Here is a 57,671-nt window from a genome sequence, read left to right on the forward strand (position 1 = left end):
TTAGTATTTGTTCTTGGCGTTGCGCTGTGACAGCCTAGGATGATTAGTTTCATTGACTAAAAACCTAAGTCACGTTCTATGTCTTCCATTTCAATGATATCAGCTGCTTCTTGTAGCGTTGGGACGACCACAATTTCATCTGGTATTTTGTCTAATTCTGCTTTATCTGAAACAACTACAAAAGACTTCTTAGCAGATCGGTGATTATTACTTAAGCGCAAAAATTCAACCACATCATCTAGTGCAATCTTTTCCAAGCTAGATAATCTAACTACAAGATGATAGTTTTTATACGTCTCATAAGTTTGTTCAATAGTGTGAACCAATGTTTTAACCGAAGAATTTTCTTGGGTAATTATAGTCGTATTTCCGTCTCTATCAATAATCATAAGCTATTGTTTTATTTTAGAAGCCAAAAGGTATATTACAGCCATTCTAATTGCAACGCCATTTTCAACTTGGTTTAATATGATCGCTTGTTTTGAATCTGCCACATCACTTGTAATTTCTACGCCACGATTTATAGGTCCTGGATGCATAATTACAATCTCTTTATCTAAACTATTTAATAATTCTTTATTAACACCAAATTGTTGTGTATACTCTCTAGTTGAAGGAAAGTAACTAATATCCATACGCTCGTTCTGTACTCTTAGCATATTTGCTACATCACACCATTCTAAGGCCTTTTTTAAATTTGTTTCTACTTTTACACCTAAGTCTTTAATGTATTTTGGAAGTAATGTCTTTGGTCCACACACCATAACTTTAGCCCCTTGCAATTGCAGTGCATAAATGTTGGAGAGTGCTACTCTACTATGCAAAATATCACCTACGATAACAACATTTTTTCCTTTTACACTGCCTAGTTTTTCTCTAATTGAATACGTGTCCAACAATGCCTGTGTTGGATGCTCATGCGCTCCATCACCTGCATTTATAATGCTCGCATTAACATGTTTCGACAAAAACACTCCTGCTCCAGGGTTAGGATGGCGCATTACCACCATATCTACTTTCATGGATAAAATGTTATTAACTGTATCTATAAGCGTCTCCCCTTTTTTAACTGAAGATTGTGCAGCTGAAAAATTTATGACGTCTGCTGAAAGCCGTTTCTCGGCTAATTCAAATGATAGCTTAGTCCTTGTTGAATTCTCGAAAAATAAATTAGCGATCGTTATATCTCTAAGTGAAGGTACTTTTTTAATCGGTCTATTAATTACCTCCTTAAATTGATCTGCAGTTTCAAATATAAGTTCAATATCTCGTTCTTTAAGATATTTAATTCCTAATAAGTGATTGACACTTAATTCACTCATAATTATAGTATTTTATTTATCAATTAAATACACTGCATCTTCGCCTTCATTTTCAACCCAATTAACTTTCACTTTTTGAAGATCTATTGCGTCCACCTGTCTACCTCTATAATTTGGTTGAATTGGCAAATGACGACTAAAACGTCTATCTATTAGAGTCAATAACTCTATATTATTAGGTCTTCCAAAAGATTGAATTGCCGTTAATGCAGACCTAATACTTCTTCCCGTGTAAAGCACATCATCAACAAATACAACATTTTTATCTTCGACAATAAAATCTATATTGGTAGTATTAGCCTCTAACGGTTTATCTCCTCGTCTAAAGTCATCTCTAAAAAAGGTTATATCTAAATAGCCCAATTGAATGTTTTTTATTTTATAGTCTACTTTGAGCATTTGGGCAATACGATTCGCCAAATATTTTCCTCTTGGTTGAATACCAATAAGGACGGTTTTAGAGAAATCATCATGGTTTTCAATAAGTTGGCAAGCCAATCTGTGAAGGGTAATATTGACTTCTTTAGAGTTAAGTAATACTTTTTGACTCATTATAGTATCCAAACGTTGTAGGCTTACAAAGTTAGGATAATATTTTTTGTATGCAATGGTTATTTTATGTTGTTAATTGAGGACGAATGTAATCATAAATTATGCTATCATATTTATGTACTTAAACTTAGTCTGATTAAAGTAAAGAGACTTTTGAAACTCATCAAAGTATGGTTTATTTTTAACTACTTCGATTCTACATAATCCTTTCTGAGCAAGTTTTTTCCATTTACTTAAATCTTAATTCATAAAAAAAGCCTCCCGTATAACGAAAGGCTTTATAATATAGATTAATGAATTTCCTTTTTTTTAAAGGAATGGGATTATTTCTTCCCGTCCATTTTATCTTTAAGTGCTTGTAAAGCATCATTTGCATCACCTAAAGTTGGTTTAGCTTCTGCCGCTTGAGCCTCCTGCTTTCTTACAGCACGCTTAACGATTTTAGCTTCTTCAGCTCTAAATACTGCTGTATGAGATGCTACAACACGTTTGAATTCTTTATTAAATTCAATAATCTTGAAGTCTGCTTCTTCACCTTTTTTAAGTTTAGAACCATCTTCTTTCTCTAAATGACGTGCCGGAATAAATGCAACTATATCTTCGTTAAATTCAATTGTTGCTCCTTTATCTACCATTTCTGTCACTGCTGCTTTATGAACAGTATCTAAGGCAAACTCAGTTTCATACTTATCCCATGGATTTTCTGTAGTCTGTTTATGTCCTAAAGATAATTTACGTCCTTCAACGTCTAGCTCTAATACAACAACATCTAAATTATCACCTACATTACAAAATTCTGATGGATGCTTAATTTTCTTAGTCCAAGATAAGTCAGAGATGTAAATTAATCCATCAATACCTTCTTCTAATTCAACGAAAACACCAAAGTTTGTAAAATTACGTACAATACCTGTGTGCTTAGAACCTACAGGATATTTAGTCGTAATATCAGTCCATGGATCTGGTGTTAATTGCTTAATACCAAGAGACATTTTACGATCTTCTCTATCTAAAGTTAAGATTACAGCATCGATTTCATCACCAACAGTTACAAAATCTTGTGCTGAACGTAAATGTGTTGACCAAGACATTTCACTCACGTGAACTAGACCTTCTACACCTTCTTCTACTTCAATAAATGCACCGTAATCTGCAATGACCACAACTTTACCTTTAACTTTATCGCCAATCTTAACGGATTCACCTAAAGCTTCCCAAGGATGCTTAGATAATTGCTTAAGACCTAATTGTATTCTAGACTTGTTTTCATCAAAATCAAGGATTACAACATTTAATTTCTGATCTAATTCAACGATCTCATTTGGATGGTTGATACGTGACCAAGATAAATCTGTAATATGAACTAAACCATCTACACCGCCTAAATCAATAAACACACCATAAGACGTAATGTTTTTCACAATACCTTCTAATACTTGCCCTTTTTCTAGTTGACCAATGATTTCTTTCTTTTGTTCTTCGATATCAGCTTCAATCAAAGCTTTATGAGAAACTACTATGTTTTTGAATTCATGGTTGATTTTTACAACTTTAAATTCCATAGTTTTATTTACGTACTGATCGTAATCTCTAATAGGCTTAACATCAATTTGAGAACCCGGCAAGAACGCTTCTATACCAAATACATCTACGATCATTCCACCTTTAGTTCTACATTTCACAAAACCGTTTACGATTTCGCCAGTATCATGTGCATTATTAACACGTTCCCATGCTTTTATTACACGAGCTTTTCTGTGCGATAATACCAATTGACCAGTTGCATCTTCACGCACGTCAATTAATACTTCAACTCTGTCACCAACTTTAAGATCTGGATTGTAACGGAACTCGTTAAGAGAAATTACACCTTCAGACTTAGCGTTAATGTCAATAATGGCATCACGATCTGTAATAGTGATTACGGTACCTTCTACAACTTCGTCATCTAAAGTGTCAACGAAATTTTCTGATACTAATTTTTCGAATTCTTCTAACTTCGTGTCCGCTACTTGCTCAATTCCTTCTTCGTAATTGTGCCAATCGAACTCTGCTAAGAATTTTTCTGGGTTTGCTTGTGCTTCAGAGATTACTGGAGCGCTTACAGCAGTTCCTGCTTCGTTTGCTTCAGTTGCTTCAACCTCAGCTTGGTTTGTTTCTTTTTCAGACATGTGCTGAATTAAAATTTGTATTCTGTAGTTTTAGAAAGTTTTGCGGAAAACCTACAGAAGTTATTAATTATAAATGATGTTATCCTCTTCACTCTCTCAAGTCCGCCAAAAGGTTTGCAAAAATACTACTTATTATTCTGAAAACCAAACACTAAATGAAGTGACTTTATTTTTTATTTGGTGTCTAATATAATGTATATCAAAATGATGTTAACAATTTTAAATTTTGACGCATAAATTGGTATATTTACAATACTATTAACAATTAAAACTTATAACAATGGTTAGAGCTAAATACCAAGGCGTATTAGACTTAGGTGAAAAATTAAACATTCAGAACGGAAATGTGACTGAAGAAAATGGAGTATTAAAAGTAGAAGGTACTGCAAACACGCAATACGAAAAAAACTTACTTTGGGATAAAATAAAAGAAGCAGGTGGTGTAAATCCGGCTGATATTGTAGCTGATATTAAAGTTGCTGACGAATCTGTGTATGCAAGACATACGGTTGCTTCTGGTGAAACTTTAGGAAAAATAGCAAAGCACTATTTTGGTGATGCTATGAAGTATAAAGAGATTTTTGCTGCAAATTCTGATATTTTAAAGAATCCTGATGTTATTCATCCAGATCAGGAATTAATTATTCCTAATTTATAATTTAAAATTTAAAAAAAAATTAGTATCTTTAATTTGTCGTTTCTCTGAGTGACTTCCGAACATTAAAAGACTTCTAAAATTTTGAAAGCGGTAAGGTAAATCATCTTATCGCTTTTTTATGCCTTAGACTTTAAGACTTCGTTTTACAATTATAAAGGTACTTTGTAATGATAATAGAATCTATATTAACATAATACTAGTTCTACGCAATTTGACCAAACCGAATGAGATACGCTTACGACCAAGAAAATGACAAAATAGAAGTTTCTATTTCTGGACAAAGAGCGAAATGTCGTGATTGTAATTCTCTTGTGATTGGAAGAAAAGGTTCATTCAAAATTAAACATTGGTATCATAAAACAAAAAACGACTGTGACAGTTGGTACGAACCAATAACAGAATGGCATCTTAAATGGCAGAACTTGTTTCCAGAAGATTTTAGAGAAGTAACAATTAAAAATAATGGAAATGGAAAATCTCATCGAGCGGATTTAAAACTAAAAAACGGTTTAGTCATTGAAGTTCAAAACTCACCAATAAATGTTAATGAAATTTCAAAAAGAGAGAGTTTCTATGGAAAGAACAATATGATTTGGATTTTGAATGGAAAAAATCTGGCAAATAAATCCAAAATAAGCTATCAATTTAATCAAAAGAGATTTGCTTTATTTTTCTCTATTCCTGCATACAGCGATTTAGTTTCTGATTATGATATGGATGAATTTAAGTCAGTATTGTGGGAAACTGACACTTTTTCAGAATTGAAAAATGACAAAGATTTACTGGATTTTGAAATGAACAATGGCAACTATTTTAAATTTGAGTTTAAAATTGACAAAGAGTTTTCACAGTTTGACTGTGAATTGACTTACTTATTCAAAAAAATAAGTAACGAACTTTATGGATATGGAACTTATCAAAAACTGATTTCGGAATTTAATATTACTTATATAAGCGTAAATAAGGACAACTACACTAAAGTAGATTTGGAAAAAAAATACTGGCGGAAATTTATTAATTTTATGACTTTCCCTGTATTTATTGACAATTTAGATGGTCTTGGTTCTGAGTTAATATATTGGTATCAAGAAAATAGAATAATAAAACGTTCTGATTTTATTAATAAATATTTGAAATACACCTGAATAAAAACTGCGTAGAACAACGTGTGTAATCAATGGCTGGTTCTCGCCTACTTACAAAAATCCTAACGAATTTTATATTTAGTTTTTATTTGCTAAATTAGTTGCTTTATCACACCACTAATCATACACAAATCCGATATCAAATTAGAAAACAAACTTTTTACTAGATAACGAAATAATTAAACGATAAAAAGGCACAAACTGTAAACGAATTACAATCTGTGCCTTTTCTATAAAAGTTCTATGTTATTTTCTTTATTTCACTTCCTTAAGCGCATTATCAATTAAAGTACGCAAGTGTTGCTTATGCGCTTTACTAGACACATTGCCGCTTGGTGCAGCCATAGCTCTAATTTGTTTTAAATTATACAATGCCATAGATTTTGCATTATTTGTATAACGACTACTTTGCTTACCTGTAAGCATATCAATAAGTCTATTGGTATACTCTAGTTGTAAGTTTTGTCTAAACGAATTGACATTTCTATAAATATCTGCTTTAAAAATAGCAGCATTTAAATCTGTCATAAACGCTGTCAGTGAATACTCATTACCATACAATTCACTATCTGTGATACGTTGTAATGTATTTGGATGCAAAATATGGTTTAATATATTTTCTTGATACGTTAACACTTGACTGTGAATTTTTGGATCTTCAGGACCTCTAAAGAAACCAAAACCACGACGTTGCATTGCTAAATAATTGTATAAATCGCTTGGTGCGCTGAAAGCATCTGGTGCAAATGCATGCTTTTTCAGGGCATTCATAGCACGTTTTTGATCCTCTAGAGGTACTGGAGTAAATGGTTGTGTTCCTCCTTCTTGACCAATCATGGCTCTATCCACATAGATGCCTCCAATAAAACGAGACATTACGCCTGTTGCAATAGCACGTTGACCGCTTAACAAATAATAAGCACGTCTTAATTCTTGATAAGATTCACCCGTTTTAGCAAACTTAGTTTTCACCGCATTCATCATACTATCTACTAATTCAATTCTGTTTATAGAATACCCTATTTGATCGTTAGATAAATCACCTACCATTACTCTAGGATCGATCGCTTTTCCTGGCGCACGCATATCATCAGCATCGTTACCAAATATCAATTGTGGTTCGGTTGATCTATTAAGTAACGTTGTTTTTTCAGCTTCCGACTTAAATGGCGTATAACCGAATTGAATCGCCCAAATATCGTAAGGCCCTACAGACGTATCGTAATACTGGCCTTGCTTGCTTCTGTCGTTTGTTAAATTGATTCCAGCATAATCCATGACAGAACCTGTTAAACATTTGCCTTCAATGAAATCTTTATTAGCTAATTCTTCAGGTGAAAACAATTGACTCGCCTTCATATTATGATTTAAACCTAAGGTGTGCCCTACTTCGTGCATAATTAAGGCAAGCATCGATTCTTTTTTCATACGTGCCATTTCTAAGTCAGAGCCGCCTGAAGCTTCAACGACCGCTTGGCCAAACATGGTATTTTCGTGCATAACATGTCCAAATGAGCACAATACTTTATGCTTTTGTAAATAATCTGATGCATCAAATTCTACATCTGCTTTCGCCAAATCAAATAAGCGATCGTAAAATACTCTGTTTGTAAAATGTACGTATTCTAACATGATGTCTGCACCAATAATCTCACCTGTTTTAGGATTGACGAAACTTGGTCCATAACCTCCAAATGGAGGGTTTGGAGAGGATGTCCAGCGCAATACATTATAATTAATATCACCAGCATCCCAATCCGCATCGTCTGGCTGCATTTTTACAACCATAGCATTTTTAAATCCTGCTTTTTCAAAAGCTTTATTCCATTCTAAAACTCCTTGCGTAATGGTTTCCCTCCATTCTACAGGTGTTGAGTTTTCCATCCACCAGATAATTGGTTTTACAGGCTCTGAAATCGCTGCGTTAGGATCCTTTTTTACTAAATTCCAACGATGTACTAAATCTCTGTATGGTGCTGAATTGGTAGCAGTTTGATCTTCAACCTGCGTTGTAAAATAACCCACTCTAGGGTCATCAAAACGAGGTGCATAATCACTTTCTGGCATCGCTATTAAACTATGAAACATCTTAATACTTACATTTCTGCCATCAGTAACAGCCTGAGATCCGCCATTTAACACAGAAGGTTTTGAGTACACATACTCCACTTCTAAATTGGTGTTGTCTTCATAGTTTTTAATACTGTTAACTTTTGTTTTAATCTTGTCTAAATTACCAAGTGTAAATGCAAAAGGATTAGAACCAGGAAAACGTGGAGGCTTTACCTGAGCTAAGGTTTCTTTTAAAAATAAACCATCGGCTTTTATTAAATAAAGGCCTTCTTTTTCATTGTGTGCTTCAATTTTTACAGTTGCCATAATACCTTCACTCGTGTTGGCATCTTTAGATTTTGAAATGGCATTTTCTGGATCGAAATAGAACGATGTGTTTTGGGTTACAAACTCAATTTTATCATAGTATTTTTTAACTCTAAATACCTTAGAGCCTCCGTAAGATCCTCTAAAGCGACCTGCATCAACTACTCCATTAGACACTTGATTAAAATGAATGTAGTCTTTATTGAAATGCGCATCACTTACCAACATATGTAGCGTACCAGTAATGGTATCACGATACATTGTAAAAAGTCCTTCTATTTTTTCACTAGACTTTGTAAGATCTTCAATTGATTTTTCTTTTTTCTTAGGCTTCGGAGCTGGCGTTTCGGTCTTGTCCTTTTTTCGTTTCTTTTTTCGCTGTGCCTCTAAATTTTGAGGTAAAATAAACGCACACATTAATAATGCTAAAGACAGAAGTCTGAAAGCATTTCGTTTTTTGATGATCATAATTTGTTAGGTGATTAATTAATATAAATTTATGCCTTACAAGATATAAAATAAATGAAGACTATTTTTTGTGGAATTGTTAAAATCTAGGTTTTAAGACTAGTTTTAATTCACTCTATTAAATTCAAGTTTTTTATCATAAAACAGTTATTGCTTTTTAAAAAACAAATGCTGTTTTGAAAAACCAATATCACTAAAACTAGATACCACAACATTAGCCAAACTATAATCCTGCCCTGAAGAATGCGGACTTTTAAAACCAACACAGAAAATACCTGCAGCATGTGCCGCTTTTATGCCATTTGTAGAATCTTCAATCACCATGCACTCAGACGTTTTAAAGCCTGTAAATTCTGCTGCTTTAATAAATATCTCGGGATGCGGTTTGGACTGCTTTAAATCTGCTCCGCTAAATTTTGCTCTGAAATATTGATTTAAATCAAAACGTTCAAAAATTTGAATGATACCTTTCATTGATGCTGATGACGCTACAACTAAGGTTATGCCATTAACATGGTAATCTTTTATGAGGTCTAAAACGCCATCAATAAGAGCGAGTTCGTCATCGTGCTCAAATATATATTTGTAATGTTTTCGTTTTAAGTTTACTAAATATTCTGGTGTTTCTTTTAAACTGAAATGTGTGACTAAGCGTTTACAGATATTAATTGTGGATTGACCTGTAAAAGATTCGTACAAAGCTGCATCAACTTTAATGTTAACCTCATCAAACATGTGATGGTACGCTTTACGATGCAAGGGCTCTGTGTCTACAATAACACCATCCATATCAAACAACACAGCTTTTAGCATATCTTTATTTTTTTTTGGCGAAGATAGAAAAGTATCTTTCAATATTCTGAGAAGAACCCTTAACCTTAGTTTTATTGTATTAAATAATGTTTAGATTTACCATCAAGAAAAAACAACCCATCACATGGCAAAAAAAGGACGCGAAAAAAACACAGCCAATAAAGCCAAGCATAGCAAATTAATTGCTCAGAAAAAGAATAAAACTAAAAGTAAAGATGCTGAGCGCAAAGCACGATTAAAAGAAATCGTTGACATGGCTAAAGCAAAAAAAACAAAAGACGTTTAATCCGTTTACAATACATTATCCATAATATCCTGCACAACTTCTGGATTTAAAAGCGTACTCGTATCACCCAACTGATCGGTTTCATTACAGGCAATTTTTCTTAAAATTCGTCGCATAATTTTACCTGATCGTGTCTTTGGCAAACCTTCTGTGAATTGAATTTTATCGAGTTTTGCAATTGGTCCAATCCGATCAGTAATTAATTGATTGATTTCCTTTCTCAAATTATTATGTACTCGTCCTTCTCCACTATCTTTTAAAGTCACATAACCATAGAGTGCATTTCCTTTTACATCGTGTGGAAAGCCTACAATAGCAGATTCTGCAACGGCTTGATGTTCATTAATAGCATCCTCAATCGGTGCAGTGCCTAAATTATGACCAGACACAATAATAACATCGTCCACACGACCTGTAATTCTGTAATATCCTACTTCGTCCCTTAAAGCACCATCTCCTGTAAAATACATGTTATCGTAAGCAGAAAAATAGGTATCCTTATAACGTTGGTGATTTCCCCAAATCGTCCGTGCCATGGAAGGCCAAGGGAATTTAATACAAAGTCGTCCCTCTACTTGGTTACCTTTTAATTCTTGTCCATTATCATCCATTAATGCTGGCTGTACACCTATAAATGGTAACGTGGCATACGTTGGTTTGGTTGGTGTAGAAAATGGAATTGGCGTAATCATAATACCTCCTGTTTCAGTTTGCCACCAAGTATCTACTATCGGACTTTTCTTTTTTCCTATGTTTTCATCGTACCAATGCCAAGCTTCTTCGTTAATAGGCTCACCAACTGACCCTAATACTTTTAATGAAGACAAATCGTGTTTTTCAACAAACTCAGTGCCTTGTTTTGCCAAAGCTCTAATAGCCGTAGGTGCTGTGTAAAATTGCGTGATTTTATGTTTTTCTACAATATCCCAAAAACGTCCGTAATCTGGATAGCTTGGTACACCTTCAAACATTACAGAAGTTGCACCATTCAATAAAGGCCCGTAAACGATATAACTATGTCCTGTTATCCAACCAATATCGGCAGTACACCAATACACGTCATCTTCACGATATTGAAATACATTTTTAAACGTGTAAGCGGTATAAACCATGTAACCACCACTAGTATGCACCATGCCTTTTGGTTTTCCTGTTGAACCAGATGTGTACAAAATAAATAGAGGATCTTCTGCATCCATAATTTCAGCAACGCAGTCTGAATACGCTTCATCTAAAAGCGGTTGTAACCAAAAATCTCGACCGTCTTTCATCCTAATGTCTGAGTGAATGCGTTTGGCAACCAAAACAGATGCTACAGATGATGTATCTGCTAAAGCATCATCAACAATACCTTTTAGATCTATGGTTTTTGAACCACGATAAGAACCATCTGAGGTAATCACCATTTTTGCATCGCAATCATTAATCCTTGAAGACAAGGCCGAAGCAGAGAAACCAGCAAAAACAACTGAATGAATAGCACCAATTCTGGCACATGCCAAAACAGAAATAGCTAATTCAGGAATCATAGGTAAATAAATACAAACCACATCTCCTTTTTTTATGCCTTTATCTTTTAAAACATTGGCAAATTTGCAAACCCGTTCGTGCAATTGTTTATAGGTAATATGCTCCGCAGCTTCATCTGGATTATTGGGCTCAAATAAAATAGCCGTTTTATCACGTCTTGTATGCAAATGTCTATCGAGACAGTTTTCAGTAATATTGAGTTTAGCGTCTTCAAACCATTTAAATTCAGGTTTACCAAAATCGTAGCTTAAAACCTTAGACCATTTTTTTCTCCAAACAAAATGCTCTTCTGCTATTTCTTCCCAGAATTGTTCAGGATTTCTAACTGATTTTCGGTAGACTTGAAAATATTCTTCAAACTGTTTAATATGATAATTACTCATTGATTTACGACGATTTAATGGAACCGTAATTTAATAAAATTATATTTATCTGTGTGAAGTTTTGAAACGTAAAATAGGTTCAAAAACAAAAATGTGAACTTCAACGAAATTCGGTACTTATTATGTGTTTTCTTTTAAATGTTCTCAACATTTAAATATATTAGCCCTCTTACAGCCATTACATGATAAAATATGCCCTCGCTATTATTTTTAGTATCGTTATTTTGACCACTTCTTTTAGTCAAAAAAAAATAGAACCAAATGCTGAAGATATCGCTAAAGCTAATGCGCTAAAAGAAAAGTTTGACCATAAAGATGACGAAATTGCCCTTGAAGAAAGCATTGACTTTGTTACTTTCGACTTTGATAGCCGCAATAAGAAAGTTACCGTTATACATGATGCCAAAGAGAAAATGATTAACATGATCTCGCGTGCAGACATTCAAAAATACTCTTTTTATGATGGTCAGTCCTCAATTCAACTTTTTAGTATTTATTATAAAAACGATAAATATGCTGGTTTTAATATAGAAGATGAAGCATATAAAAGTGATGATCTATTTCATGTTGATTCAAGAGTAAAGTACACACAAATTGATTTTCCGTTGCAAGGCTACCGTTACAATACGCATTTAATAAAGACGTATAAAGACATTAAATATTTTACCAAATTGTTTTTTAATGAGTCGTATCCTATTGAAAAAAAAGTCATTTCTGTTGAAATCCCAGATTGGCTCGACCTCGAATTAAAAGAGCTCAATTTTGAAGGCTATGCTATTGAAAAAACTATAGAAACCAATTCAAAAAATAAGTCTAAAACATATACCTATACTTTAAAAGACACACCTGCAATGCATAGAGTTTCTAATGCACCAGGACCAACATATGTCTATCCTCATTTATTAATCTTAGCTAAATCTTATACCAAAAAAGGAGAAACGACACCTATTTTCAATTCTACGCAAGACCTCTACAATTGGTACAAATCCTTAGTTAACAGCTTAGAAAATGACAATACAGATATTAAATCTAAGGTTGTGGAGTTGACCGAAAATGCTAAATCCGACGAAGAAAAAATTAAAAACATCTACTATTGGGTACAAGATAACATTAGATATATCGCTTTTGAAGATGGTATTGCAGGTTTCAAACCAGATGAAGCTGCAAATGTGTTTAACAAACGCTATGGTGACTGTAAAGGAATGGCGAACTTAACCAAGCAAATGCTTATTGAAGCTGGCTTTGACGCGCGTTTAACATGGATTGGTACCAAACACATTGCCTACGATTATTCCACTCCAAATTTATCCGTCGATAACCACATGATTTGTGCTTTATTTAAGGATGATAAGGTCGTTTTTTTAGATGGTACCGAAAAGTTTAATGCCTTTGGTGAATATGCAGATCGCATACAAGGCAAACAAGTTTTAATAGAAGATGACGATGCTTTTATTTTAAAATATGTACCGACAAGTGAGGCGCCTTTTAATAAAGAATACTACAATTATGAACTCACTTTAAAAGATGAAGTTTTAGTAGGTACGGTTGAAAAACAATTTAACGGAGAAAGCAGATCTGGACTTTTATATTATTTCGATCAGCTAAAGACCGACAAAAAAGAAGCGTTTTTAGAATCGTATTTAAGTCGTGCGGACAGTAACAGGAAAGTGACAAACATCACGACTTCAGATTTATCTAATCGCGAACTTAACGTCACCATTTCTCATGATCTTAGCGTAAAAAACGCTGTGTCTACTTTTGATAATTCCATCTATATCGATCTTGATTTAGATAAAGAATTCAGTGGTTTTGAGTTAGACGAACGCGATGTTGATTATATTTTCAGCTCTAAAAAATATTTAGAATCTACTACGAAGTTAAAAATCCCTACAGGTTATAGTGTTACGCATGTACCAAATAATATTAACATTTCGAGCGATAATTATGACTTGTCGGTTAAGTTTAAAACTGAAAATAATACGCTAACCTATAAAAAGCTATTTCAGATTAAAAACGCAAAAATTGAAACCAAAGATTTTAACGAATGGAATGGCTTTATAAAAGAACTGAACACCATTTATAAAGAACAAATTATCTTAACAAAAGACTAAAGTGTTCAGTGTTCAGTGTTCAGTGTTCAGTGTTCAGTGTTCAGTGTTCAGTGTTCAGTAAATTAAAGCATAAAGGCCGAATTACAATTAAATATTATAACATTATTATATGAAGATCAAAGGATTAACTACCATAGTATTGCTCGTTACACTTTCTGTCTTTTCTCAATCTAGAGAAGCGCTAGAGGCTAAAGATTTTTTCTGGGGAGAAAAAGATGACTATAAAACAATGATGGACGTTCCTGAAAAATGGAATAACGAATCTGCTGTAATTTTATACAAAAACGAAAACTACGACTTCCATAAATATGGTAAAAACGTCACTTATACCAGTTCTGTAAGACAGCGCATTAAATTATTAGATAAAGCAGCTGTAGAAGAATTCTCAGAATTTGCTTTTGTAAAACGCTTTAGATCAGACAAAGGACGTTATACTTGGAAAGAAGCAGGCAATAACTACGTTGGTATTAAAATTGTAAAACCAGACGGAAGTGAAATAGAAATTAACGTTGAGGAAGAATCTGTAGAGGTCGATGGTGAAACTAAAATTGCAATTGCCAATTTAGAAATTGGTGATATCATTGATTATTATTTTTACCGCTTGGAGCCTTTTAAAACCACTTATGCTTTTGGTTTTGATCCGGTTGAAACCTATTTAGGTGAAGAATATCCTGTGGTTGATTTTAAGTTATTTTTTGAAACTGAAAATGACTTTTTCATCAATTTCAACTCCTTTAATGGAGCTCCAAAATTGACTGAAATTCCCACAGAAAAACGCAATATGAGACGCTACGAGCTTGTAGCTTCAGATATTGAAAAAGCCGAATACAAACGTTGGTCTTATCCGCTTTTAGAAATACCATCTTATAAATTTCAAGTGTACTTTGCAAGATCTGGAAAATTTGAAGATAGTGCCTTAGCCTTTTTACCTGAGAAAGAAGATATTATTAAAACCTCTGTTTCAAAACAAGAAGTTTTAGATCTGTATGAAAGTCGTTTTAGACCAGATGGAAATGTTGGTGATGTGAGACGATTTTTCAAAAAGAAAACCTTTAAAAATGACACCGAAAAAGTAACAGAAGCTTATTATTTTATGCGTCATTATTACCTTACACGCTTTGTAGAGGCCATGATTATTAAAGAGGCTGAAATAATGTACAATCCATTTTTGGTTTATGGTGATCCTGTTTTTATTCAAAATCAAAAACAATTTGTGCGTCATTTTACGGAATATCTCAATAGCGAAGATATTAAGTACGAAATTGTAGTGGCTAAAAAACGTTACGATGGTACCATTGATGATTTATTGATTGAAAAAAATGTAAATACAATGATTAAAGTAGAAACTGCTACTCCACTCTACGCACAATTATTTAGCCTACATACTAATATTAATGAATTTTCACCTTTAATTGAAGGTACAGATGTGTATTTATTATCTCCAACGCGTAATAGAATTGATGTGATTGAAAGAGGTACACTTCCTGTATCTACACATTTAGATAATGAAACAAAAAAAGACATTACCGTAAGTCTTAATGAGGATTTTTCTGGAATTAGTTTAAGTGCAAAAAGCAGCTACAAAGGCCATTCTAAAAAAGACGAACAGTTTGATCGTTTAATGTTTATGGACTACGTCACAGAAGATTATGCCAAATACGAAACCCTACCCTTCGTTGATATGGTAAGACGTAAAAAGGATAAAATTAGGTATAAAAAAGAACTCGATGCTGTTGCTTTAAAAATTAAGGATAAACAAAAAGAACGCTTTGAAAATAATGCAAAAGCAGAATTTCAGATTGAAGAAATCGAAGATTACACGCATAATATTGAGAATACAGGACGTTACGGATTAGACGACTATTTTACGTTTACAGAAAGTTTTACAGCTAAAGATGCTTTAATTAAGAAAGCAGGTCCTAATTATATTATCGAAATTGGCAAGCTCATTGGTGGCCAAATTGATCTCGAAGAAAAAGAACGCGAACGCACAAAAAACATTAATACAGCTAATGCCCGAAGTTTCAATTATAACATCACTTTTAATATTCCAGAAGGCTACACCATTGCTGGTTTAGACAAATTAAATAAATCGGTTAATAACGCTACTGGTGCTTTTATAAGTACAGCTGCTATTGAAGGCAACCAACTTATTGTTACAACATCTAAACAATACAAACACAATTTTGAACCGAGTAGTAATTGGAACAAAATGATTGCTTTTTTAGATGAAGCCAATCAATTTACAAATGAAAAGATATTGTTGAAAAAGAAGTAAAGCCGATTTTGAATGTTTTGAAAAAACCTCTTATGAGCATGTGAAATCATAAGAAGTTTTTTTATTTCTTATTAATGCTCTACAGCCTCATTAGCTCCACTAGGAATACGAATATTCTCAACTAAATCTTGAACCTCTTGAGGAGGTGCTTTGCTGAATTTCATAATCGTTATTGAAACTATAAAATTTAATAACATAGCAATAGTACCGAAACCTTCAGGTGAAATACCAAACCACCATTCACTCTTATTTGGTAATTCGTCATCGAACCAGCCCAATTTGTATTTCATCATATAAAGCAGCATACTTATGATTCCGACAACCATGCCTGCAATAGCACCTTCCTTATTCATACGTTTATAGAAAATTCCGAGAATAATCGCCGGAAAAAATGAAGCTGCAGCCAAACCAAAGGCTAAAGCCACAACGGCTGCCACAAAACCTGGAGGATTAATTCCAAAATAGCCAGCAATACAAACTGCGCCAACAGCAGAAAGTCTTGCAGCTACTAATTCCCCTTTTTCGGAAATAGAAGGTTTGATTATTTTTTTAATTAAATCATGAGATACTGATGATGAAATAACAAGCAATAAACCTGCTGCTGTTGATAAAGCTGCAGCCAATCCACCAGCAGCCACTAAAGCGATGACCCAATTGGGCAGTTTAGCAATTTCAGGATTTGCCAAAACCATAATATCCCGATCTACAATCAATTCATTTTTAGCTTCGTCGGCAATATAGTTAATTAATCCGTCGTTATTTTTATCGTTAAATTTTATTAAGCCCGTTTCTTCCCATTTCTTAAACCATTCTGGCACATTAGCATATGATTGATTAGAAACTGTTTCAATTAAGTTAGTTCTAGCAAAAGCAGCCACAGCAGGAGCTGTAGAAAATAATATAACGATAAGCAGTAAAGCTATTCCTGCTGATTTCCGAGCATCCTTTACACGTTTCACTGTAAAAAACCGAACAATAACGTGCGGTAAACCTGCAGTACCAACCATTAAAGCTAAGGTAATCGCAAGCATATCTATCATAGACTTTGAACCCTCAGTATATTCTGAAAAACCAAGCTCTGTGCTTAAACCATCTAGCTTATCTAAAAGAAAAGTACCAGAACCATCATTAAGTGCGCTTCCAAAACCTAATTGCGGAATTGGATTTCCTGTCATTTGAATAGAAATAAAAATCGCAGGAACCATAAATGCAAATATTAAAACGCAATACTGCGCAACTTGTGTGTATGTGATGCCTTTCATACCACCTAATACGGCATAAAATAAAACGATTAACATTCCTATGATGACTCCTGTATTAATATCAACTTCCAAAAATCGAGAAAACACGATTCCTACTCCACGCATTTGGCCAGCGACATAAGTAAAAGAAACTAACAAAGCACAAAACACAGCAACAATTCTTGCCGTTTTTGAATAATAGCGATCGCCTATAAAATCTGGAACGGTAAACTTACCGAACTTTCGTAAGTATGGAGCTAAGAGCAAAGCCAGCAATACATAACCACCTGTCCAACCCATTAAATAAACCGCTCCATCATAACCTGCAAAAGAAATAATACCGGCCATAGAAATAAACGATGCTGCACTCATCCAATCTGCTGCAGTTGCCATTCCATTTGCTAATGGAGATACTCCTCCACCTGCAACATAAAATTCTTTGGTTGAACCTGCTCTAGACCAAATGGCAATACCAATATAGAGCGTAAAGGTAATCCCTACTAAAATATAGGTCCAAGTTTGAACATCTATTTCGGCTATCAATAGTATATTATTCATCATAGCCATATTTTTTATCGAGATTATTCATCAGTTTCACATAAACGAATATCAATGTCACAAACACATACATTGAACCTTGTTGCGCGAACCAAAAGCCGAGTTTAAAGCCACCGAATTTAATGGTATTTAATTCATCTTTAAAAAGAATACCTGCGCCATAAGAGACGACAAACCATATCGCTAGTAAAATGAGTACATATTTAATATTGGCTCGCCAATAGGCTATCGCATTAGGTCTATTTGTCATATTTACAAAATAAATTAATAAACATTATTTTTAAAAGTAAAAAACAACGCATAAGATAATGATTTATAGTGGCTAAATCAAATAATAGGTCAATTAGACTATTACTTGTTTTTAGAATTTAGTTCTTTTTATATAAGTTTTCAATTCTTTTATAACTCGTGGTGCCAATATAATGGTCGCAACCATTGTCGGAATAGCCATTAAAGCAAATACTCCATCAATGAGGTTAATCATCATACTCAGACTTGTAGTGGCTCCAACGAGAATACTCAAAATATAGAAATAATTGTAATAGTGTTTTTTATCGGCTCCAAAAAGAAACGACATACATTTTGTACCATAATATGAATATGAGAATAACGAACTCATGCTAAAAACCGCGATACAAATTAATAATAAATATTTACCATAAATTGGCATGACATCTGCAAAAGCCGAAGCGGTTAAGGACACACCATTATCTGAAGTTGTTTCCCAAACACCTGTAACCAAAATAGCTAAAGCCGTCAGCGTACAAACAATCAATGTGTCAATTGCAGGACCAAGCATAGCTACTAAACCTTCGCGAATAGGTTCATCTGTTTTTGCAGCTCCGTGTGCCATTGGTGCTGTTCCAATTCCGGCTTCGTTTGAAAATGCACCACGTTTAATACCATGAAGAATTAAAGCTCCAATAACACCTCCTAAAAAGGTATCGTCTTTTGGGTAATAATTCGCGGCAAACGCATCAGTAAATATAAGTTTTAGATAATATAATAAGACATCGCTATGAGCGACCAAGATAATAATGACCAAGACAAAATATAAAGCCACCATACTTGGTACTAACTTAGAAGCCACTGCACCTATTCGTTTAATACCGCCTAAAATAACTAAACCCGTAATAAAGACGAGAACAACACCAATAGTTAGATTAGTATATAAACCCACTTCCACACCATTAGGAATCAACAAAATATCGTTTAAAGCTTGCGTTAACTGGTTGACATTAAAAACTGGCAAAGCGCCAAGCAAACCACAAAAACTAAAAAATACAGCTAACGGTTTCCAAGCTTTACCCAAGCCTTCCGTAATAAAATACATAGGACCACCTTGCAGTTCGCCTGCACTATCCTTTCCTCTATACATAATTGCTAAAGTAGATGTAAAGAATTTTGTAGACATACCAACCACAGCACTCATCCACATCCAAAACACAGCTCCTGGTCCACCAATAGATATAGCAACTGCAACTCCTGCAATATTTCCCATTCCAACGGTTGCGGACAAAGCGGTTGTTAAAGCTTGAAAATGTGATATCTGTCCAGGGTCATTAGGGTCGTCATACCTACCTCTCAATACACTAAGCGCATGACCTAAATATCGAAACGGTAAAAATCGCGAACGGATGAGCAAATACAAACCTCCACCAATAAGTAAAATGAGCAAAGGTAAACCCCAAGCTAAGGACGAGAAATCTTTGAGTAGTTGGTTTAAAAATTCCATAGATTATAAATGTAGTGAATGGAATGAATTTATGACGAATTGTTTTTAATAAATTTGAGATTTGTGGTTTAAGTTGTTGAATTTGAATTAAGAAAAAACTAATCTCACTTATTGTTTGAAATAATTTATTGAAGTTAACTTATCTCATTAGACTTAGAAACAATGTGTAAAACAGAGCAATAGCATCATATAATAAAACCATAAACCCCATTTCAATACGAAATAGTACCTTTACAGCACAACCAATTAATAATTGAGCACTAACCGTCTATATTTTATTGATGCTGTAAGAGCGTTTGCCATCTTAATGATGTTGCAAGGGCATTTTATAGATACGCTTTTAGACGTATCTTATAGAGACCAAAGTCATACAGCTTTTAAGGTTTGGGAATATTTTAGAGGCATTACAGCACCTACGTTTTTCACCATTTCTGGACTTATATTTTCGTATTTACTCATTAGAGCAAAAGATAATGGAACTATAAAGCAACGTATGCATAAAGGCTTCATACGAGGTTTAATGCTTATTGGTATTGGTTATTTGTTGCGTGTGCCTATTTTTGAGTGGCTTATTGGCAAGTTTAGTGCTTATTTTCTTATCGTGGATGTTTTACAGTGTATTGGTTTATCATTGATTCTTATTGTTTTAATTTATCGCTTCACATTAAAAAAAACTTTGATTTTCTCCATATTGATGTTGGTTTTAGGATTAACTATTTTTATGTCTGAACCGCTTTATCGTTATTTAGAATTACCACAAGTGCCTGAGTTATTTTCCAATTACCTTACCAAATCTAATGGATCGGTTTTTAATATTTTACCTTGGTTTGGCTATGTGGCTTTTGGTGCTTTTATTTCTACCTTGTTTTATCGCTATGTAGAACGACCAAAGTTTAAAATGGCAATTGTTTCAGGGTTTTTCATCATTGGAATATTGCTAATTTTTAAATCGGCTTGGTTATTTATGAAACTCTACTATTGGTTTGATTTATCACTTTTTAAAGACATTGCTTATTATAATTATTTGTTTACCAGACTTGGTAATGTGCTAATTTTATTCTCATTATTCTATTTGACAGAAAAATATATAAAGCAACCGTTGATTCTAAAAATTGGTCAGAAAACCTTATCTATTTATGTAATTCATTTCATTATTATTTACGGCAGTTTTACAGGATTGGGTTTACACCAACTTATTGGAAAAACCTTAGAACCTTGGGAAGCTATTATTGGCGCACTCCTCTTTCTTTCTGTAGTTTGTTTTATTTCGTTTTATTATGCAAAAACTAATGCATTTGTGTATTCTCATATTCGGAAGTTTATAGATAAAATTAAGCGTTATACACGTTAAATTACAATGGTTTGTATTTAAAGCATCTTAACTTTTTCTTGTAGAAGCAAAATATTTCTAATTCAATATAAACTAAAGGAATACTTAACAATAGCGTTATACTTATGTACATTTGACAATAATAGGGTTATCAACTCATTACACTTAAACGTATGAAAAACATCATAGAAACATTTTACACAGCCTTAAATCGTTGTGATGGTAAAGCAATGGCTGCCTGTTACCACGATGCTATTATTTTTGAAGATCCAGCTTTTGGCATTTTAAAAGGGGATCGTGCTAAAGCGATGTGGTTAATGCTTTGTGAATCGCAACAAGGAAAAGGGTTTAAAGTTGAATTTTCAAATATTGAAGCTAATGATAATAGTGGATCTGCGCATTGGGAAGCCTTTTATACGTTTAGCAAAACAGGTCGCAAGGTTTATAATCGTATAGATGCTAAATTTGAATTTAAAGACGGCTTAATTATAAAGCATACAGATACCTTTAACTTACATCAATGGGCAAAACAAGCTATGGGTTTTAAGGGTTTAATTATGGGTAGAACGCGTTATTTTAGTTCTAAACTAAAAATACAAACCAATAGCATGTTAAATAAATACATCGCTAAAAAAAAGCTATCCGATTAAATCAGATAGCTTTTTGGGGCAATGTTTCTTTTTAGGGACTTGGAGTTTACTTTATGTTTCATTGCTATTTGTTAAGTACAAATCTTATGCCAAAGCTATTGAGATTTCATAGGTTTTCAAATAGGTTTTTATAAAAAATTTAGAACTTATCAACTGTAGGCTTTCACTTTACCTTCTACTCCTTTAAAAAATGATCTCATGACTTTAAAATCAGCATCAACATCGTCAGTTGGATAAAAAGGTTCTGATATTTCGTTTTGTTTATTTTTAAAATCTAATGTGAACATAATAATTGGCACATTCGCTGCCTTGGCAATGTAATAGAATCCTGTTTTCCATTGCTCTACCTTTTTTCTAGTACCTTCTGGTGCTAACGTTAATCGAAATTCATCTGCTTCGCTAAACAATTTCGCAATGGCTTCTACTTTATTTTGACCTGAAGTTCTATCGAGTGCACGTCCACCAATAGCTCTGAAATAATAGCCAAATGGCCAAGTGAATAATTCTTTTTTACCTACAAAATTGGTTTTAACGTCTGATAATTTTCTAAGTAATACACCAATATAAAAGTCATGCCAACTCGTATGAGGTACAGCAATAATAACGGACTTTTTTATGGTGTCTTTAGAGAAATTGGTGTTGCCAACAACCTTCCAGCCCATTAATTTATAATATATGAATTTAGCTAACCAGCGCATGCCTACATTTTTTTGTAAAGTGCGAGAAGCTTTTCTCTAGTGATAATCGTTTTCCAATTTTTACCAATCGCATTTTCCCAAAGTGGTTCTAAACTCAAAGCTACATCAATCATTTTATCAAATTGATCTTCTTCTAAATCCGCACAAATGCCTTGTGGTAATTCTATATGATGCTTGGCTTTCATTTGTTTAAAAATTGCAACTCCCTCAGGATAATAATCTTCTAAATGATCGAACACTATACAATTACCAATACCATGTTTAATTCCAAGTAAGTAACCCAAACCATAACTCATGGCATGCGCCACACCAACTTGCGAATACGCAATACTCATACCACCATGCCAAGAGGCCATCATGAGTTTATCTTGCGCTTCTGCTTTACTTAAGGTATCGTCCAAGAAAATTTCTTTACAAAGTGTAAATGCTTTTTCACCATAACTCTGACTAAACGCATTTAAATAAGTGCCATTGAGCGATTCTACACAGTGTACAAAGCAATCCATACCTGTATAAAACCATTGGTCTTTTGGAACGTCTTTGGTCAATTCTGGATCTAAAATCACCTGATCGAAAGGTGTGTAATCACTATTTATACCGAGTTTTCTAACAGGACCTGTTAAAATCGTTGTTCTTGACACCTCAGCTCCTGTTCCTGAAATGGTAGGAATACCAACATGATAAATGGCTGGCTGCTTTACTAAATCCCAGCCTTGATAATCTTTAGATTCACCTTTATTCGTTAACATTAACGATACGGCTTTGGCCACATCCATAACAATACCACCTCCAATTCCAATAATTCCTGAAGGTAATTCACTATATTCTAAGATAATATCTTCAACTAACTGATCGATTTGATCTGTTTTAGGCTCTTCTTTAGTGGGTATGTATATAATTTTATCCTTGTAGGATAATGTAATTCGAGACGTTAACCAATGGTTGCCTTTAAACACATCATCTACATAAAAAATAAATGGTGCGTTACGTCCGTTACGTTTTGAAGTGAGAATTTCATCGAGTTGATTGAAACTTCCACGTCCGAAAACAACTCTGGACACCATTGGATAATTTTTGTATATCATTTACTTTATATCTTTAACAAAAATAACAACTTAGTTTATTTATTAGCACTGAAAAAATCTAAAATTTCCGTTAAACTCTTAACCGTTTTATATTCAGCTCCATTAGCTTCTTTTTTACTCACTGTTTCGTGTTGCCAAGTGGTATGAAATGGCACATGAATAGCCTGTGCTCCAATACTAACCAAAGGTAAAATATCGGATTTTAGCGAATTACCGACCATCAAAAACGCCTCTGGTTCAATATCTAATCGTTTTAATAATTGCTTGTAATTAATATCATGTTTTTCGCTCAATACTTCTATATGATGAAAATATTTTAGCAAACCTGACTTTTGTAATTTGCGTTCTTGGTCTAACAAATCGCCTTTAGTAGCAACAATTAATCTGTAATCTTTTGACAATTGTTTAAGGACGTCTTCAACACCATCTAACAGTTCAATAGGTTTATTAATCATGGCTTTACCTATTTTTAACATTTCAGCAATCACTTGATTTGAAACGGTTCCGTTAGATAATTCTAAAGCCAACTCTATCATAGATAACACAAAACCTTTAACTCCATAACCGTAAGTTGGCAAGTTTTTTATTTCAATTTTGAAAAGTTCTTGATCTATTTTATTGGGTGTTTCATAATGCGATAATAGGCGACCTGCTTGCTCTTCGGCTTCTCTGAAATAGGTTTCATTCACCCAAAGGGTGTCGTCGGCATCGAAGCCTATTACTTTTATGTTGTTGTATTTGTTTTTCAATTGTTTTTTTTAAAAATGGACAACTCTCGAGTTGTCCCTACGTGCGTTGTCCTACGTGCGTTGTTTTTGTGCTTGATGCCTTGTGATTGTTTTCCTTGCGCTTATATCGATACCTTTAACTTACTTCCACAAACGTTTTGCTCTTTCTAAATCTTCTGGTGTATCTATTTCTACGCCTTGAATTTTGGTTTCAACCATTTTAATACGTTTGCCGTATTCTAAATATCTAATACATTCAATTTTCTCTGAGGCTTCTAAAAATTGCATTGGTAAGACTGTAAAATCTAATAAGGCTTGTTTTCTAAAAGCATAAATGCCTTTGTGCTTAAAATAGCGTGTCCCAACATTTGTATCTCTCGGAAATGGAATTGGACTTCGAGAAAAATACAACGCAAAATTTTGCTGATCCACAATGACTTTAACCGTGTTTGGATTATTAATTTCTTCCAAATCTTTGATTTCAACCATTAAAGATGCTAAATCAATTTCCTTATTAGTATCCGTTTTAAAAACACTGAGGACTTTCTCTAAACTTTCGCGTTCGGTAAAGGGTTCATCGCCTTGCACGTTAACGACAATATCACAATCTATATGAGCAACGGCTTCTGCAATGCGGTCGCTTCCAGATTCATGTTCTTTCTGGCTCATAATGGCTTTTCCTCCATTATTTACAATTTCATTAAAAATAATATCACTATCGGTAACCACATAAACTTCACTAAACAAATCAGTGGCTACAGTGGCTTCGTATGTTCTTAAAATTACAGATTTTCCTGCTAGATTTTGCATCAATTTAGCCGGGAATCGTGATGCACTGTAACGTGCGGGAATCATGGATATAATTTTCATTGCTCTGATTTATGTAATGACGTGATTCAGATTCAAAAATAACTAATTAAGACGGTTTTGGTGGATTAGGTCGTATCTTTTTATAGAGTTTGTAAACGATGTAAAAGATGCATAGCACCAGAATGATCGCCAATATAGGTAAGAATATAGAAATGATAGACATAACGATAGATGTGCCTGTTTCGATAGTTGACACCAAAGGGTTTCCAAAACCTGCAGTAGAAACGGTTGAACCTAAACGCGTGGCACTTGCTGAGCTTTTTACAGCGGCTGCAGTTCCGCCTCCTGCGATTATAGCGAGCGCCCAAGTTACCACTGGACTTAAATCGGCAACTGTTGAGACCATAACAGCGGTTCCTGCAATAGTGGCTAGCGGAATGGCTATGGTATCTAAAAAATTATCAACGACTGGAATATAATAGGCTACAGTTTCAACAAGTGTTGCGATGCCTAGTGTAATGACTGCTGTAGAACTCCCAATCCAAAGCCAAGAGTCATTTAAGTCCCATTTCCCAAAGTAGGTTGCTAAACTTAAAGCAAACAGTGGCAGAAAAACTCTAAAACCTACAGACGCTGCAAGTCCGATGCCTAGAAAAATGCTTAAAATAGTTTCTATCGTCATGTTTTTAATTTACATCTTGTTCCACAAACATGTCATCCTTAAATCCTATTAAATATAACTTTTCCTCGGCTCTCGTAATTGCAGTGTACAGCCAACGAATATAATCGCGATCCATACCATTTGGCAAATAAGGCTGCTCAACAAAAATAGTGTTCCATTGACCACCTTGAGATTTATGGCAGGTAATGGCGTAAGAGAACTTTACCTGTAAAGCATTGAAAAATTTATTATTCTTTACACCTAAAAAGCGTTTGTATTTAGATGGCTCTTCCTCATAATCTTTAGAGACTTCTTGGTACAGACGGTTGGATTCTTCGTAACTCAATGAGGCACTTTCTACATCTATTGTATCTAAAAGTAGAACGGTTTCAAAGGGTTGCATATGTGGGTAGTCTACCATTCTTAATTTGACTTCAGCAAATCTAAAACCGTACAATTCTTTAATACTAAATATCTCTAACACTTCAATAATATCGCCATTTGCAATAAAGCCAGCTTCGGTATTTGGCTTCAACCAAAAATAATTATTCTTAACTACCATTAAATAATCTCCAGAAGACAATTCACTTTCATTAAACAAAATACGTTGCCTAATTTGCTGATTATAAGCATTAGCACGTTTGTTACTTCTTACAATAATTGCGGTTTCCTCGTAGCCATTTGCGCTATACGCATCGTTAATGGCATCCATAATTTCGTAACCATCAATGAGACGCACACTGTCTGTAAAACCATTTAAATTAAATTTAAAACTTTCATAGATGGTAGATTCTAAAACAGCCCTAAGTTCTGTGGCGTTGCTTAATATGCCTGAGTCTTGTTCTTGCCGTACCACTTCATCTAACTCAATACCAACAACATCTTTAATATAGTTAAGGCTGAGTTTATTTTCGTCTAAGGCAGGACTTAAATCCGACTTTACAGGAGGTAATTGTGCTTTGTCACCGATGAGTAACAATTTACAGTCTTGACCAGAATAGACATATTGCATTAAATCATCTAGAAGCGAACTGCTTTCAAACGACTTAGAGTCTGAAGGCGTATCAGGAATCATCGAAGCTTCATCGACAATAAAAATAGTATTGCGATGCTTATTGGGTTGCAAGGTAAAACTCACACCTCCGCCTCTATCTTTTTTAGGAAAATAAATTTTTTTATGAATGGTAAATGCTTCTTTTTTAGAATAATTAGAAATTACCTTAGCTGCTCTACCAGTTGGCGCCAATAAAATAGCACTTTTTTTTACATGCCATAAATTAGAAACAATAGTTCCAATAATACTAGTTTTTCCAGTACCTGCATATCCTTTTAATAAGTAAATTGAATTTTTATTGGTATCGAATATAAATTGAGACAGTTGCATTAACACCATATCTTGCTTGGAAGTTGGTGTAAATGGGAATTTGGATTTTAGTAGCGAATAGAATGCAGAAGCATTAGAAATCATAAAGAAAATTATATAAAGCAAGATAGCATTATTCTCACTTTTTAAAGCTTAAATACCATTAAGTTCTATATTTTTAATTATTTTTATTTTAGATAGTTTTAACGAACAAAAAAAAATTGTAGATTTGCGAGAGACCTTAATTAACAAAAACTGACATATGGTAATTTTAGCAATTGTATTAATTATAGTATTGACCATCGTAATTGTGTGGGCGATTGATAAATTTGTTCCTAAGAAACTAAAACCAGTTATTAACATTGTACTTTGGGGACTGATAGTTTTTCTTGCATACATCACGTACATGTCAGTTTACAAAGAGATTCAATTTAACCAACTAAAGAAAGAACGCTTTGCTGTGGTTATTGATCGTCTTATAGACATTAGAGATTCTCAATTAGCTTATAAAAATGTTAATGGTAAGTATACTGATAGCTTTGAAACCTTAATAAACTTTGTAGAGAACGGAAAAGTACCAATTACACAAAGACGAGATACATTGGTTTTAGATGAAGAAAGAACTAAAGCTTTTGGTGGTGTAGAAACTATGAAAACTATTACTTTAATAGATACCTTAGATTATTGGAGCCCTAAAGATTCTTTATTTGACGGAAGCGATCGTTATAAGAAAATGATGGACGTAGGCATCGGTAAAGAAGGTGCTAAATTTACATTGAAAGCTGGTAGATTAGAGGAGTTTTCAGTTTTTGAAGCGAGTGTTGATAAAGCTATTGTTTTAGACGATCAAGAAAAATATCTGATAGAAAAAGAAAAACAAGTAATGTCTGTTGATGGTGTTAATGGACCCGCTTTGAAAGTAGGTTCTATGGAAGAGGTATTTACTAAAGGAAACTGGCCAAAGAGTTACACAAATAAAGAATAGTTTGAAAATAAACGATATTAAAGAACTGTCCATTCAAATTAATTTGAATGGGCTTTCTTTTTGTATTCTAGACAGAACAAACAATACTGTTGAATTTCTCAAAACGATAGTATTTGAAAAAAAACTGACTCCTGATCAAGTTCTGAATCGTTTAAAAACCGAATTAGGCAGTAATACTGCTTTCTCAGAAGATTTTAGCGACGTTTTAGTCATTCACCAAAATGAATTATCAACACTTGTGCCAGATGCGCTTTATGACGAAAAGCATAAAGTGGATTATTTAAAATTCAATTCTAAAATCCTTAGAAATGATTTTATCACAGAAGATATTGTCGCTGTAAATAAAAGCGTGAATGTTTATGTACCTTACGTAAATATTAATAATTATATTTTTGAAACCTTTGGTGCGTTTGTTTACAAACATGCTTCTAGCATTCTTATAGGATCTATATTAGCCGATACTGAAGCTACAGATGAATCTATCGTCTATCTTAATGTCAATAAATATACAATAGAAGTTACCGTCGTAAAAAATGGAGAACTACAGCTTTTTAATGTTTTTGAATACCATAGTAATGAAGATTTCATCTACTACGTGTTATTTGTTTTTGAGCAATTAAAACTAAATGTAGAAACGACGCCAATTGAATTAATTGGTAATGTGGTTATCGGTGACGAACGTTTTATAATGCTTTACACCTACATAAGACATGTGCGTTTTTTAGATAAAGATTATGATTTTGTTATCACCGCAGAAACAGATCGACGGTACTTACACCAGCACTATTTAATTCTAAATTCCTTTTAATGCGCATTATTTCGGGTTTGTATAAAGGCAGACGTATTACAGCTCCTAAAAAATTACCTGTAAGACCAACAACTGATATGGCAAAGGAAGCCTTATTTAACATCTTAAACAATGGCTACTATTTCGATTCCATTTCGGTATTAGATTTATTTTCTGGAACAGGAAATATAAGCTATGAGTTTGGATCAAGAGGAACAGAACATATTACAGCCGTAGACCAAAATTTTGGGTGTATTAAGTTTATTAACGAAACGGCTGAAGCTTTTGAAATGAGTATTAGTACTATTAAAAGTGATGTCTTTAAGTTTCTTGAAAAATCAAAACTAAAGCACGATATTATTTTCGCAGATCCACCTTATGACTTTGAATTAGAAGCTTTTTCTAAAATCCCAGAACTCGTTTTTAAAAACAGCCTATTAGAAGAGGATGGTGTTTTAATAGTAGAGCATTCTAAACATACCGATTTGAGTGGTTTAGAATATTATTCTCACTCTAAGAGTTATGGTGGTAATGTATTTAGTTTTTTTGAATAAAACGAACCAATAGTTTTAGAACTTATGATTTCCTTTTTGAAGAATTATAGCTTAAATGACATTGAAAAACTCGAATAAAACAAAGCTTCATGAGTTAACATGAAGCCTGTTTATTTAAGCAAACCTATAAGCCGAATTCTGTTCATTTTAAACTTGTTTCAGAATTTCTTCTTCACAAGAACAAAACTTCCTTATCATTTATCTACGTTTACTATTACTAGCAAACTTTAGCTGCCTACCCTCTAACTCGCGCGTGCACGCTCAAAAGTTAGTTTACATGACATTGCACCACATAGAGTTTACCTGGTTTCACTACAGCATGACCTGTACATACTTTCTGTTGCACTTTTCCTAGCCTTACGACTGGTGGCTGTTAACCACTATGATTGCACTATGGTGTTCGGACTTTCCTCCCAAGTACTGAAACAAGTTCAGTACAAAAGCGATAAGGCGACCTACTTATGAGCAAAGTTATGTTATTCAACTAAAATCTTGAATCTATTTTTGTGATTATTTTGAAGGTAGTAAAGAATTATAGACCATAAGGAATAAAATACGATAATTAAAAAAAGCTATGCTTTACTCGTTTATACTTGATATAGCGTCTTTCGGCACTCTAAACAATAATACAATTCCTGCAACAAAAAAGACCACCAAAAATAGAATAGCATTTCTCATACTACCAGTGACTTGATCTATTGTCGCAAAAATACCCATGCCAATTACAATACCTATTTTTTCTGCGACATCATAAAAACTAAAATAAGAAGTAGTGTCTTCAGTTTCTGGTAAAAACTTAGAATAGGTTGACCTTGCTAGAGATTGTACACCTCCCATTACTAAACCAACAAAAGAAGCTCCTATATAAAATTGAACTGGTGTTTCCATAAAGAAGGCATAAAAACAAAGTGCCACCCAAAATATATTTATAGCAATAAGTGTTTTTATATTTCCGAATTTTGATGACGCACGAGACGTTAAAAATGCACCTAAAATAGCCACTAACTGAATCATTAAAATACTCAAAATTAATCCAAGCGTTTTTGCTTCTGAATCTCCCCAAGCAATCTCTTCTTCCCCAAAATACACAGCCACGAGCATAATAGTCTGCACTGCCATACTAAACACAAAAAAGGCAAGTAAATATCTTTTCAATCTTAGGTTTTGTTTCAACTCAATCCAAACTTGTTTTAATTCTTTCAAGCCGTTAAAAACAACATTTTTAGTAACTTTACCGCCTTTAGAAACGCCTTTAGGAAGGATATAAAATGTATACTGACTGAATAAAACCCACCATAATCCTACAGTTATAAAGGAAATTTTCATGGCTTCAAATGACGCACTATTTTTAGCCTCTTTTAAGGCCTCTGCTATTTGAGCGTCAGTCCCAGTTTCTGTAATTGTTTGAGAAATACTTATATCAAAACCAAACCAATTTGGTTTCATTACCATAGCTAGATTTAATATTAATAATAAAACACTACCAAAATAACCCATACTAAAGCCTTTGGCGCTAATACTGTCTTGCTGTTCCGGAAAAGCAATATCTGGCAAATACGAATTGTAAAATACGAGACTTCCCCAATATCCAATCAAACCCATAAAATAAAATAAGAGACTGATATGAATGCGATCTGGATGTATATCGAACCAGTACAAACCAATACAACCTGCACTACCTAGATAGCAAAAGAATTTCATGAAGTTCTTTTTATTACCGACATAATCTGCAATACCAGAAAGAATTGGAGAGGTAATAGCTACAATTAAAAACGTAAATGCAGTAACATAAGTAATTAGCGCTGTGCTTTTAAATACCATACCAAAAGCCGGAACCATTTTATCGACTTGCGATACAAATAATGCCGAATAAAATATAGGAAAAATAGACGATGCAATAGTTAAGGTATAAACAGAATTTGCCCAATCGTAAAATGCCCAAGCATTGAGCAGTTTTTCACTTCCTTTTTTAAGTTCGTTCATATAATTTTTTTCTAGCACACTTGCCAGCCACTATCAAATATGATAGTATCAACAATTAAAATAATTTCAATAAAAAAAAGCCACTCAAATTGAGCAGCTTCTAAAATAATGAAATATTATTAGTAATCTTTTAATTTATAGGTCTGAATTCTGTCACCCCAAATTTCTTAGCTTCAGCCTTAGCTTTTGGCCCTAAATCTTGCAAGTTTTTAATTCTGGTAGTGTTACTTGGATGTGTACTTAAAAATTCAGGTGGAGCTTGGCCTCCACTGTTTGCACTCATACGCTTCCAAAGCTCAGGTGCTTCATCAGGATTGTAACCTGCTATAGCCATAAGAATTAAACCTACTTTGTCTGCTTCTGTTTCATGAGCTCTGCTAAATGGCAACATACCTGCTACATTAGATACAATACCGAAAGATTGATTAAAGAGTCCTAAAGATTGTTGATCATTAGATAAAGCAATATTGCCTGCTAGTGCTAAGCCTTGTTGCATCATACCTGCACTCATACGTTGCTGTCCGTGATTGGCTATGGCGTGCACTACTTCATGACTCATAATTGCTGCAACACCTGTTTCGTTAGCGGCTATTGGCAAAATACCTGTATAAAAGGCTATTTTACCTCCTGGCATACACCACGCATTTACTTGATCAGAATCTATGAGTTTATATTCCCATTTATAATCATCTAAGTAACCTACATTACCATTTGCTACTAACCAACGTTCTGCAGCAGATGCAATACGTTGTCCTACTCGCGTAATCATTTCAGCATCTTTGGTACCTGTAACCACATTATTTTCTGATAATACTTGGTTGTATTGCGAAAAAGCTGCTGGGAATAATCTACTGTTTTCTGTTCCAGGAAATGCCATCGTTTTTTTGCCTGTAAAAGGGTTTGTGGCACAGGCATGTACAACTGTCACTAAAATGAGACTTACTACGATTTTATTAAACTTCATAATTCTAAATTTTATAAATAATTACTAAAATACAAAAATCTTTCTGTTTTTATATGACACAAAATTAATGAATTAGTCACTACACTTAAGACTTCTTTCCAATGATATGTAATTCAGCAAAATTCTTATCTACTACGATCGACGTAACTCCATTTACGGTTAAACTTTTTAGCGTTATGGGTTCATTATCTATTTGTATTTCTACAATATCAAACGGTAAGCCATGAAATCGAACATTAAACGTATCGTAAGTAGTCGTATATTTTCCTTCCTTATATTGATTAATTATCAGTTCGTTACTTTTTCCATTTAATGAAAAGTTTCTTAAACTATATCTCCCTTTTGTATAATCAAAACCATCATTGGCATCACTATAAAGTTCACTTTCTTCTTTACCTTTTTTATAATAGACATCTAAAGTAATTTCAGTGATTTCCTTCTCACCAACGTATTGTTGAATAGGATACTTAGGTATAATTGCGCCTTCTTTCACAAAGATTGGCATACTATCAATATCAGCATCTACCCACATTTCTTTGCTACCTTTGATGACTTCATCTGTCCAGAAATTATACCAATTTCCCCTAGGAATATACATTCTGCGACCTTTTGCGTTTGGTTCTAACACAGGACACGCTAAGATTTGTTCACCAAAAATAAATTCGTCCGTTCTATAATGAGTTTGCACATCTTCTTGATCGTATAATACTAAAGATTTTAGCAAAGGAGTTCCATGATCTACATAATTCCAAAACGCCGTGTAGAGGTATGGTAAAATTTGATATCGGATTTCAATAAATTTCTTTACAATTTCAGTGACATCTTCATCAAAAGCCCAAGGTTCTTGGTCTCCATGATCTCCCGAAGAATGTACTCTAAAAAATGGATGAAATATGCCTAATTGAATCCAACGTGTAAATAATTCTCCCTGAGGTTGTTCAGCAAATCCACCAATATCACTCCCAGCAAAAGAAAAACCAGACATCGCCATACGTTGTGCTTGTATGTTGGCAATCCATAAGTGTTCCCATGTGGCTACATTATCTCCTGTCCAAGTGGATGTATAACGTTGCGTACCTGAATAAGCTGCTCTGGTAATTACAAACGGACGTTTTGGATAAGAATATTTCTTTAAACCTTGGTACGTGGCTCTAGCCATCTGCATACCGTAAACATTATGCGCTTTTCTATGGCTACATGGATTACCATCGTAATCGTGGCGCACATCATCTGGGAATGTTTTATTTGGCACTTCCATAACAGCAGGCTCATTCATATCGTTCCAAACGCCTTTAATTCCGATGTCTTCAATCAATTCTTGAAACAATCCAGACCACCAATCTCTGACTTCAGGATTTGTAAAATCAGGAAAATAACATTCTCCTGGCCAAACTTTGCCTTTCATATAATCACCATCTGCGCGTTTACAGAAGTAATCGTTTTCTAAACCTTCTTTAAAAACGGAATAGTCTTTATCTATTTTAATACCTGGATCAATAATAGCAACGGTTTTAAAACCATCGTCCATTAATTCTTTAACCATACGTTTTGGATCTGGAAAATACTCCTTGTTCCAAGTAAAACAACGGAAGCCCTCCATATAATCAATATCTAAATAAATAGCATCGCATGGAATTTGAAGCCTTCTAAAGGTTGATGTAATTTCTTTAACCTTACTTTCTGGATAATAACTCCACTTACACTGATGAAACCCTAAAGCCCAAAGTGGTGGTAAATGATGTGGTTTGCCTGTTAAATCCGTGTAACTTTCTACAACATCATTCATTTTAGGACCGTAGAAAAAGTAATAATTCATTTCACCTCCTTGCGCCCAAAAGCTGGTTACATTTCTGCGTTCATGTGCAAAATCGAAAGACGATTTAAATGTGTTATCAAAGAAAATACCGTAGGCTTTACCGTGATGTAAACCTGTGTAAAACGGAATGGTTTTATAAATAGGATCTGTATCTTTTCCGTAGGCATAAGAATCTGTAACCCAATTGTTATAACGTTTACCTTTAAGGTTAAGATGATTTGGTTTGTCTCCTAGACCGTAATAACTTTCGCCATCGTTAGAGACTTTACTCATTTTTACAATATTTCCGCCAAACTCATAGCTCTCTTCCCAATGAAATCCTCCTTCATCTTGATTAATCAGCGTTCCATCTTTTGCATCATAGATTGAAATTCTCATGTATTCTTTAGAAATTTCACATCGCAATTTAGAGGTTGTAATTTCGTAATAGTCCTTTTGCTCTTCTATTTCAAGTTTGTTATAACCAATGCTCGCATATTTGGTTATCGCATAAGAAAAATCATTATCAAAATTACCAACAGTAGTATATCTAAAACGGAATAAACTATCTCTAACAACGGTTAACTGAAGAATAACATCATTGTCTGCGGTAAAATAAAGCTTATCAACATCCTTTTTAAAATCTATTATTTTTGAAGGAAATAAATTCCCTTTATTTTCTAGTTCTGTATTTACAATCATAGGTTAATTTATTGGCAAAATTATCAACAAAAAAACGGAAAAATTAGAACATCTGAAAGGGTTTACACGAGTATTTAGACCAATTACCAACTCTAACGTTTTCGGGCTGTGATTTTATAGATAAGTAAACTTTTCGCTGATTTTTTTGATAAACTCATAATTGTAAAATGAGACTGTCGTCTTATAGTCGTCATTTCAAATATTAAAGCAACACCTGAGGCAGAATTATGGATACCCAATTTTAGTCACCATTAAAGTAATGCAACCCATAACAATTAGGACATACACCAATTTTAGCTTCTGATTATCACATAACAAAAGTCCACAAATGGCTAATAATGTCATAAAACCCATCTCTAGTCTCGTACATATGATGCCGACAATCATGGTTATAAAAAGAAGGTGTGTCCACGTGCTTCTCGGTTTTAAAAGTAATGCCAGTGCTACAATAAATTCTACAATAACCGTGATCCATACATAAATAAGAGTGATGCCTTCTAAATTAGGGATAACATCCTCTATAACAATTTGCTGTCTAAGATTTGGATCTGTATTTTGTAATTCTAAAATACGTTTCGAATTATCCTTTGCAATCTCTAAAACGTCAGGAAATAAAGGGTGAAACAAATCGAAAGCAAAACCTCTATTTAATAAATAATAATAGAACTCACCACTCATAAACTGACTAGAGCACAACTTCTGAAAAGCAGAGGCAACGACCACTATAAACAAAAGCATCTGAATATTTTTGAGAAGAATAGAAACACGCTGATGATAGTAGTAAAGCACTATCGAAAGCACCACAAACGTTAATAAAAAATGATGGTTAGCCACCCTAAAATAAAAGAAACAGAGATCAAAAATGAGAAGTAAAGCCAGAATAATCCAAATAAGCGGATGCTTGGTTTTTTGACGAAAAAAGAACCAACTCAATAAACCGATAAAAATAATGGGTGTTTTTAGAATGCTGTGTTTTTCTGCCATAAAAAAAACATAAATACCGAGAAATACAAGCAGCAATTTTAAAGCAAGCGCCATGTGGTCATTCAATTTATCTTTTATGGATAGCCAATACCTCACAAGTCTGAAGTTTTTAAGTGAATTTCTTCAATTAAAGTTCTGGAATATACTTTGTATTTTGAATCTGCTATTGGTTTCCAGATTTGAATATGTATGCTATCCTTTTGCGTTGATTTTAAGATGAGTTCCGCAGTTTTTCTAAGTTGCGTTTGGTTGGGCATTAATTTCAATTCTCGAAAAGCCTCTTTTATCTGGGTATTATGCTCTGCTAAAGAATCTACAGATAATGTTGGAATGTATATCTGGTGATAATGAAAATGAATACCTGTGTACATGCCATAACCTCCTCCTTTCCATTTGGTTAAATTTTGAGTATTCACGAAAAACAGATGTACAATAATAACCACTATCGCCAAAATGGGCACTCCGTATTTTAATAAAAAAGTGTGGGTTGTTTTGGGCATTAGCTTCAAGTTAAACTTAAGACAATTTTGTTTTTAGTTTTTTCTAAAAAAAACCAAAAGGATTTGAAAACCTTTGAGGTTTATAAGATTACTAAACCACTATTTTTTAGTCTTCGCTTTTACTTTTTTAGTGGTTTTAGTTTTTGTTGGTGCTTTTACTTTAGGTGTTTTTACAACTTTCATTTTTGCCTTAGGCACAATCACTTTTTCATACCTAAAAGCCACCATTCCTAAAGGAGGAATAGCAATATCAACAGACTGATCTCTAAAATGCCAAGCTTCATCTTTAGTTGTTTTTACTTTATTTTGATACTGACCGCTTCCAAAGTATTTCTTTAAATCACTATTAAAAACTTCTTTCAGTTTCCCTTTTCTCGGCACACCTAATTTGTAATTTTCTTTAGGAATTGGCGTCATATTACACGCTACAATAAGATCATCTTTTTCATTGTTTCCTTTTCTAATATATGTGAAAACCGAATTCTTGGCATCACCATAGTCAATCCATTCAAAACCTTCTGCTGAAAATTGCTTTTCGTGCAAAGCAGGCTGTGTTTTATAAAGTGTGTTTAAATCTTTAATTAGCTCTTGCGCACCTTTATGCGGATCGTACTGCAATAAATGCCAATCTAAACTGGTTTCAAAATTCCATTCGCTACTTTGCCCAAATTCAGAACCTTGAAATAGTAGGTTGGTTCCAGGATGTGTAAACATGTAACTGTACAACAATCTTAAATTCGCAAAGCGTTGCCATTCATCACCTGGCATTTTTCCTAAGATCGATTTTTTACCGTAAACGACTTCATCATGACTTAAAGGCAACATAAAGTTTTCAGTAAACGCATAAGTCATTGAGAAGGTTAAATCATTTTGGTGAAATTGTCTATAGACAGGTTCTTTCGCAAAATACTCTAAGGTATCATGCATCCAACCCATCATCCATTTCATACCAAATCCTAAACCTCCCATAAACGTAGGCTTTGAAACCATAGGAAATGCTGTAGATTCCTCAGCGATAGTTTGTACATCTGGAAAAGACGCATACACCGCCTCATTCATTTCTCTTAAAAATGACATGGCTTCTAAATTTTCATTACCACCATACATATTTGGTTCCCATTCACCATCTTCTCTACTGTAATCTAAAAATAACATGGAAGCGACGGCATCTACTCGTAAACCATCTGCATGGTATTGATCCATCCAAAAAATAGCATTACTAATAAGAAATGATTTCACTTCATTACGTCCATAATTGAAAATTAAACTCTTCCAATCGTTATGATACCCTTTTTTAGGATCTGGATGTTCGTACAATGCTGTACCATCAAAGAAACCAAGTCCATGTGCATCTTCTGGGAAATGAGATGGTACCCAATCGAGAAGTACACCAATATCGTTTTGATGAAATTTATCAACTAGCAATTTAAATTCCTCAGGATAACCAAATCGCGATGTTGGTGCAAAATATCCTGTCACCTGATAACCCCAAGACGGATCGTAAGGAAACTCCATCACTGGCATTAATTCTACGTGCGTAAAATTCATGTCCTTTACATACGCCACTAATTCATCTGCCATCTCTACATAAGACATAAATCGGCCTTCATCTACTTTCTTTTTCCAAGAGCCCAAATGCACTTCGTAAACAGAATATGGTGCGTCTAAAGCATTGTGCTTTTTACGTTTTTTCATCCATTTGCTATCCTTCCAAGTGTAAGGCTCGTCCCAAACAATCGAAGCTGTTTTAGGATTATGCTCTGATCGCCTAGCATAAGGATCTGCTTTTTCCGTTTTAATATCGTTGTTATTACTCTGTATTTTATACTTGTATTTGCTGCCTTTACCTGCTCCAGGAATAAAACCCTCCCAAATTCCGCTAGAATCCCAGCGTACATTTAACTGGTGCTCACCTTCTACCCAAAAATTAAAATCACCAATTACAGACACATGCTTAGCACTTGGTGCCCAAACAGCAAAATAAACACCTTCTACACCATCTACTGTAGTGATGTGCGATCCAAATTTTTCATATAGACGATAGTGTTTTCCTGACTTAAACAAATTGATATCAAAATCGGTAAAACGACTGTGCACTATTACTTCTGCCATAAATTAATTATTAATGATATTTGAAATTCCTTTTAATGGAATAACTGCCCATCGTGGACGTGAATTTAGTTCGTAACCCAACTCATAAACCGCTTTTTCGAGCATGGCATATTTAAGTAAAAAGATACGCTCTTGGTTGTAACCAATATTGAGATTTGCTTCTTGTACTTTAGCGACATAAGTCTCTAAAAAGACCGATTTTAAATATTGATACAAAATTTCTCCTGCTTCAAACAAATGCTCTTGATCTTGTTTATAAGATTCTGAATGATTAAAAATAGTAGCATAAATGGCGTAATGAAACGACCGAAACAAACCAGCAATATCTTTTAAAGGTGGTTGTTTTACTTTACGATCTCGAATAGTACTTTCTGGTTCGCCTTCAAAATCGAGAATATAAAAATCATCATCTTTTACTAAGACTTGACCTAAATGGTAATCGCCATGAACCCTAATGCGTTCGCCTTTTAATTTGGTCCAATCAAAATCAACAAAGCGTTTACGAATCAGGTTCTTTTTTTCTAGGAATTCATTTGCCAATTCTAGCGCTAATCCGTCAAGTTTATGAAGACTGTTTTCAATGGTATTTAATCGGTTTTGAAATTGATATAATAATCTGTTTTTTAACCAAACTTCATAATCGCCATTAAAGTGCGAAGGTGTAAAGGCTGTATCTTCAAACTCACTGCCTAAAGCGATATGCATTTCTGCGGTTCGTTTTGCTAGTGTTTGAATTTTAGTAAACACATTCAATCCAACCCAATCAATGATTTGAGCAGGAACATCTCTAATTTGCAAACGTCCAAAATCTTCTGTTTTTGGTAATTTTGAAATGTCTATTCTCTTGTATTCTAAATTTGAAAATACTTTGTGGAATTCAGTCAGCATATACTCCCATGCATCACCTTGGTTTTCGACCATTTCTTGCATTAAACCAATAGTAACATTAAGACCATCTGCATCTTTAATTTGAACACTTCCTAAATACGCTGGTGTATTTTTGAAATCTTTTTTATCCGAAAGAAAACGACTCATTTCGTAATCTGGATTGCGATCTGAATAGATACGTCGGAAGAATTTCAACACATACTTTTCATTATAAACAATAGATGTATTGCTTTGTTCCAAGCCCATGTAACGGGACGATTCGTATTGGCAATCTTTAAATATTGAACTTTTATGATAACGTACACGTGTTTTGTCTTTAGGAACTGCGGTTAAAATACGTTCGAAAACGACACGTCTAAAGGCTTCCAAATTAATGGCATCAATAATAAATCCTTCTTGATTTTGAATGCTTATGGGTAAAATACGATCGTCTTGTGCGAAAGTTTCGTCTGACACAAATGCAATCGGTAAAAAATAATGTTGGTAAAAAGATTCTTCAAAATTAACTTCTAAAATAAGGCCATAATAGACCTCATCATTTTGTTGAATACGAAACGACTCAGCAAGTTCAATGTATTTTAATTTACTTGCTTTTCCGCCATACCAGCGTTGTTTGATAATGTAATCCTCAAGTACATCAGACAAAAACACTTTGATGAACTCTTTATTTTCTAAAAGTTCTTCCCATTTATTATTAAAATTATAGGGTGGTTGTAAAGCCGTTGTTTTTGCCACTTTTTTTGCCATGTTTATTTATTGATTTTAAAGATGTGAAATGGCAATGCTGGGTGTAATTCTACATAATTCCATTCGTTATGCCAGTTATAGCTACTTGCCGTAACTAAATCTTGAACCTGAACACGATGACCTGCTTTAATTCCTAAATCTGCCAATGGTAATTGTACGTTGCCTTGTTGTGCGTAATATTGATCTAAACTAATAATGATTAATAATTCGTTGGTTTTAGCATCATTCCATTTGTAAAACGCAATCAAATTATCATTCTGAATATTTAAGAATTTAATATTATTGGTTTGTTGCAAAGCTTCATTTTCATGACGAATGGCATTTATTTTTGAAATCAATAAAGTTAACTTACTGACTTTAAACCAATCGTAGTGTTTTACTTGAAACTTTTCAGACATGTAATACTCCTCTTTACCAGGAATAGCATCATCAATCATTTGCTCAAACACAGGACCATAAATTCCAATGCTCGAACTCATTGTTGCCGCTAAAGCATAACGTTGTAAATATTTAGCTTCGCTGGCACCTTGAAGATGGTACGGATTAATATCTGGTGTATTTGGCCAAAAATTAGGTTGCATGTATTCGCGCTGATCCGTTTGCGTTAGTTCTGTGAGGTATTCTATAAACTCTTGTTTGGTATTACGCCATGTAAAATAGGTGTACGATTGTGTGTAACCTTGTTTTGCCAATTGCTGCATTACTTTAGGTCTGGTAAACGCTTCTGCTAAAAACAACACATCTGGATGTTTTTGCTTCACTTCTGCAATGAGCCAATTCCAAAAATAATAAGGTTTGGTGTGTGGATTGTCTACTCTAAAAACGTTGACTCCACAATCTATCCAATAGAGCATGGTGTCTAAACACTCTTTCCAAAGGTTTTTGTAATCTTTACTTTCCCAATAAATAGGCAAAATATCTTGATATTTTTTTGGCGGGTTTTCAGCATATTGAACGGTTCCGTCTGGTCGCCATTTAAACCAATCTGGATGCGACTCTACCCAAGGATGGTCTGGTGCAGCCTGTAAGGCATAATCCATAGCGATTTCAATATGATGCTTTTTCGCTGCTGCAATTAAAGCCTTAAAATCTTTTACAGAACCTAATTGTGGATGTAAATCTTTATGTCCGCCAGCTTTAGAGCCAATTCCCCAAGCCGAACCTACATCGCCTTCTTTGGCTTCGGTTGTATTGTTTTTTCCTTTTCTATTGACTTCTCCAATTGGATGAATTGGTGGAAAATATAAGGTATCAAAACCCATTTGTGCAACTCTTGGTAATAAGCGTTCGCAATCTTTAAATGTACCGTGTTGTCCCTCAACTTCTGAGGCTGACCTTGGAAAAAATTCATACCACGTACTAAATCTCGCCTTTTTACGATCGACGTAAGCTTGCAGTTCTTTAGATGCGTTTGCTAAATATTTTTCAGGATATTTTGTGAAAATGCTATGAATCTTTTGACTCATGGCTTCTTTTATCGCTTCGTTATATTTTTCGTCATCTTTAAAGCAAGCGATACAATATTTTAGATAGTCTTTTTCATCTTTTGTTGCCTTTTTCAACAATGATTCTAAATAGATTACACCTTCTAACAACTCTGATTTTACATGTTGGCTATCATCTATTTTGCGCTGAATGCCATGTTGCCAATTAAGTGCATAATCTACCCAACCTTGTACTTTATAAGTGTAAAAGCCTTGTTTTTCGACTGAAAATGAGGCTTTCCATTCGTCGTTTCCGATTTCGTACATTCTGACTTCGTTCCATTTTTTAGCTTTTTCGTGCTTAAATAAAACGGATGCTGCAATAACATCGTGTCCATCAACTAGGACATGCGCATCTACATTTACAATTTCGTTTACAATACGTTTTATAAAAAATTCACCGTTATTAATTTGTGGTGTCACGGCATCTATGACAACTCGACTTTGGTTTTGCATGTGTGTTGGTTATATTGAATACTCTATAAACAAAGCTACTAAAATTAGCTTCATTTTGATTTGATAAATTTAGATTTTGAAATCGATTATTGAATGATAGTTCCTGAAGGAATATGTGCATCTTTCTTCACAACCACAATACCGTCTTTTACAAGATAACTATCTGTTTCTAAATTTTTTAACTTTTTTCCACCATTGATTCTTACGTCGTCTCCTATTCTACAATTTTTATCGAGAATAGCGTTTTTAATAAAACAGCGTTCGCCAATACCCATAAACGTACTCACTTTATGCTGTTGCACATCTTCTAAAGATTCGTATTGATCGTTACCCATCATGTAACAATTTATAACGGTAGATTCTGCTCCGATTCGCGATCGAATTCCAATCACCGAACGTTCTATCTTAGCAGCATGTATAATACAACCATCTGCAATAACCGTTTTATCAAGTAACGTTCCAGAAATTTTAGAGGTTGGTAAAACTCTTGCGTTTGTATAGACGCGCTGATCATTATCATATAAATTAAACTGAGGAATGTCATCGGTTAAGCCCAAATTTGCCTCAAAGAACGAATCTATGTTTCCGATATCTGTCCAATACCCTTCGTATTGATAACTTAAGGTTTTATGTTTTTCTATGGCTCCAGGAATAATTTCTTTACCAAAATCTACAGTGCCTTCTACTGCCATAAGTTTTACTAACAACTCTTTATTGAAGATGTAAATACCCATTGATGCCAAGTAATGTCTGCCATTACTTTTCATGTCATCACTGACATTGGATGTCCAATCTGGTAATAATGACGCATCTGGTTTTTCTACAAAAGAGGTTATGATATTGTCATCATTCGTCTTTAAAATTCCAAAAGACGTTGCATCTTTTGCATTAACAGGATAGGTTGCAATTGAAATTTCAGCACCACTTTTTTCATGTGCTTCAATCATTTCATTAAAATCCATTTGATATAACTGATCACCAGATAGGATTAAAGCATATTCAAAATCGTGAGCCAAAAAATGATGCATACTCTGACGAACAGCATCAGCAGTTCCTTGAAACCATTCGCCACTGTGAATCGTTTGCTCTGCTGCTAAAACATCTACAAAAGCTGAGCTAAAAAAACTAAAGTGATACGTGTTTTTTATATGCTTATTAAGTGAAGCCGAGTTGAATTGCGTCAACACAAACATGCGCTTAATATCTGAATTGATACAATTTGAAATCGGAATATCTACCAATCGATATTTCCCTGCAATTGGTACGGCTGGCTTAGATCTATTTTCTGTTAAAGGATATAATCTAGAACCTTGACCACCTCCTAAAATTATGCTTAACACTTTATCGTTTATCATGTCTTATCAATTATAAATTTATATATGTCTTGTGTTTGTTTTGCTATAGCTGTCCAATCGAAGAATTCTTCAACGCGTGCACGACCGTTTTTTGCCATTTTATGTTGTAATGCTTTATCATTAATCACTTTATTAACACCTTCGGCTAAATCGCGAGAAAACTGATCTGGATTTACAGGCTCAAAAGGTGCTGATTTTTGTTGTTCGAGTTGAATTAGCAATCCTGTTTCACCTTCAACCACCACTTCTTTTATGCCACCAACGGCACTTGCTACAACTGCTGTTTCGCATGCCATGGCTTCAATATTTATAATTCCGAAAGGTTCATATATAGAAGGACAACAAAATACATCGGCATGAGAATAGAGCTGAATCACATCTTTTTTCGGCAACATTTGGTCTATCCAAATGATATTATCTCTCGTTTTTGACGCTTCCTTTACGGCAGCTTCCATTTCTTTACCGATTTCTGGTGTGTCTGGTGCACCTGCACAAAGTATAATCTGAGTGTCTTCGTCTATGTATTTAATGGCATTAACTAAATGAATAATCCCTTTTTGGCGTGTAATTCTTCCAACAAACAACACGTAAGGTTTGTTTTTATCAATACCATGCGCCTCTAAAACCGAGGTTTCATCAACAACAACATATTCTTTTAGATCGATACCATTGTAAACGACTTCAATTTTGCTTTCATCAACATCAAAATGCTTTAACACATCTTCTTTGGTTTCTTCTGACACAGCTATTAAACAATCTGCCATTTCAATCGCTGTTTTTTCAATCCAAGAGGACGCATCGTAACCTCTTCCTAATTGTTCACGTTTCCAAGGTCGTAACGGTTCTAGTGAATGTGTGGTCACCACCAATGGCACTCCGTAGCATAGTTTTGCCATAATGCCAGCAAAATGCGAATACCATGTGTGGCAATGTACAATGTCTGCGTCGATAACATCTGAGTTCATCAACAAGCCAGTGCTCAAAGTTTTAAAAACTGATTTTAATTTATTGTCAGCAGTATCAAAATCTGGATTATCAAATGGAAAGCCTTTCACGCTTAAATTTTCTGATGCAACATTCTGATCTCCAAATGCGCGCACTTCTACTTCCATTAATTTAGCCAGTTCAGCTGCCAAATATTCTACATGTACTCCTGCACCTCCATAAACGTATGGCGGAAATTCTCGGGTAAAAAAAAGTGCTTTCATTGCGGTTGGTCTGTAAGGTTTTGGTTTAGTTAACGACGAATAAGGCGTATTACTAATCTGATAATTTAGACTTTCAATTTACGATTTTAATTAAAGATTTTAATTAAAAAGTAATTAAATTTTTATGACAAAAGCAATTATTCTGATTCGTAATTTTTTAATGCCGTTTTATAATGAAGCGTTAAAATAATTTGAAGCAAACATCTAATCCTTAACTTTACAAAAAAAGAAATCATGAAAAACACCATTCTTGTTATTGCACTTGCCTTTGTTTTTAGTTGCAATTCTAATGCACAGAAAAAAGCGGACACTAAAAAAGAAACATTTCCTGTTACAAAAACTGAAGCAGAATGGAAAGCACAACTTACCGAAAAACAATATTATGTGCTTCGAGAGGCAGGAACTGAACGACCACACACAAGCCCTCTAAATAAGAATTACAAAAAAGGAGTTTATCATTGTGCCGCTTGCGATACTCCACTTTTTAAAAGCGAACATAAATTTGATTCTGGTACTGGCTGGCCAAGTTTTGATCGCGAAATTGAAGGTAATGTTGCCTATGGTACTGACACCAAAATTGGTTATACCAGAGACGAAGAACATTGCGCTACTTGTGGTGGACACTTAGGACATGTCTTTAACGATGGCCCTAGAGAAACTACCGGAAAACGTCATTGTATTAATGGTGTGGCTTTAAAATTTGTGCCTGCTAAAGAATAAAATTGCAACTAGCAATAACTAAATTCCAAAGCGTTGCTAAAAGTTTGTTTCTTATATAACACGACTAAAAAAATCGTGGAAATTAAAACTTAAAGACGTTAAATGACAGTGATATTTATGATTAAATAATCATTTTATATGCAATAATCCATGCGATTCGTTTCTTCAGCGTTCTAAATACTCGTGACTCAATGAACACCTATCTTTCCAGCTCAATTAAACAATTTGAATACTACAAATCGTTGGGTGATAAAACCATATCGCTATTAACGATTGAAGAGTTAAAGAAAACATTTAATGATGATTCTAATTCCATTGCTATTATTGTAAAACATCTTGCAGGAAATATGCTAAGTCGTTGGACGAATTTTTTATCTGAAGATGGTGAAAAAGCATGGCGAAAACGTGATGACGAATTTACTGATGATTTCTACTCTAAAGCTGATGTATTAAACTCTTGGAATAAGGGGTGGACTTGTTTGTTTGAAGCCATTCAGCCGTTAGCTCAAAATGACTTAGAACAAATTATCTATATTAGAAATCAAGGTCATACCGTAACCGAAGCCATCAACCGACAGATGATGCATTATGCTTATCATGTTGGTCAAATCGTGTTTCTAGGAAAGCTAATAAAAGGAAATGATTGGCAGTCGTTATCCATATCAAAAGGACAGTCAAAAACATACAATAAACATAAATTTGAACAAGATAAAAGCCGGAAACATTTTACGGATGATCTTTAGTTAACATTCCAAATCATAAATGCCGACTTCGATTTATTTAATTTCAAATTTAAAATGCTCGATTTCAGCAGTTTTTGTTTAAAAATTCTGAAATGATTTAAACGTTTTGGATTTTGGTCCCGATAGTTATCGGGATTCTTTTTGGAATTTGTTACTTTTGTAACTTCAAAAAATCAAACAAAATACTAACCCATGAGTAAATACGATATTATAGTATTAGGTAGTGGTCCTGGAGGCTACGTTACTGCAATTAGAGCTTCGCAATTAGGACTTAAAACAGCAGTTATAGAAAAGGAAAGTCTTGGTGGTGTGTGCTTAAATTGGGGCTGTATTCCAACAAAAGCACTTTTAAAATCCGCACAAGTTTTTGAATATCTGAAACATGCCGAAGATTACGGTTTAAAAGTTGAAAATGCTGAGCACGATTTTGATGCCGTTGTAAAACGTAGTCGTGGTGTTGCTGATGGTATGAGTAATGGTGTAAAATTTTTAATGAAAAAGAACAAAATCGACGTGATTGAAGGTTTTGGAAAACTAAAAACTGGTAAAAAAGTAGATGTCGATGGTACTGAATATTCTGCAGACCATATTATTATTGCTACTGGTGCACGTTCTCGCGAATTACCAAGTTTACCACAAGATGGTGAAAAAGTGATTGGTTACAGAAAAGCCATGACTTTAGAAAAGCAACCAAAGAAAATGATCGTTGTAGGTTCTGGAGCTATTGGTGTTGAATTTGCGTATTTCTACAATTCTATGGGAACGGACGTCACTATAGTTGAATATTTAGACAAAATTGTGCCTGTTGAAGATGATGATGTTTCGAAGCAATTAGAACGTAGCTTTAAAAAATCTGGCATAAAAATTATGACCTCTGCTGAAGTAACTTCTGTTGATACATCAGGAGCTGGCGTAAAAGCAACTGTAAAAACCAAGAAAGGAGAAGAAGTTCTTGAAGCTGATATCGTTTTATCTGCTGTAGGTATTAAATCGAATATAGAAAACATCGGATTAGAAGATGTTGGTATTGCTGTAGATCGTGATAAAATTTTAGTCAACGATTTCTACCAAACTAACATTCCTGGTTATTATGCTATTGGTGATGTAACGCCAGGACAAGCATTAGCACACGTTGCATCTGCCGAAGGGATTCTTTGTGTGGAAAAAATTGCAGGTCAGCATGTGGAAGCTTTAGACTATGGAAATATTCCAGGTTGTACGTATTGTTCTCCAGAAATTGCATCTGTTGGTTTAACCGAAAAACAAGCCAAAGATCAAGGTTTAGATGTAAAGATTGGTAAATTCCCGTTTTCTGCATCTGGAAAAGCAAGTGCTAGTGGCGCAAAAGATGGTTTTGTAAAAGTGATCTTCGATGCTAAATATGGCGAATGGTTAGGTTGCCACATGATTGGTGCAGGTGTTACGGATATGATTGCTGAAGCCGTTTTAGGTAGAAAGTTAGAAACCACAGGACACGAAGTTTTAAAAGCAGTACATCCGCACCCAACTATGAGTGAAGCGGTAATGGAAGCTGTGGCTGATGCTTATGATGAAGTGATACATCTTTAGACGTTAGAAGTTAGAAGCTAGAAGAAAATTTATAAAAAATGCGATTCACTATTGAATCGCATTTTGTTTTTTGATGGTGTTGGATTAAGAATCAATAGGTTGTTTCTAAAATTTATAACCTAGACCTAAAAACAAACCATTAGGTGATATTTCTTCAAAACCGATGGTATATTTCATATGCACATCTATGGCAGGAATAATATCGTAAGCCAAACTTAAATCGGCACGAATCTTTATTTTAGCATTAAAAAAATCAGGAAAATAGTTAATACTAGGTCCTACAAGAATGTGCAAATTATAGTCAACGTCGTATTTTAAATATAACGGAGCGTTTATAAATCGAAAATCATTTAAACCGATATAGAGTAATTCTGGTTGAAAGTGAAATCCTTTATCTATTTTAAAATCGACAAAAATACCTCCATAGTAACCTATTTCAGTTTCAGGATTTGCACCAAAATCATTTTCTACCACTTTAAAAAAAGTAAAATTCATACCTCCTTTAACACCAAATTCCGTTTGAGCCGAGAGTTGAAATAACCCTAACGACACAACTAATAGTAATAATGCAAATTTATTTTTCATAGTTATTCGTTTTGGTTTCTAAAGCTCTCTATTGCTAAATCATAGCTTTGAAGTCCAAAACCTAAAATAACCCCTTCAGAATTCGGAGATATATAAGATTGATGTCTAAACTCTTCCCTTGAAAAGGTATTGGAAATATGCACTTCTATAACTGGTGTTTCAATAGCCTTCACAGCATCACCAATTCCAATAGAGGTATGCGTATAAGCCGCTGCATTAAGAATAATACCATCAAAAGAAAATCCTACCTCTTGAATTTTATTAATAAGCTCCCCTTCTATGTTAGATTGATAATAAGATAGCGTCACATCTGGAAATTTCGCGGTCAACTTTTCTAAATAATCTTCAAACGTTTGGTCACCATAAATCTCTGGTTCGCGTTTACCTAATAAATTAAGGTTTGGGCCGTTAATGATGATAAGTTGCTTCATGTATTCGCTATTATGGGTTTTGATATCACACACTTGTTGTAAACCGAATATGTGAGTTATTACAAAATATGATATTGGTTTTATGTTATAACGTAAAGATATTAAATTAAGTGCAAAAAAAACCGAAGCGCTTGCTTCGGTTATTCCTGTATCCTAATGTTAAATTATGATTTCATATTCGTTTCTAACGTTTCAAGATATCAATTATGGTCTTTTCACCCTTATTCAAATTGGTTAGGGTTTTTATATCATTAACATCATCCTTAAATTCTACTACTGCCGTATTTGTGCCAATTGAACCTACAGAATCAGCAATTATAGTAATAGTAGTTTTATTAGACGTTAATTCAATCTCTAAAATTTCTTTCTTTTCTGTTATTTTATGTTTCAATAAAATAATCTTTCCATCCTTTAAAACGGTTATAATATCGTTGTCTATTTTACCACCATCATAAATGATAAGGTTCACTTTATTCGATTTTGTAAAAACAGAGGTCGTTTGATTTCTTTTTAAGACATTCAAATTAATAGAGTCCATAATTTTTAAATTATTAAACTCACGTTTTATGCTATCGCTAACTTTCTTAGAATTATTTAGTTTTTTAGTCACTTTAGTCACCAACTTTTCAATACGCTCAATAGCGTTCAAAAACACCTCTCCATCTATACATTTAACACCATCACTAAATTTTCCTAAAAACTTACCTTTAAAAGATTTTGTTTTACCTAATTTAAACTTTATAGGTTCTAAATGCACAAAACAAAAGTCATTAGAAATAAAGGTCGACTTGGTGTAAACAATCCCTGTTTCATAAAACGACAATTCGTTAGATTTATCATCATAAGTACCTTTAATATTAGATTTAGTTTCATGTTCACCACCAAAATCTGTAATTGAATAACCAGAAAGCATACCATTACTTTCTTTAAATACAACTCTATATGTTATTGCTGTAGTATCATTCAATTTGAGTAAACCAGCATATTCGTTCGAGCTCTGAGAAAATGTAAAAAAAGAAGTTGCGAATAGAATACTAAAAAATAAAATTCTCATTGAAAAAAATTAAGATGAATAAAACTTATAATAATAACTTAGAGGAAGTGACTTACAAATTCAATTAACACTGTATCTGACTACATAATTTTGTCAAGAAATGCAGGAACCTTTTTATTTAATACAATAAATAACGCTCTAAGCCAGTATAAGAACAATAATGGTACCACAATGAAAGTAAGCTTATTAAAAGCCCAAGCACCAGAAAAATCGAAATGAACAAAATGCATCACACCACGTGTAAGACCACATGCATAGCATTCTATGTTTGCTAAAAATTTTGACACACAAATACTTTGTCCTGTATCAAAAAAATCTATGGGCAATAGTAAAAGAAAAAAGGGGGCAATAACAATGCCCCCATAAAATATTTTTTGTACTAAAGGATGCCTCAATTTAGAGTGTTTTTGAGTAGCTTCCATTCTTAGGCTGTAAATCGCCAGTAATAATTCGTACTAAATCGATTATTGCCCAAACACCACAACCACCTGCAGTTAATAATTGAACAATACCTTGCCATGTATACCCTAAGTAAAAACGGTGTATACCTAAGCCACCAAGAAGTGCAACTAATACAAGAGCAATAACTTGACTCTTACCACTTGCAGCATCAAACGCTAAAGAAACCACTTCTTCTTGAGTGTTTTCTACAACTTCAGTATCAGCAGCAGCTCTAGTTACAGGAAAAGATGCATAAGACATCGACAAAGATCCGATTGTAAACAAAAGGATAAAAAATAATTTAATTTTCATATTATAATGGTTTAAGTTAATATAGAAACAAAAATAGTTATTTATCTTTACGATTATAACTTTATTTGACTTTTTTTTAAACCCCAAAATGAACTGGAAAAACGCTTTAAATTCCTATAAAAATTATTTATCTATTGAGCGTGGTTTATCAAAAAATTCGATAATCAACTATGGTTATGATATAAAAAAACTGACCCTTTATTTAGAAGAAAATGAGATTAATATCTCCCCTATTTCTATAGACCATAATTGTATTAAAGAATTCATTTATGGCGTTTCAAAAGCGGTTAATCCAAGATCGCAAGCGAGATTAATTTCTGGACTTCGTAATTTTTTTGATTATCTAGTTTTTGAAAATTACAGAAGTACTAATCCTTTAGATTTAATTGAAGCACCAAGAATTGGAAGAAAACTACCAGACACTTTATCTGTTGAGGATATTGATCTGTTAATTAAAGCGATAGATCTTAATTATCAATACAATGGTATTAATCTTGGAGAACGTAATAGAGCCATCATAGAAACCCTTTATAGTTGTGGCTTGCGTGTTAGTGAACTGATAGAATTAAAAATATCTGATCTATTTTTTGAAGAAGGCTTCATTAAAGTAACTGGTAAAGGAAATAAACAACGTTTTGTGCCTATTGGACCAACAACACAAAAATTTATCAATATTTGGCAGACGATTAGAAACCACATAGACGTAAAACCAGATTCTAAAGACATCTTATTTCTAAATTATAAGGGTAGACAACTAACGCGTGCCATGATTTTTACCATTATTAAAAATCTTGTGAAGACTGCTGGAATTGATAAATCTGTCTCGCCACATACCTTTAGACATTCATTTGCAACACATTTACTAGAAAATGGCGCAGATCTTAGAGCCATACAAATGATGCTTGGACATGAAAGTATTACTACGACTGAAATTTATATGCATGTTGATCGTTCTCATTTGAGTGCTGTTTTAAACCAATTTCACCCTAGAAAATAGACGAACAGTCCAATATTTAATGTGACAAACGACTAAAACAAGTGTCTTAATACAAACTGAAAAGCCATGAAATTCTCTAAATTAATCCCAACCAGCTCTAAGTCAAAACGTTCTCAGTTGATTTCTGAAGATCAGAAATATAAAACGGCTTTAGAAATTTCTAATGTAGGAGTTTGGGATTGGAATATTTTAACGAACAAAGTGTTTTATTCTAAAGCGTCTAAGCAGATTATTGGCTATGCAGAAGATGAATTAAAAAATACACCAGAGGCATGGAATAGCAAAGTCCATACTGAAGACAAAGAATCTTATTACAGTGACTTTAAATCGCATTTAAAAGGTGAAAACGATTTTTATGAAAACTCGTATCGCATTCTATGCAAAAACGGAAACTATAAATGGATTTTGCACAAAGGAAAGGTCATAGAAAGAGATGAAAACGGCAAACCTTCTCGTATTATTGGCACACATACCGACATTACTAAATTAAAACAAAGGGAACATCAACTTAATAACAATGTGCAACTTATAACGAGTCAGAATAAAAGATTATACAGTTTTACGCACATTGTTTCTCATAATTTAAAAACACATATCGGCAACTTTAAAAATATTTTAGAATTTTATGATGAAAGTGATTCTGAAGCCGAAAAAAAAGAAATGATTGCGCATTTACAGTCTATTTCAAATTCATTAACAACTACGATTGATGATCTTGACGATATTGTCACCATAAAATCTAAAACACATACCAATCAGCTTAACGAACGTGTTAATTTATACAGTTGCAGTAATAAAGTTATAGAGAGCTTAAAGATAGAAAGTTCTAAATACGAAGTCACCATTCATAACGCATTGAGAAAAGATGAAATCTTAATGACAAACACCGCTTACCTCGAAAGTATATTTTACAATTTAATTTCTAACGGTATCAAATATTCGGATTCAAATAAAAAATCGCAAATCATTATACAATCTATTCATACTAAAGATACCGTGAAAATCTTAATTTCAGATAATGGTATTGGTATTGATTTAGATACATATGGTAAGCAGGTTTTTGAAATGTATCAAACCTTTCATGGCACAGATAGGAAAGACTCCAGAGGTATTGGGCTTTATATTGCTAAAACACAGGTTGAAGGCTTAAATGGAATCATTCAAATAGAAAGCAAATTGAACGAAGGCACTGCATTTTCAGTTACTTTAAGAAAACAAAAAGCACTCTAAATTAGAGCGCTTTTCTCATTATATTTTATTCTCAGTTTAGAGGTGTTTATTTTGCAATATTCACCGCTCTTGTTTCTCTTATCACAGTCACTTTTACTTGTCCTGGATACGTCATATCCGTCTGAATTTTCTGTGAAATCTCAAAAGACAAACTTGCCGCCTTTTCGTCTGTAACACGCTCACTTTCTACAATAACACGTAATTCTCTACCAGCTTGTATCGCATAAGCTTTCTTAACACCTGTAAAAGCAAAAGCCACATCTTCTAAATCCTTAAGACGTTGTATGTAAGAATCTAAAACTTGGCGTCTTGCACCTGGTCTTGCACCAGAAATAGCATCACACACTTGAATAATTGGTGATAACAATGTGGTCATTTCAATTTCATCGTGGTGTGCACCAATGGCATTACATACTTCTGGTTTTTCGCCATGTTTTTCTGCCCATTGCATTCCTAAAATAGCGTGAGGAGTTTCTACATCAGTTTCAGCCGATGGCACTTTACCAATATCGTGTAATAAACCTGCACGTTTTGCCAACTTAGGATTTAAACCTAATTCTGCTGCCATTACTCCACAAAGCTTTGCGACTTCACGCGAGTGTTGTAATAGGTTTTGTCCGTACGACGAACGGTATTTCATACGACCAACCATTTTAATGAGTTCAGGATGTAAACCATGTATACCTAAATCGATAACCGTACGTTTACCAACTTCTATAATTTCTTGCTCAATTTGTTTTTCTGTCTTCTTTACAATCTCTTCGATTCTTGCAGGATGTATTCTTCCGTCAGTCACTAATTTATGCAGAGATAAACGCGCAATTTCCCGTCTTACAGAATCAAAACAAGATAAAATAATAGCTTCTGGTGTATCATCAACTATAATTTCTACTCCAGTTGCTGCTTCAATTGCTCTAATATTTCGACCTTCTCGCCCAATAATTCTTCCTTTAACATCATCGGATTCTATATTAAATACAGACACACAATTATCAACAGCTTCTTCTGTACCGATACGCTGAATGGTATTAATAATAATTTTCTTAGCTTCTTGTTGCGCTGTTAATTTTGCTTCTTCAACGTGATTTTGAATAAAGCCCATAGCATCTGTTTTCGCTTCTTCTTTAAGCGATTCTACGAGTTGCTCTTTAGCCTCTTCAGCAGATAATGAAGAAATAACTTCTAATTGTTTAATTTGGCTTTTGTGTGCCTTTTCAACTTCCTCTTGTTTCTTTTCGAGGAATTCTAACCTGAAATCATAATCCTTTATTTTAGATTCTAAAGACTGATTGGTTTTTTTTGCCTTAGCAAGTTCGCTCGATACCTGAGATTCTTTATCTCTAGTGCGTTTCTCAGATTCTGCCATTTTTTTGTCTCGAGACAAAATCACCTTTTCATGTTCTGCTTTTAGCTCAATAAACTTCTCTTTAGCCTGAAGCATTTTATCTTTTTTAATAGACTCGCCATCTGACTTTGCTTGTTTAATAATCGATTTAGATTCGCGCTGCGCTTCGTTTATTAATTTTGATGCTTTGCCTTTTTCTAGAGATTTAGCAATAATATATCCTAGTATTATCCCTAATACTACTCCTCCAACTATATAAATAATTGTGTTTGTGTCCATTTTTATGATTTAGTTTAATGTATAAAAAAAGCCTATATCAGTTATCGGTTTTGTATAAACTCCTTAAAAACAAGTTTAGGGCTAACAAGCTGATCAAAAATCTGTCTAAGCTACTTTAGATACTGAAATAAATTCAGTATAAAGCACTAACAGCACGATTTTACAACTTAAACTCACCCTTTTTAAAGAATTGATCGTTGAGTTTATCAAAAAATGTAACTAATATAGGCAGTAACCTTTTATTTTAAAGAACGTACGAGTTAGATATGCGTCTGTAAAAGTTCATTCAAAGCCTCTAACTTTTCCTTAACTTCTTCATTAACATATTCCTTATCTATAGATTTTTGCTCTACTTGAGCTGCAAATTGCAAAGCGCACATGGCTAAAACATCTTGCTTATCTCTTACAGAGTAATTTTGCTCAAATTGCCCAATCATCGCCTCAATTTTCTTTGTGGCCTTTCGTAAACCTTCTTCTTGGCTTGGATTTATCGTTAACGGATAAACTCTATTAGCTATAGAAAGTTTAATTTTTAATTGATCTGGCATATACTATAAATTTGCAATTTATTCTGAGAGTTGTCCAATACAATGGTCAATATCTCTAATAAGTGCATTTATTTTGAGTTTTGTTTCTCGTTTATTTTCGTCACTACCAAGCATTGAATTCGCCATTTTGAGTGTATCATGTTTATCAATCCAACCAGCAATTTCTTCTTGTTGCTGTAAAAGCCTTTGCTCCTGCTGCTGTAATTGATTAGAAAGTTTAACATTGGTTTGTTTTAAAACCTCTTGCTTATGCAAAATCTTACTGATTTTATTTTCTAACGCATCAACAATGTCCTCTATTTTACTCATTAAAGCAATTCCCTACTATTGAAACAAAGTTAACATACCTTATTAAAAAATACAATTCTTTTACACTTATTTTTATCTCAAGCCTAAAGAAATTTAATTCCCGACTTAAAAATAAGCCGTCTTATGAGGCTTCAAAATAATAAAGCCTATACATGATCGTTTTAAATGGCTACCCTTTATCATAAAAAAAACTCAGTATCACAGCACCAATTGCAATTTTAAAATGGGATCATCATAAATCCATCAATTCAGAAAAATAATACACTTTTTACAATTGAAAATCCCTATCAAATTAATATTTTAGCTTCATAGTTTATCATATGAAACAATTTTTGCTCGTCTTTTTAATCTCTTGCGCTGTTTATGGACAATCTAAATATCCTCAAGATTACTTCAGAAACCCTTTAGACATTCCCATCGTATTGGCAGGATCTTTTGCCGAATTAAGAGCGACACATTTTCATGCTGGTTTAGATATTAAAACCCAACAAAAAGAAGGACTTAAAGTTTATACTGCCGCAGAAGGTTATGTCAGTAGAATTAAAATTTCGCACTTTGGCTATGGAAAAGCACTTTATATTACACATCCTAACGGCTACACCTCAGTCTATGGACATCTTCAAAAACTATCAAAAAAATTAGAAGACTTTATTAAAGAATGTCAATATGAAAAAGAAAGTTTTGAGGTGGAAATGTTTCCAAATTCCGAAGAACTTATAATTGAGCCTAATGAAATCATTGCCTACTCAGGAAACACAGGGAGTTCAGGTGGACCTCATTTACATTTCGAAATTAGAGATAACCAAGAACGACCAATCAACCCACTACTTTTCGGTCTTGAAGTCAAAGATTCCAAAGCACCATACGTTACTGGAGTATTTGCCTACCCAAAAGATGAAAATGCTACTATTAATGGAAAAAACGAACGTGTAGAATTGCGATTAATACCACAAACTACTGGAGATTACGAGGTAGAAAAAATCACGGCACATGGCAACATTGGTTTTGGAGTCATAGCAAATGACAAGCAAGATTTAGCACCAAATACGAATGGACTATGGAATATTCAAACGTTTTTTAATGGTAATAAAAGTCTCGAAGTCGCTTTTAAACGGTTTAGTTTTGATGAAACCAAGCATATTAAACGTTATGTAGATTATGATCATTACAAACGTAAAAAATCAAAAATTCAAAAACTATTTATTGAAAAAAATAATGCTTTAAGCCTTTTTAAAGATGCTTATGATAATGGCTATGTAACTGTAGAAGATAGCACTGCCTCTATTTATAAAATAAGGATAAGAGATTATCATGCCAATGAAACTTGGGTTAACATACCTGTAAACGGAAAACATGAAAACATTAAACGCGACAGTATTACTGATGTTTCTAAAAAGTCATTAGTCTACAGCGACCAAACAACAACTTTAACATCAGGACTCGTTACTGTTAACTTTTATAAAAATACAGTCTACGACGACACTTATATCGATTTTAAAGTAAGTTCTGATACGCTTTTTCTAGACGAAGACCACATTCCGATGCAAAAGAACTTTTACATTAATTACGATTTAAATAACTATAAGTCTGAACATCAAGACCAGTTATTTATTGCAAGACTCTATGGTTACTATAAAAATCCATATTATGTCACTACCACACGAAAAGGAGATGTTTTAACTGCAAAAACAAAATCACTTGGCACTTACGCATTGGCAATGGATAGTGTTGCTCCAGAAATAACACCAATTAATTTTCAAGATAAAAAATGGATTAGTAAGTACAGATACCTTAAAATTAAGATCACCGACGACTTATCTGGCATTAGTAAATTTAGAGCTACGGTAAATGGAAAATGGATTTTAATGGAATATGATTATAAAACCAACACCCTTACACACGATTTTAACGATAACATCGTTAATGCTACTAAGAACGAATTAAAACTAATCGTTACAGATAATGTTGGAAATAGTTCTACATTTGAAGCGACCTTTTTCAGAAAATAGAACACGTACCTAGACTAAGACAAGTTGGCTTTTGAAAACTGAGACTGCATTGATTTTAAAAATTTAATTTCAACCGAACTAAAAAAATAATATTTGAAACGCTTACATTTTATTGTCTTATCGAGCTTACTTTTTAGTTGGCTTTCATTTTCACAATCTGCCATTATAAGAGGTGTTATTTTAGACGAAACCAATACACCTATAGAAGGGGTTAACATCACCTCAAGTTCTGGTGAAGGTTCGGCCAGTAATAGCAATGGTTTTTACGAACTCAAAATTCCTTTTGGTGTTGAAATCACAGTCACATTTACTCATATTTCACATGAACGCATTGAGCAAAAATTCAACCTTAAAAACGGTCAGGAAATAGAATATAATCCTGTAATGCTAATTGATGTAGCCCAAATTACAACCGTAGTTATTAATACCAATACCAGACAATCTGTAGATGGAGTCACCACGATTTCTCCACAAATGATAAGAACCATTAAAGGAGCACAACCAGGTGTTGAAAATATCTTAAAAACCTTACCAGGCGTTAATATTTCGAATGAATTAAGTACGCAATATTCCGTAAGAGGTGGAAATTTTGATGAAAATCTAGTCTATGTAAATGAGATTGAAGTGTACCGACCATTTT

At 33.7% G+C, this 57,671-nt stretch carries 51 protein-coding genes and 2 other RNA genes (1 of these 53 running past the window's edge); 17 read left to right on the forward strand and 36 right to left on the reverse strand.

The features are described from left to right. Positions 1-56 precede the first annotated feature (56 nt). The 4 genes from AB8B52_RS05060 to rpsA form a co-directional block, all read right to left on the reverse strand. Entirely contained in the window at positions 57-389 is a 333-nt protein-coding gene (locus AB8B52_RS05060; RefSeq protein WP_406025865.1) for a ribonuclease Z, read from the reverse strand. Positions 390-392: 3 nt separating this feature from the next. Further along, complete coding sequence (locus tag AB8B52_RS05065; RefSeq protein WP_406025867.1) at positions 393-1,322, reverse strand: aspartate carbamoyltransferase catalytic subunit; 930 nt, start codon at positions 1,320-1,322, stop codon at positions 393-395. Positions 1,323-1,334: 12 nt separating this feature from the next. Next, positions 1,335-1,874 carry a bifunctional pyr operon transcriptional regulator/uracil phosphoribosyltransferase PyrR gene (gene pyrR, locus AB8B52_RS05070; RefSeq protein ID WP_406025868.1) on the reverse strand — a complete coding sequence of 180 codons (540 nt, stop codon included), beginning with the start codon at positions 1,872-1,874 and terminating at the stop codon, positions 1,335-1,337. Positions 1,875-2,197: 323 nt separating this feature from the next. Next, on the reverse strand, positions 2,198-4,045 hold the full coding sequence (rpsA, locus tag AB8B52_RS05075) for a 30S ribosomal protein S1 (RefSeq protein WP_406025870.1): 1,848 nt from the start codon (positions 4,043-4,045) through the stop codon (positions 2,198-2,200). Between the two features lie 280 nt (positions 4,046-4,325). Here rpsA and AB8B52_RS05080 point away from each other — a divergent pair, with 280 nt between their 5' ends. Together AB8B52_RS05080 and AB8B52_RS05085 are read left to right on the forward strand one after the other, a co-directional pair. Then, a complete protein-coding gene (locus tag AB8B52_RS05080; RefSeq protein WP_406025872.1) occupies positions 4,326-4,703 on the forward strand; it encodes a LysM peptidoglycan-binding domain-containing protein in 378 nt (125 codons plus the stop codon). Positions 4,704-4,927: 224 nt separating this feature from the next. Then, on the forward strand, positions 4,928-5,848 hold the full coding sequence (locus tag AB8B52_RS05085; RefSeq protein ID WP_406025874.1) for a competence protein CoiA: 921 nt from the start codon (positions 4,928-4,930) through the stop codon (positions 5,846-5,848). Between the two features lie 255 nt (positions 5,849-6,103). Here the strand turns inward: AB8B52_RS05085 and AB8B52_RS05090 are convergent, their stop codons facing one another. Next, positions 6,104-8,695, reverse strand: coding sequence for a zinc-dependent metalloprotease (locus AB8B52_RS05090; protein ID WP_406025876.1), 2,592 nt, complete (start codon positions 8,693-8,695; stop codon positions 6,104-6,106). Positions 8,696-8,842: 147 nt separating this feature from the next. Continuing rightward, entirely contained in the window at positions 8,843-9,508 is a 666-nt protein-coding gene (locus tag AB8B52_RS05095; protein ID WP_406025878.1) for an HAD family hydrolase, read from the reverse strand. Positions 9,509-9,632: 124 nt separating this feature from the next. Between AB8B52_RS05095 and AB8B52_RS05100 the strand changes: the two genes are divergently transcribed. Next, positions 9,633-9,794 (forward strand): hypothetical protein, encoded by a 162-nt coding sequence (locus tag AB8B52_RS05100; RefSeq protein WP_406025880.1) that lies wholly within the window; start codon positions 9,633-9,635, stop codon positions 9,792-9,794. Between the two features lie 5 nt (positions 9,795-9,799). On the opposite strand, the gene acs is transcribed toward AB8B52_RS05100, so the two are convergent. Then, complete coding sequence (gene acs / locus AB8B52_RS05105) at positions 9,800-11,707, reverse strand: acetate--CoA ligase (RefSeq protein WP_406025881.1); 1,908 nt, start codon at positions 11,705-11,707, stop codon at positions 9,800-9,802. Between the two features lie 182 nt (positions 11,708-11,889). On the opposite strand from acs, the gene AB8B52_RS05110 reads away from it, so the two are divergent. Beyond that, positions 11,890-13,818 (forward strand): transglutaminase family protein, encoded by a 1,929-nt coding sequence (locus tag AB8B52_RS05110; RefSeq protein WP_406025883.1) that lies wholly within the window; start codon positions 11,890-11,892, stop codon positions 13,816-13,818. Positions 13,819-13,927: 109 nt separating this feature from the next. Further along, complete coding sequence (locus tag AB8B52_RS05115; protein WP_406025885.1) at positions 13,928-16,096, forward strand: hypothetical protein; 2,169 nt, start codon at positions 13,928-13,930, stop codon at positions 16,094-16,096. A gap of 71 nt (positions 16,097-16,167) precedes the next feature. Here the strand turns inward: AB8B52_RS05115 and AB8B52_RS05120 are convergent, their stop codons facing one another. From AB8B52_RS05120 to AB8B52_RS05130, 3 genes are all read right to left on the reverse strand, one after another. Beyond that, positions 16,168-17,868 carry a sodium:solute symporter family protein gene (locus AB8B52_RS05120; protein WP_406026047.1) on the reverse strand — a complete coding sequence of 567 codons (1,701 nt, stop codon included), beginning with the start codon at positions 17,866-17,868 and terminating at the stop codon, positions 16,168-16,170. A gap of 19 nt (positions 17,869-17,887) precedes the next feature. Beyond that, the gene (locus tag AB8B52_RS05125; protein WP_406025887.1) at positions 17,888-18,145 is read right to left on the reverse strand and encodes a DUF4212 domain-containing protein; all 258 of its coding nucleotides are present in this window, start codon (positions 18,143-18,145) and stop codon (positions 17,888-17,890) included. 111 nt (positions 18,146-18,256) lie between these two features. After that, positions 18,257-19,630, reverse strand: coding sequence for an alanine/glycine:cation symporter family protein (locus tag AB8B52_RS05130; RefSeq protein ID WP_406025889.1), 1,374 nt, complete (start codon positions 19,628-19,630; stop codon positions 18,257-18,259). 253 nt (positions 19,631-19,883) lie between these two features. On the opposite strand from AB8B52_RS05130, the gene AB8B52_RS05135 reads away from it, so the two are divergent. Beyond that, positions 19,884-20,981, forward strand: coding sequence for a heparan-alpha-glucosaminide N-acetyltransferase domain-containing protein (locus AB8B52_RS05135; protein ID WP_406025891.1), 1,098 nt, complete (start codon positions 19,884-19,886; stop codon positions 20,979-20,981). 152 nt (positions 20,982-21,133) lie between these two features. Then, complete coding sequence (locus tag AB8B52_RS05140; protein ID WP_406025892.1) at positions 21,134-21,610, forward strand: nuclear transport factor 2 family protein; 477 nt, start codon at positions 21,134-21,136, stop codon at positions 21,608-21,610. Positions 21,611-21,759: 149 nt separating this feature from the next. On the opposite strand, the gene AB8B52_RS05145 is transcribed toward AB8B52_RS05140, so the two are convergent. The 6 genes from AB8B52_RS05145 to AB8B52_RS05170 all read right to left on the reverse strand — a co-directional run bounded on the left by AB8B52_RS05145 (position 21,760) and on the right by AB8B52_RS05170 (position 27,060). Next, positions 21,760-22,308: a 1-acyl-sn-glycerol-3-phosphate acyltransferase gene (locus AB8B52_RS05145; RefSeq protein WP_406025894.1), complete on the reverse strand. Its 549-nt coding sequence runs from the start codon at positions 22,306-22,308 to the stop codon at positions 21,760-21,762. A 2-nt stretch (positions 22,309-22,310) separates the two neighbouring features. Further along, the gene (locus AB8B52_RS05150) at positions 22,311-23,393 is read right to left on the reverse strand and encodes an iron-containing alcohol dehydrogenase family protein (protein ID WP_406025896.1); all 1,083 of its coding nucleotides are present in this window, start codon (positions 23,391-23,393) and stop codon (positions 22,311-22,313) included. A gap of 35 nt (positions 23,394-23,428) precedes the next feature. Beyond that, positions 23,429-24,142 (reverse strand): HAD family hydrolase, encoded by a 714-nt coding sequence (locus AB8B52_RS05155; RefSeq protein ID WP_406025898.1) that lies wholly within the window; start codon positions 24,140-24,142, stop codon positions 23,429-23,431. Between the two features lie 120 nt (positions 24,143-24,262). Beyond that, entirely contained in the window at positions 24,263-24,991 is a 729-nt protein-coding gene (gene kdsB / locus AB8B52_RS05160) for a 3-deoxy-manno-octulosonate cytidylyltransferase (protein ID WP_406025900.1), read from the reverse strand. Positions 24,992-25,037: 46 nt separating this feature from the next. Next, positions 25,038-25,613 carry a DUF4126 domain-containing protein gene (locus tag AB8B52_RS05165; protein ID WP_406025902.1) on the reverse strand — a complete coding sequence of 192 codons (576 nt, stop codon included), beginning with the start codon at positions 25,611-25,613 and terminating at the stop codon, positions 25,038-25,040. 4 nt (positions 25,614-25,617) lie between these two features. Further along, complete coding sequence (locus AB8B52_RS05170; protein WP_406025904.1) at positions 25,618-27,060, reverse strand: ATP-dependent RecD-like DNA helicase; 1,443 nt, start codon at positions 27,058-27,060, stop codon at positions 25,618-25,620. 157 nt (positions 27,061-27,217) lie between these two features. Here AB8B52_RS05170 and AB8B52_RS05175 point away from each other — a divergent pair, with 157 nt between their 5' ends. The 3 genes from AB8B52_RS05175 to rsmD are packed head-to-tail and all read left to right on the forward strand — an operon-like array spanning position 27,218 to position 29,281. Then, complete coding sequence (locus AB8B52_RS05175) at positions 27,218-27,940, forward strand: hypothetical protein (protein ID WP_406025906.1); 723 nt, start codon at positions 27,218-27,220, stop codon at positions 27,938-27,940. 1 nt (position 27,941) lies between these two features. Further along, entirely contained in the window at positions 27,942-28,748 is an 807-nt protein-coding gene (locus AB8B52_RS05180; protein WP_406025908.1) for a DUF3822 family protein, read from the forward strand. Continuing rightward, positions 28,748-29,281 carry a 16S rRNA (guanine(966)-N(2))-methyltransferase RsmD gene (gene rsmD, locus AB8B52_RS05185; RefSeq protein WP_406025910.1) on the forward strand — a complete coding sequence of 178 codons (534 nt, stop codon included), beginning with the start codon at positions 28,748-28,750 and terminating at the stop codon, positions 29,279-29,281. Before AB8B52_RS05180 ends, rsmD begins: the two co-directional genes overlap by 1 nt. A 111-nt stretch (positions 29,282-29,392) precedes the next feature. Here rsmD and rnpB read toward each other — a convergent pair. The 11 genes from rnpB to glgA form a co-directional block, all read right to left on the reverse strand. Continuing rightward, an RNA gene (gene rnpB, locus AB8B52_RS05190) (RNase P RNA component class A) lies at positions 29,393-29,743 on the reverse strand. Between the two features lie 117 nt (positions 29,744-29,860). Then, entirely contained in the window at positions 29,861-31,264 is a 1,404-nt protein-coding gene (locus AB8B52_RS05195; protein WP_406025912.1) for an MFS transporter, read from the reverse strand. 130 nt (positions 31,265-31,394) lie between these two features. Continuing rightward, entirely contained in the window at positions 31,395-32,228 is an 834-nt protein-coding gene (locus tag AB8B52_RS05200; RefSeq protein ID WP_406025914.1) for a M48 family metallopeptidase, read from the reverse strand. A gap of 85 nt (positions 32,229-32,313) precedes the next feature. Continuing rightward, positions 32,314-34,725: a glycoside hydrolase family 31 protein gene (locus AB8B52_RS05205; protein ID WP_406025916.1), complete on the reverse strand. Its 2,412-nt coding sequence runs from the start codon at positions 34,723-34,725 to the stop codon at positions 32,314-32,316. Between the two features lie 225 nt (positions 34,726-34,950). Further along, positions 34,951-35,805 carry a hypothetical protein gene (locus AB8B52_RS05210; protein WP_406025918.1) on the reverse strand — a complete coding sequence of 285 codons (855 nt, stop codon included), beginning with the start codon at positions 35,803-35,805 and terminating at the stop codon, positions 34,951-34,953. Beyond that, a complete protein-coding gene (locus tag AB8B52_RS05215) occupies positions 35,802-36,209 on the reverse strand; it encodes a hypothetical protein (RefSeq protein ID WP_406025920.1) in 408 nt (135 codons plus the stop codon). Before AB8B52_RS05215 ends, AB8B52_RS05210 begins: the two co-directional genes overlap by 4 nt. 99 nt (positions 36,210-36,308) lie before the next feature. Next, positions 36,309-38,321 (reverse strand): 1,4-alpha-glucan branching protein GlgB, encoded by a 2,013-nt coding sequence (gene glgB / locus AB8B52_RS05220; RefSeq protein WP_406025922.1) that lies wholly within the window; start codon positions 38,319-38,321, stop codon positions 36,309-36,311. A gap of 3 nt (positions 38,322-38,324) precedes the next feature. Further along, positions 38,325-39,956, reverse strand: a complete 1,632-nt coding sequence (locus tag AB8B52_RS05225; RefSeq protein WP_406025924.1) for a maltokinase N-terminal cap-like domain-containing protein — start codon at positions 39,954-39,956, stop codon at positions 38,325-38,327. Between the two features lie 2 nt (positions 39,957-39,958). After that, positions 39,959-41,896 carry an alpha-1,4-glucan--maltose-1-phosphate maltosyltransferase gene (locus AB8B52_RS05230; RefSeq protein ID WP_406025926.1) on the reverse strand — a complete coding sequence of 646 codons (1,938 nt, stop codon included), beginning with the start codon at positions 41,894-41,896 and terminating at the stop codon, positions 39,959-39,961. 86 nt (positions 41,897-41,982) lie between these two features. Then, a complete protein-coding gene (locus AB8B52_RS05235) occupies positions 41,983-43,251 on the reverse strand; it encodes a glucose-1-phosphate adenylyltransferase (RefSeq protein WP_406025928.1) in 1,269 nt (422 codons plus the stop codon). Continuing rightward, complete coding sequence (glgA, locus tag AB8B52_RS05240; RefSeq protein ID WP_406025930.1) at positions 43,248-44,459, reverse strand: glycogen synthase; 1,212 nt, start codon at positions 44,457-44,459, stop codon at positions 43,248-43,250. The genes AB8B52_RS05235 and glgA overlap by 4 nt, the downstream gene beginning before the upstream one ends. Positions 44,460-44,693: 234 nt before the next feature. On the opposite strand from glgA, the gene msrB reads away from it, so the two are divergent. The 3 genes from msrB (at position 44,694) to lpdA (ending at position 47,491) form a co-directional block, all read left to right on the forward strand. Continuing rightward, entirely contained in the window at positions 44,694-45,179 is a 486-nt protein-coding gene (gene msrB, locus AB8B52_RS05245) for a peptide-methionine (R)-S-oxide reductase MsrB (protein ID WP_406025932.1), read from the forward strand. Positions 45,180-45,370: 191 nt separating this feature from the next. After that, positions 45,371-45,922: a DUF1572 family protein gene (locus AB8B52_RS05250; RefSeq protein WP_406025934.1), complete on the forward strand. Its 552-nt coding sequence runs from the start codon at positions 45,371-45,373 to the stop codon at positions 45,920-45,922. A 192-nt stretch (positions 45,923-46,114) separates the two neighbouring features. Further along, complete coding sequence (lpdA, locus tag AB8B52_RS05255) at positions 46,115-47,491, forward strand: dihydrolipoyl dehydrogenase (RefSeq protein WP_406025936.1); 1,377 nt, start codon at positions 46,115-46,117, stop codon at positions 47,489-47,491. Positions 47,492-47,596: 105 nt separating this feature from the next. Here lpdA and AB8B52_RS05260 read toward each other — a convergent pair whose 3' ends face one another. From AB8B52_RS05260 to AB8B52_RS05280, 5 genes are all read right to left on the reverse strand, one after another. Further along, the gene (locus AB8B52_RS05260; protein ID WP_406025937.1) at positions 47,597-48,076 is read right to left on the reverse strand and encodes a hypothetical protein; all 480 of its coding nucleotides are present in this window, start codon (positions 48,074-48,076) and stop codon (positions 47,597-47,599) included. A gap of 2 nt (positions 48,077-48,078) precedes the next feature. Then, on the reverse strand, positions 48,079-48,507 hold the full coding sequence (gene aroQ, locus AB8B52_RS05265) for a type II 3-dehydroquinate dehydratase (protein WP_406025939.1): 429 nt from the start codon (positions 48,505-48,507) through the stop codon (positions 48,079-48,081). A 184-nt stretch (positions 48,508-48,691) separates the two neighbouring features. Further along, positions 48,692-49,561, reverse strand: a complete 870-nt coding sequence (locus AB8B52_RS05270; RefSeq protein ID WP_406025941.1) for a hypothetical protein — start codon at positions 49,559-49,561, stop codon at positions 48,692-48,694. Between the two features lie 80 nt (positions 49,562-49,641). Further along, entirely contained in the window at positions 49,642-49,983 is a 342-nt protein-coding gene (locus tag AB8B52_RS05275; RefSeq protein WP_406025943.1) for a DUF2752 domain-containing protein, read from the reverse strand. After that, positions 49,958-50,314 (reverse strand): TM2 domain-containing protein, encoded by a 357-nt coding sequence (locus AB8B52_RS05280; RefSeq protein WP_406025945.1) that lies wholly within the window; start codon positions 50,312-50,314, stop codon positions 49,958-49,960. The genes AB8B52_RS05275 and AB8B52_RS05280 overlap by 26 nt, the downstream gene beginning before the upstream one ends. Before the next feature lie 88 nt (positions 50,315-50,402). On the opposite strand from AB8B52_RS05280, the gene xerA reads away from it, so the two are divergent. Together xerA and AB8B52_RS05290 are read left to right on the forward strand one after the other, a co-directional pair. After that, positions 50,403-51,311 (forward strand): site-specific tyrosine recombinase/integron integrase, encoded by a 909-nt coding sequence (xerA, locus tag AB8B52_RS05285; RefSeq protein WP_406025947.1) that lies wholly within the window; start codon positions 50,403-50,405, stop codon positions 51,309-51,311. Between the two features lie 66 nt (positions 51,312-51,377). After that, positions 51,378-52,541 (forward strand): PAS domain-containing protein, encoded by a 1,164-nt coding sequence (locus tag AB8B52_RS05290; protein ID WP_406025949.1) that lies wholly within the window; start codon positions 51,378-51,380, stop codon positions 52,539-52,541. A 46-nt stretch (positions 52,542-52,587) separates the two neighbouring features. On the opposite strand, the gene rny is transcribed toward AB8B52_RS05290, so the two are convergent. From rny to AB8B52_RS05310, 4 genes are all read right to left on the reverse strand, one after another. Next, complete coding sequence (rny, locus tag AB8B52_RS05295) at positions 52,588-54,165, reverse strand: ribonuclease Y (RefSeq protein WP_406025951.1); 1,578 nt, start codon at positions 54,163-54,165, stop codon at positions 52,588-52,590. Positions 54,166-54,221: 56 nt separating this feature from the next. Beyond that, positions 54,222-54,368, reverse strand: a non-coding RNA gene (gene ssrS, locus AB8B52_RS05300) — 6S RNA. A 57-nt stretch (positions 54,369-54,425) separates the two neighbouring features. Beyond that, entirely contained in the window at positions 54,426-54,713 is a 288-nt protein-coding gene (locus tag AB8B52_RS05305; protein ID WP_406025953.1) for a cell division protein ZapA, read from the reverse strand. Positions 54,714-54,731: 18 nt separating this feature from the next. Next, complete coding sequence (locus AB8B52_RS05310; RefSeq protein WP_406025954.1) at positions 54,732-55,022, reverse strand: hypothetical protein; 291 nt, start codon at positions 55,020-55,022, stop codon at positions 54,732-54,734. A gap of 320 nt (positions 55,023-55,342) precedes the next feature. Here AB8B52_RS05310 and AB8B52_RS05315 point away from each other — a divergent pair, with 320 nt between their 5' ends. Next, positions 55,343-57,031 carry a M23 family metallopeptidase gene (locus AB8B52_RS05315; RefSeq protein WP_406025956.1) on the forward strand — a complete coding sequence of 563 codons (1,689 nt, stop codon included), beginning with the start codon at positions 55,343-55,345 and terminating at the stop codon, positions 57,029-57,031. A 93-nt stretch (positions 57,032-57,124) separates the two neighbouring features. Next, positions 57,125-57,671, forward strand: partial view of a carboxypeptidase-like regulatory domain-containing protein gene (locus tag AB8B52_RS05320; protein WP_406025958.1) — the 5' end (the start) only. Its footprint extends 1,922 nt past the window's final position; the window shows 547 of its 2,469 coding nt (coding positions 1-547); it begins with the start codon at positions 57,125-57,127; its stop codon lies beyond the right edge, outside the window.

This window comes from Winogradskyella sp., from assembly GCF_045105575.1.
Taxonomy (GTDB): domain Bacteria; phylum Bacteroidota; class Bacteroidia; order Flavobacteriales; family Flavobacteriaceae; genus Winogradskyella.

Bases quoted from the DNA above. Each gene is read 5' to 3' on its own strand.
- AB8B52_RS05235 (WP_406025928.1), bottom strand. From the start codon at position 43,251: ATGATAAACGATAAAGTGTTAAGCATAATTTTAGGAGGTGGTCAAGGT.
- AB8B52_RS05115 (WP_406025885.1), top strand. From the start codon at position 13,928: ATGAAGATCAAAGGATTAACTACCATAGTATTGCTCGTTACACTTTCT.
- AB8B52_RS05065 (WP_406025867.1), bottom strand. From the start codon at position 1,322: ATGAGTGAATTAAGTGTCAATCACTTATTAGGAATTAAATATCTTAAA.
- AB8B52_RS05170 (WP_406025904.1), bottom strand. From the start codon at position 27,060: ATGATTTCTAATGCTTCTGCATTCTATTCGCTACTAAAATCCAAATTC.
- AB8B52_RS05060 (WP_406025865.1), bottom strand. From the start codon at position 389: ATGATTATTGATAGAGACGGAAATACGACTATAATTACCCAAGAAAAT.
- AB8B52_RS05110 (WP_406025883.1), top strand. From the start codon at position 11,890: ATGATAAAATATGCCCTCGCTATTATTTTTAGTATCGTTATTTTGACC.
- AB8B52_RS05305 (WP_406025953.1), bottom strand. From the start codon at position 54,713: ATGCCAGATCAATTAAAAATTAAACTTTCTATAGCTAATAGAGTTTAT.
- xerA (WP_406025947.1), top strand. From the start codon at position 50,403: ATGAACTGGAAAAACGCTTTAAATTCCTATAAAAATTATTTATCTATT.
- AB8B52_RS05290 (WP_406025949.1), top strand. From the start codon at position 51,378: ATGAAATTCTCTAAATTAATCCCAACCAGCTCTAAGTCAAAACGTTCT.
- AB8B52_RS05225 (WP_406025924.1), bottom strand. From the start codon at position 39,956: ATGGCAAAAAAAGTGGCAAAAACAACGGCTTTACAACCACCCTATAAT.
- AB8B52_RS05260 (WP_406025937.1), bottom strand. From the start codon at position 48,076: ATGAAAAATAAATTTGCATTATTACTATTAGTTGTGTCGTTAGGGTTA.
- rpsA (WP_406025870.1), bottom strand. From the start codon at position 4,045: ATGTCTGAAAAAGAAACAAACCAAGCTGAGGTTGAAGCAACTGAAGCA.
- AB8B52_RS05080 (WP_406025872.1), top strand. From the start codon at position 4,326: ATGGTTAGAGCTAAATACCAAGGCGTATTAGACTTAGGTGAAAAATTA.
- AB8B52_RS05270 (WP_406025941.1), bottom strand. From the start codon at position 49,561: ATGAGAATTTTATTTTTTAGTATTCTATTCGCAACTTCTTTTTTTACA.
- pyrR (WP_406025868.1), bottom strand. From the start codon at position 1,874: ATGAGTCAAAAAGTATTACTTAACTCTAAAGAAGTCAATATTACCCTT.
- rny (WP_406025951.1), bottom strand. From the start codon at position 54,165: ATGGACACAAACACAATTATTTATATAGTTGGAGGAGTAGTATTAGGG.
- glgB (WP_406025922.1), bottom strand. From the start codon at position 38,321: ATGGCAGAAGTAATAGTGCACAGTCGTTTTACCGATTTTGATATCAAT.
- AB8B52_RS05095 (WP_406025878.1), bottom strand. From the start codon at position 9,508: ATGCTAAAAGCTGTGTTGTTTGATATGGATGGTGTTATTGTAGACACA.
- AB8B52_RS05215 (WP_406025920.1), bottom strand. From the start codon at position 36,209: ATGCCCAAAACAACCCACACTTTTTTATTAAAATACGGAGTGCCCATT.
- glgA (WP_406025930.1), bottom strand. From the start codon at position 44,459: ATGAAAGCACTTTTTTTTACCCGAGAATTTCCGCCATACGTTTATGGA.
- AB8B52_RS05310 (WP_406025954.1), bottom strand. From the start codon at position 55,022: ATGAGTAAAATAGAGGACATTGTTGATGCGTTAGAAAATAAAATCAGT.
- lpdA (WP_406025936.1), top strand. From the start codon at position 46,115: ATGAGTAAATACGATATTATAGTATTAGGTAGTGGTCCTGGAGGCTAC.
- AB8B52_RS05085 (WP_406025874.1), top strand. From the start codon at position 4,928: ATGAGATACGCTTACGACCAAGAAAATGACAAAATAGAAGTTTCTATT.
- AB8B52_RS05100 (WP_406025880.1), top strand. From the start codon at position 9,633: ATGGCAAAAAAAGGACGCGAAAAAAACACAGCCAATAAAGCCAAGCAT.
- AB8B52_RS05125 (WP_406025887.1), bottom strand. From the start codon at position 18,145: ATGACAAATAGACCTAATGCGATAGCCTATTGGCGAGCCAATATTAAA.
- acs (WP_406025881.1), bottom strand. From the start codon at position 11,707: ATGAGTAATTATCATATTAAACAGTTTGAAGAATATTTTCAAGTCTAC.
- AB8B52_RS05280 (WP_406025945.1), bottom strand. From the start codon at position 50,314: ATGAAAATTAAATTATTTTTTATCCTTTTGTTTACAATCGGATCTTTG.
- AB8B52_RS05195 (WP_406025912.1), bottom strand. From the start codon at position 31,264: ATGAACGAACTTAAAAAAGGAAGTGAAAAACTGCTCAATGCTTGGGCA.
- AB8B52_RS05315 (WP_406025956.1), top strand. From the start codon at position 55,343: ATGAAACAATTTTTGCTCGTCTTTTTAATCTCTTGCGCTGTTTATGGA.
- rsmD (WP_406025910.1), top strand. From the start codon at position 28,748: ATGCGCATTATTTCGGGTTTGTATAAAGGCAGACGTATTACAGCTCCT.
- AB8B52_RS05230 (WP_406025926.1), bottom strand. From the start codon at position 41,896: ATGCAAAACCAAAGTCGAGTTGTCATAGATGCCGTGACACCACAAATT.
- AB8B52_RS05200 (WP_406025914.1), bottom strand. From the start codon at position 32,228: ATGAAGTTTAATAAAATCGTAGTAAGTCTCATTTTAGTGACAGTTGTA.
- AB8B52_RS05165 (WP_406025902.1), bottom strand. From the start codon at position 25,613: ATGACGATAGAAACTATTTTAAGCATTTTTCTAGGCATCGGACTTGCA.
- AB8B52_RS05205 (WP_406025916.1), bottom strand. From the start codon at position 34,725: ATGATTGTAAATACAGAACTAGAAAATAAAGGGAATTTATTTCCTTCA.
- aroQ (WP_406025939.1), bottom strand. From the start codon at position 48,507: ATGAAGCAACTTATCATCATTAACGGCCCAAACCTTAATTTATTAGGT.
- AB8B52_RS05250 (WP_406025934.1), top strand. From the start codon at position 45,371: ATGAACACCTATCTTTCCAGCTCAATTAAACAATTTGAATACTACAAA.
- kdsB (WP_406025900.1), bottom strand. From the start codon at position 24,991: ATGAAAATTATATCCATGATTCCCGCACGTTACAGTGCATCACGATTC.
- AB8B52_RS05145 (WP_406025894.1), bottom strand. From the start codon at position 22,308: ATGCGCTGGTTAGCTAAATTCATATATTATAAATTAATGGGCTGGAAG.
- AB8B52_RS05175 (WP_406025906.1), top strand. From the start codon at position 27,218: ATGGTAATTTTAGCAATTGTATTAATTATAGTATTGACCATCGTAATT.
- msrB (WP_406025932.1), top strand. From the start codon at position 44,694: ATGAAAAACACCATTCTTGTTATTGCACTTGCCTTTGTTTTTAGTTGC.
- AB8B52_RS05130 (WP_406025889.1), bottom strand. From the start codon at position 19,630: ATGGAATTTTTAAACCAACTACTCAAAGATTTCTCGTCCTTAGCTTGG.
- AB8B52_RS05140 (WP_406025892.1), top strand. From the start codon at position 21,134: ATGAAAAACATCATAGAAACATTTTACACAGCCTTAAATCGTTGTGAT.
- AB8B52_RS05275 (WP_406025943.1), bottom strand. From the start codon at position 49,983: ATGGAAGCTACTCAAAAACACTCTAAATTGAGGCATCCTTTAGTACAA.
- AB8B52_RS05150 (WP_406025896.1), bottom strand. From the start codon at position 23,393: ATGATATACAAAAATTATCCAATGGTGTCCAGAGTTGTTTTCGGACGT.
- AB8B52_RS05090 (WP_406025876.1), bottom strand. From the start codon at position 8,695: ATGATCATCAAAAAACGAAATGCTTTCAGACTTCTGTCTTTAGCATTA.